This is a genomic window from Candidatus Laterigemmans baculatus (assembly GCF_010367455.1).
Lineage (GTDB): Bacteria > Planctomycetota > Planctomycetia > Pirellulales > Pirellulaceae > Laterigemmans > Laterigemmans baculatus.
This window is the reverse complement of record NZ_WRPR01000047.1, coordinates 1-55314: the sequence shown is the minus strand read 5'-3', so window position 1 is coordinate 55314 and position 55314 is coordinate 1. Positions and strand designations below refer to the sequence as shown.

Below are 55314 nucleotides of genomic sequence, written 5' to 3'. Positions count from 1 at the left end.
GTGAAGGGTGAAGGGTGAAGGGTGAAGGGTGAAGGGTGAAGGGTGAAGGGTGAAGGGTGAAGGGTGAAGGGTGAAGGGTGAAGGGTGAAGGGTGGAAGGCGTTTTGTTTCACACTTCACTCTTCAAACTTCACCCTTTTCTAGTGGGCTGGGAGGCGCTCGAATCCTCGTCTGCGGTGCTTCAAACCGCCGCTAGGCCGTCTCAGCTACCAGCCCAAGTTGTCGCTGTCAGGACACGAAAAAAGGCTCGGTGTCGCAGATGACACCGAGCCTCGTGGAAGAAGCACTTCGCTAGGAAGCGGGTGTCACATGCGCAATCGATACGATGCGGGCGTATTCACCGGTTGGCCGGCAAATCGACGATCGCGTATCGGTTCGAGGTCAAGGGGATGGATCATCGATAGCATCGGATCGCTCAAGTCTCGTTGCGAGGGTCGTGTGACGCGTTGGTAAGAGATAGACGCGGTCTGTGGCGTAGGGTTCGCAAGAAAATCACAAATTCCGCTCGTCCAAGAATCAACGCGTTTCCCGCAAGGTCGTACTCATCGAACTGAAAATCGCTTTCGCCTTATGCAGCCTCTTCGAGGCAGAAGCATTAACGGCTTCTGATCGGGATCGTAGAATGGCTCCGCCGCGATGCACTTGTGTCTGCTCGCATGTCGAACTTGTTCCACGCCGGCCGGGAGTGGTATACCGGACCGAAGAAGCCGGAACGGAACGAGATCAGTCAGTTCGTGAATTGCATGTCGGAGCCCCTCGAGCCGTGACCCGCGAATTACATGGGACGATTTGCAGTATCTTTTTCTCAAGCCGAAAGTGATTGTGCTCCCGCTATGAAGTCAGGGCCGAAGAAAAGCAGCACGCCGGAAATCAGGACCGTGGGCGATCACATTGCCTGGTCCTATGCCAATCTGGCACGGGCCCATGCTGCGCTTACCGAAGGGTGCGCCGCCTACCACCAAGGGCACCACATTATCCGTAGCCGGCTTTTCCGCGGCCTTCAGAGCGGAGCCATGGCAATGGGAGCGCTCTACGACGATGAGCGTCTGAAGTTAACTGTCCCGCAGGCATGCTGCTATTGCGGTTCAAGCGAACGAATCTCGCTGGACCACCTGATCCCGCGAATGCGCGGTGGCAGCGATGTTGCCGATAACCTCGTTTGGGCATGCCGCTCCTGTAATAGCTCCAAGGGTGGCCGTGATATGCTGGAATGGATGAGCAAAAAAGAGGTGTTTCCGCCGGTCCTGCTCTTGAGGCGTTACATAAAGCTCATCGCCCGACACTGCGATACCCAGGGCCTTTTGAGTCGGGAGCTGGCAGTCGCTATGCAGGAGGATCTCCCGTTCGATTTGTCGCTGCTCCCGTATAAGTTTCCCGCGCTCCCGACATTGAAGCTGTGGCAATACCCAGTTGAGTCCCAGTGCTGATGGTTGGCGTCCTGTGGGCACGGCAGGAAATGTGGTAGGAAATCACAAGGCTCTAAGCGATTCCGATAATGTGACGGCACTGGGGATAGTTGCTGCAAGCCCAGAAACGTTTGCCGGCGTGCTTGCCTTTCGAGGCTTTACGCTCGACCATGGCAGCTTGGCAAGTGGGACAGACGGGATCTGTCGGAGCGGGTGGTGGTTGCGTGGAAGCAGGTGCCGCGGGACTCGCGGGGGACAGTTGGAGTACCTGGGCCATGTTCGCTGACAGCTCTGCGACTGAGTACGTGCGTGCGGCTCTGACGTGGAGGATTGGCAGGCCGGCCGCTGCCAAAGCTCGGTCAACGAGCTCATCGCGGTCTTGCCGATCCTTGCGATTGTGGCTGGCATCGTCCAATTCAATCACCAGAGCCGGCCGCATCATGGATCGATCGCATAACACAAAGTCCACGTGTTTGCTGCTGATCTTGTTCTCGTAGTATCGGCTGCCTTCTTGGCGAGGCACGTAGAGCAGATCCCACAGTCGCACTTTTGCGGTGATGGCGTACCGGTCTGCGACCGCTTGCTCCAGAACTCGGTAGAACGACAACTCCGCGGCCGACAGGAAATCCTCGCGCAGGCGGTACGGTAGCTCCTCGCTTTCCGCGGCTGCCCCGGCACTTTCACTCGTGTTCGTGGCGGACGCACCGCCTCTGATGCCGAAAATGCGAAGGAAAGACCCCAGGCATCCCAAGGGTTCAGTTTTGTCGTTCATCGTTCTGGTCTATCGCAGATGAAGGTCTTGATGGAGGCAAGCTGGGAGCCCGCAACGGTGAAGCCAGCGAGCTTCTCCCGCAGGGAGCGTCGCGACCCCCATCAATTGGCTCAAGCGAAGCAGCGTCGGGGCCGCAGCTCTTGCCGATGACTGCGCTCCGGCTGGCCCGCCGCAGAGTGACCAGAAACTAGCGGGACCGGCCATGAATAGCCACCGGGGCAGGCGACTTCGCACTCCGACGGGAACACGCGTCCTGGCAGCAAGGCAGGAGGCGAACTCGCCCGGTTCCCGTTACAATCGCCGCTCTACATGGTGTATCGGCTTCGAGGTAGTGAATGACGGACGAGCTTTCGGACGAAACGTTAAGGGTTGGGACGGACTTTTGGGCGACGTGTCTTCGGCTGCTCACCGTCTACCCCCAGCGGCCCGCGAAGCTGAGCGGCGACGCGGAGGCGAAGCAGCTTGAGCGGCAGCTGCGGTCACTCGCGGAGACGATGTTGCCGCTTCTCTGCGATAACGACAATTGGCTGGCGGATGCATCAGTCGGCAAGGGAAACTGGGCGACCGTTCCGTGGGTCGCTTTCTTTGACTCTCGCGTTTCGGCAGGTGCCCAGCAGGGCGTGTACCCGGTCATCCACCTTTCTTCCGAAGAGCCGGTAGGGATTCGCATCGGTCTCGGTGTATCAGCGACTGAGTTCAAAGCTGCCGCCGACAGGAAGGCGGCGGAAGTGCGATCGCAGTTCTCCAACGGCGAACGAGAAGCACTGCGGGCTGTCGGCTTTGCCGATGTGGTTGACGGCAAAGCCGCTCGTGTCGACATCGGTGCGGGGAATCTGTCGCGAAAATACGCCGAAGGGATGATCTTTGAGCGATTCCTTCGGCCGGAGGAGCTCACGGCCACGACGGATGCGATGACCGAATCGCTCGCCACGCTCGTTCGCATCTACAAAGCCTGGGTTGATCGCAGCCGTCACTCACCTGTCGATGCTCGTACGCCTTTCCTAGAGGTGATGAGGCAGTACGCCGATGAGCGAGTCGTCTTTCTCAGTCCCTCGCGCGAGGTTCGGTACCTGATTGCTGATGTCGATCACGCTGGATGTACGGTGAATCGACTCGATTCAAATCAGCCGACGCGGGTGACCGAGGCGAGCTATCAGCGGAAGCGAGACTGGCTGCGCGAACACGGCGGATCGGCCAGGCGAGACGAACTCGACAACACTGTTGCAACCCATATCTGCTATCTGCAAGCCGCGGATATGGCTCTCGCGGCCGATCGCAAAACGGCGGTGTACCTGGACGATGATCAGGCAGCGACGGATCACTTCATCTCGCTGATTGCCGCCATCCAAACCGTCACCCTCTACAAGCCAGTGATTCTGGCTTTGGTCGTGGAGGCTATTCGCGACGGGGAGTTGACCGAAAATCGGATCGAATTCGACTGGCTGCTTCCGCGGTTTATCCGACGTTTACACGAACACGGCCATGACGTCGGCGAGCAACAACTGGCGGAAGGCTTCGGCCGAATGGCGGGCGACCTGTTCTGGCTGCATGCCTATCGCGATCCGGACGAAAGGCTCTCGCCGGACAAACCGACACCCTCCCAAATCCGCAATCGAATATCCCATGCTCGACTCCAAGAACCGTTCTGGCGAGCCATCCAGCAACCTCAGCATCAGCAACAGGTACTCGCGGCCCTTGCTGCAAAATGGTGGCCTGACATGACGACAACAGCTGCTCACGAGCCGAGCGACCTGTCAAAGGCATTAAAACAGGTAATCGACGCAATCGCCGCGTCAGGGTTCATCTACCAACCCTGGCAGATCGCGACCTATGTCACTGCGCTGCGCACCAAGCCTTTTGTAATCCTTGCAGGCGTTGCGGGTACGGGAAAATCGAAGCTTCCCGCACTGGTCTCGAAACTGACCGGCGGCAATATGACGCGAATCTCCGTGCGGCCCGATTGGACCGACAGTTCCGACGTGCTGGGGTATGTGGACCTGGCGGACAAATTTCGTCCCGGAGTGGTTCTGCAAGCAGCGAGCGAGGCTTCGGAAGATCGCGATCGTTACCACGTCTGTTTGATCGACGAGATGAATATTGCTCGCGTGGAGCACTATTTTGCTGAGGTTCTCAGCACGATCGAAGATCGCTCACCGGCAGAGGACGGCGGTTACAAGAGCAGCCCACTGATCTCGCAAAAGCTGCCGACAGGTTATGAAGCAGCGCAGCGACAGAACCTCCCGCCAAACCTTGGTATTGTCGGCACCGTCAATATGGACGAAAGCTCGCATGGCTTCAGCCGCAAAGTTCTCGACCGAGCATTCACGATAGAGCTGTCCGATGTCGATTTGAGCCTGGACACTGCTGTCGCTTCACAGGAGCAGGCTGCCCTTCCCCGCTGGCCCGTCGCGTATTGGCACTGTGTCGCGACTCGACTCTCGGAAATCGATCATTCCGTGCCGCACTTCAGCTCAGTAGCCGACAGGGCAACGGGATTACTGCAAGAAGTCAACCAGTGTCTCGTCCACAGCCAGCTGCAGGTTGGGTACCGAACGCGGGACGAGGTGATTCTGTTCTTGGTGAACGCGAGGGACGTCGAGCCGGCGTTCCGGACTCGGGACGGCCAGAGCGTCGACCCGCTCGACCTCGCCATCATGATGAAGGTACTGCCTCGATTGGTGGGCGGAAGTAACGCGATCCGTAAAACTCTGACGGGTCTGATGGGACTGGCCGTTCGCGGTAAACCTTTCAGCACCGAAGACGAGGCGATTGCCGAGATGGAGCGTTGGGAGGAGGCCGGTCGCCCCGATGCTAGCGAAGATGCGAAGCTGCCTCGCACGGCGTCGAGGCTGTGTCTGATGTGGTCCCGTTTGATCAACGAAGGCTACACATCATTCTGGTTGTAGCCATGAAGCGACTGTTCTGTATTTCCACGAATCACTTCACGCTCGACTGGCGGCGCGTGCGCGATCACGACGGCGCCGTGTTGACGCGGAATCAGGACGTCGTCGGTCGACTTTCCATTGCACCGCAGGCGCGTGACCTGGAGCTAACGGACCAGTGCAGAAGGTCCGGTGTGCCGGATTCGGTTGCGGCGGATGTTCAGGTCGATGCTGGTCCGCCACTCTTTGAGCAGTCGGATTACCAACTGTACCTCCACGGGGCTAATTCGGGAGATACCGTCGAGATCCGCCATCGCGATCCTGCGATCGTGCGAGCGCTCACCTCCCAGGAGGGCGGCCGGGTAGTTCACGGCACGGTCAATTTCCGCGGCCAGATTGGTCGTAGCCAATTCTCGATATATGTGAATGGCGAGCGGCAGCTAGATTTCGAGGTGGAAGTATTCCCGACCAAGATCGATTACGAGTCGGATTACCAGGAGATCCTCGCGGACGTTCAGTCGATTCTGACAGGGCTCGCATACGAGTACCTCCGGTCGACATTCCAGATGGGCAAGGTGGCTGCAAACGCCCGCCCCTCAAAGCTGGAGTGGCTCGTCTTGCTGGAGACGATCGTCGACGAGCTTGAGAAAGCGGTGAACTACATCGCTCAGCGCCCAACCCGAGGATTGGTTCGAAGCGACAGAACCGCGCGTATCGAAAGAATCCGCCGTCCCGACTCCCGCGTTCGCTCGCAAATCCGTCGCGGGCACGGTAAAGGTAGCCCCGTCCAGCTCGCCGGCGTAACGGCGCGCGAGAGACTGGTGGAACGTCCGGCCGAATTGACGCTGGATACGATGGAGCACCGCTGGCTTCGAAAGCAGCTAACGGACGTCCAGCGGAAGCTCAGTCAGGTGGCATCGCTCTATGTAAGCGATGGCAAGCTTTCCGCCCGAAGCAGGCGATCGCTCGAGGGCCTCACCAAGCTGGAGACGCGGGTCTCCCGTTTGCTGCGCGTTGAACCTATCGCCGCGGCGACAGGCAGCCCGCCGGCGGGCTTTGCATCTTTGCAGTTGGTCTCTGCGCCCGGATATCGCGAGGCTTACCGGCTTTTGATGCTTCTGAGAATGGGACTGCGGCTCGAGGGGGACTTTGCACGACTCTCAGTAAAAGACCTCAACGAATTGTATGAATACTGGACGTACCTGGCTGTCGTCCGGACCGTCCAACGCGAATTTGGGCCTCCGGAGAGGTTGGGGCAGCTGTTTCGGGTCGACGAACGTGGGCTGGCGGTGCGACTGCAGCGAGGGAACCAGCAGAGCATCACATTTAAGGAAACGTCAGGGCGTGGCGTCACTGTGGTCTACAACCCGCTGTTCCGCGGCACCGCACTGATACCGCAGAAGCCCGACATACTAATCCGCATTGAGGAGCCGGGCTGGCCGAAGATGCAGTTGGTGTGTGACGCAAAGTATCGCGTTGACGCCTCGCAGCAATATCGCGAGCAGTTCGGAGCGTACGGCCCACCACAGGATGCGATCAACGTGCTACATCGCTACCGGGACGCAATTCTTGAGAAAGATCGTACTGACGGCGGGGTCGCCCGGTCGACCGTTCAGGCTGCTGCATTATTTCCGCTGAATGAGGATCTAGCGGAGGACTATCGCCAGAGCCGGCTCTGGCAATCGATTGAGCGGTTGGGAATCGGAGCCGTACCGGCCCTTCCGAGTAATCTTGGCTGTCTTGAAGAGTGGCTGCTGACGGCTACCCGCCATGGTGGGTGGTCGATGGCTGACCGCGTTATCCCGCACGTGGCGACGGTTCACGCTCGAAAGTGGCAGATCGCCGCCAGCGAGCCGGTGCTTGTCGGCGTCCTGCGTGCGCCTGGAGGCTCAGAGCATCTCGATTGGATCATTGAGAAGCAAACGTATTACCAGCCGCTAGTTAGCTCGCATCGGCGCCAGTTTTTTGTGAAGCAGGTTGCGATCTATGTTCCGCAGGGTTTCGGTCAGCCCGCCGGAATCGCGTACGTCGCTGACGTCGAGCGAATCGACGTTATGGGCCGCTCTCAGGTCGGCACACCTTGGCGCTCTCGGCGCACCGGGCAGATGGTGGTTTATCGACTCGGTCCCATTCGTTCGCTTCCGAAACGGATACCGTTCTCTCGGGACGAAGCGACCAGTATCAGCAATTCAAGATGGACCACTCGCTTGGGACTTGAGAGAGCACGGAGGCTGAGCGAAATTGCGCTCGAAACGGAGCCTGAATGGAGGCTGCTGGAGTGGCTTGAAGCCCGCAACATCGTCTACACGCTGGGGGCGGACAGAGTCAAACTGCCAGACTCCGACAATCCGACAGGCCGTGCCTGGTTCCACATGAGTAACGGCGAGATGGTCCGATACGATGGCAGCAACGGCTTCCTCCTGCGTAAGGTCGGGACCGACGACCAGTACCTGACTCTTCGGGAGATTATGCAAAGGAGCGAATCCGATGGCAGCTCGCAGTTCTAGATCTCCAGGTGTGCTTGTCGTTGTTCCCTGCGGACGCAGCAAGGTGTGGGACAAAGAGCCAAGCGCTGGGGCGACCGCGGCTCGCGACGCCTACCGAGGTGCGCCATTTAAGGTGAACCGGGAATACGCCGAGAGTTTCGCGGATCCGGGCGACCAGTGGGTGATACTCAGCGCCAAGTACGGCTTCCTCCCGCCGGATTTTTTGATCCCGGGGCCCTACGAGGTGACATTCGCGCAAAGATCATCCGGGCCGGTTGGTATGGAGACATTGCGCCAACAGGTCCAGCAACAACACCTGGACCAGTTTAGAACGATCATCGGGCTGGGCGGTAAGGAATACCGAGCCGCGATCGAGGCCGCCTTCAGCGATACTGCCGCGGACCTGCAATTCCCCTTCGCCGGGCTCCCCATCGGAAAAGCGATGCAGGCTACGAAGAGCGGTACTCGGAATCGGCAGGGATAGCCATGACGAGATCAAGCTAATCTGCGCAAGCAGCCGTCGGCATAACCGGCCACTTCTCTTGCCGGTCCTGGGCCGAGTGCCGATCGTAGGCAATCGCCCGAACCATCGGCGGCCGCTCCAGATCGGGGCCACCAATTTCCCACCAGTTCTCCATGCCGGAGACTCCCGCGTAACAGACGTGTTCTTCGCCCGCCCCAGCGGCAGGCGCTTTCGAAGAACACGACAGTTACGATGAGCCCCCAGCAGGCCTCAAGCGGCTAAGTCACACATTTGGGCAGAAATTGTGGGACTTTGTCACAGATTAGATTCGAAAGTTAATCTTCCGATGGCTCGCTCGCGGGCAGTTGTGACTGATGCCAATCCTCATATGTCTGGCGAGAGCCCGCGATCTTCCATGCGACACGGCCATTGGTATTGCCCGCAGCGACGATGGCGGCGCCGGCGCTGGGGCTTGAAAATACGACGTCTTCAGCAAACAGGAGCAGCTGCTTGTCCGGTATCTCAACCAATCGCTGTTCTTCGACCAGCTGCTCACGAAGTTTTCGGTAGCTCGTCCAACTAGAACGAGGTTCCAGCGTCGCTGTAGAACCTTTCAATACTACGAATTCGCCATCGATCTCCTGCGCACGTGCAATCGCATCGCCGCTTGAAAACTCGAACACTGGCGATGCACTTTCTCCTTGCTCAGATACGGCTGACGGTGTTTTTGACACCGGCTTCGGCTTGAGAAAGGAGAAACCGAGCACCGGGAGCACTAGCTCCATGTGTTCGAGGAAACCTTCCATGTCGGCCACGTCGGATTCGGGCATCGGCGGAAGGGGCGGGGCGGTGCCGTTGTGAAGAGTTGCACGACCGGCTGCGTGCCCCATCGAGATCAATCGGCTTTCAAGATACCGGACATGGGCCTTGGTGAGGTTCAAGTCTTTGCTGATAATCCCGACGCACCGCGTCCAAAACTCCTTCGCAGGATCTTTATCGTGCGAAGCCAAGCGTTTGAATACGTTGTCTCCTTCGCCCACGTAAATGCTGTCGCGAGCCGGATTGTCTGGATCCGCACCGGCAAGAATGTAGATGCCGGTGCGACTAATTTCCTCACGTTTGGCCAGGTCAGCCAACCTCGTGCGGGGCGCAACGAGCAGTTTCCCGCTCCAGTTCATCACCTCAGCTGTCAACAACCCCGTCGCGTCTCCGTCGACGAGGTAGATTCGGATCGATCGTCCCAGCATTCGATTAACAAGAATTCGAGTCACGCGGTCATGCAGGCATACCGCGAGCGGCCTGCGAAAGGCGAATTCTATCGATTCCGACCCTTTGCCACATGACCCTCTGGCGAAGACGCGCCTCTGCCCGAGCCGCGAGCAGTTCGCCGGTTGCAGCTCCGCGTGGTCCGCTCTGCTCACCTCACACGAAACGATTTATCCGACGCTCACTTGGATGTTCAGGGAAGGCTCCACGGGCCTCCGGGCGATCGCCAGGTGATTTCGCCGGCTTCGGCGGCTGCGACTTTGCGTTGGAGGAGCTTTTTCATGCGGCGTTTTCCGCCGGGGATTCCGTAGATCCGCTTCGGCCGATTGTGGCACTGGTGGTAGCCGACGATGTTGCCGGGATAGCGGAACTGGATTCCGTTTTCCAGGAGGCAGCGGTAGAACCAGACGTCGTCGTAGCCGGCTTCGTGGAAGTCTTCGTCCATTCCGCCGATGGCGTAGACAGCTTGCCGATGGACTGAGCCCAGAAAGAAGAGGCCGCGGGGCCGTGCCTTGCCGGTGTAGAGGCTGAGTCGCTTGCCGGTGGCAGGGTCGTAGTCCCAGACGTCGGCAATTGTTGCGGTGCCCTGCTCCACCGCTGCGAGCCGCTCGATGGCGTCGGGGCTGGCGTGCAGGACGTCGGCCTGCTGGAGGATCAGGACGTCGCCTCTGGCTTGCTTGTAGGCGACGTTCGCGGCGACGCTCATTCCCCGCCACCTCGCGGATCTCAGGTAGGTGTACCGTTCCACGCCGAATTCGCGGCAGATGGGCAGTAGCGGCGGATCGCTGCCGTCGTCGGTCACGATGATCTCGTACGTGCAGCCCGGCGACTGGCTACGGATGCTCTCCAGCGTCCGCCGCAGGTGTTCTGGCCGGCCGTAGGCGAGGATGCAGATGGAGCACTTGGGGTCGGACATAAGAGCTCAGGTGAAGTTGGCGTGGCGTCCGCCGCTGCCGGTGGCGTACTGGATGGTCTCGTTGATCTTGTTGAACCGGCAGCGGGGGCAGTTCTGGCTGGGGTCGAAGTCGCGCCGCCGACCTGCGGCCGCGGCCCACAGGTCGCGGAAGCGGGTGCCGGCCAGGTCTCCGACGACGCCGCGCCCTGAGTAGCTCAGATTGCAGCACCGGTAGAGCTTCAGGTCGGCACCGATGTACGTGGTGAAGTACTGGTAGCCACAGTGCTGGTAGTCCGGGAATCCGACTCGCATGTCGTCGTAGCGATCGCCAAAGTTGTCGTAGATGCGAAAGCTCTCGCTCTCGTGCTGCCGCCTCGCATCGTCGATCGAAGATCTCAACTCGTCGAAGATGTCGCGGTAGTAATCAACTCCATGGTCTTGGAAAAAAGCGGACAGCCGCACATTGTCTGCGCCAGAGTCCGCCGCCCGGGCGAAAAACTCCCCGATCTCTCGCCAGTTCTCCCGCGTGACGACAAAGCCGACGCCCACCTCGGGCCCGTCCGAGAGAGCGGCCAAACGTGCGATATTACCCCACACCCGATCAAAAACTGCCGCCGAGACTTCCCGGACGCTGGCGTAGGTCTCGGCACGCCCGGCATCGACCGAGACTCGCACCCAGGTGGCCCGCTGCAAGTGTTCGACTGCCCGATCTTTGAGGATCTGGCCGTTGGTCACCAGCGCCAGGTCCAATCCGCGATCGAGCACCCGCTCGAAGATGTCCACATGGTGCGGGTGGACGGTGGGCTCGCCGCCGCCGCTGATCTGGAACGCTCGGACTCCCATTTCAGCCGCATCGTCGACGATCTCCTCACACTTTGGCAGCGGGATCATTCGGACCGGGTTGTTAGTCCCCTTGGCCGCCAAACGGACGCCCTTTGAGAACGTCTCATTGTTGATGTACCCGTCCATCCGATGCGCGCAGAAGCTGCAGTTGTGGTTGCAGAGGTCCGAGATGATCAGCTGGACGTGGACCGGGGGTGCCACCGCACCGCCGCCCGCCGATGCGAGCTGCGCGGGGTGATGGAGCACCTTCAGGGGACTGTAAGCCGTCTTGGCCGCTGTTACGGTCACTTGGCAATCGCTCGCGTGGGAGTATGGAATCAGGCAGTGACGAGAGGAGTCATGGATGCTGTGTTCTCGACGGCGGGCAGATGGTTGCCAGCCGTTTCAACCGGGCTGGGACTCGGGAACTTGGCGGCCAGAAACTCCTCCACGGCTCCCCGGAACTGCGAATGGATGTGATTGAGCAGCTTGTGCCTGGTCTCGATTTTTTCGCGGCGGTTGGTGACGCGGAGGAAACGGCGGCCATAGTCTTCCGCTTTGCTGGACCAGTGGAAATTGAAGTAGATGCACTCCCAGTTGCGGTAGCCCGTGAAGTCGTCCTCCCAAGCGGCGACCACGTAGAACAGCAGTTTCTGTTGCACGTCGATGAACGCGGTCAGGTGGTTGCCGGCAATCGGCACCTGGCGACGCGGCATCTGGTTGATCTTTCCGGCCACCTGCTCGGCGGTCATTGCCGTACGCCGCGAAGACGGGATGTACGCCGCGGTCTATCTGCACTTTGACGGTTACCCCGCACACACCGGAGAAGCCTTGATGCAGCACTACGCCAACCAGTCAGACGCCGAGGCACTGGTTGTCGGCGGTGAGCTACGCAGTATCGACAAGGCAACCGGTCATCCGGAGCACTACGCCGACGGCGCGGCTCCGACGGTCGTGTCGACGCAAGACGGGTTGCTCGAGTTTGCCAGAAAGTGCGGCGCCCGGTTCGTCTATGTCTCTGACGGCAGAACCTGGTCCTGCAGGGAACTCTAGTCACCGCATGTTCTCCTCACGCGGCTTCATCGGAATCGGTGATTCACCGGTCCGCTCCAGCACTGCGGGCTTGCCGGTGAGCAGCCGATCGAACTCTTCGTCCGACACGAAATCGTTCGCCAGCGGTCGGTTCTTGGCCCGCATTTTTCGGGGCCCTTCCTTCGTCTTTTCCTTGCCCGCCTCGAACGAGCTGTTGCCGGCCGCGATCGCGTTCTTGCTGCGGGGCTCGACCTTGACGTTGTACGGCGGGACAGTGTTGACGAGCTGAATCCGGGCGCCGCCAAGCAAACGGTTGACGTCCTCCGGTTTGGACGAGTCGCCACAGAGCAGCCGATGGTCGCCGAGGAGCCAGAGGTCTCCGGGCTGGGTGATTGCCTCATCGGGCGGCTCCGGGACCTCGTCCGGATCCGTCAGCCCCTCGGTCACTCCAGTATCGATCAGCTTGGCGAGCTCGTCAGTGTTGAACCCGAGCAGCCCGCAGTCGAAGCCGCTGTCCTGCAGTGCACCGATCTCGATCGGCAGTAGGTCGAAGTCCCACTGGGCGTTTTCGCCGGTTCGGTTGTCGGCGATGCGGTAGGCCCGGACCGCGTGGGGCTGCATGTCCTTGGCGACGTGCACCGGGACCTCGGCCAATGCGAGCTTCTTGGCCGCTTTCCAGCGGGTGTGCCCGACGATGATCACACCGTCGGTGTCGACCACGATCGGCTGGCGGAATCCGAATTCACGGATGCTCTGGACGACCGGATCCACCGCGTCGTCGTTGAGCCGGGGGTTGTTCTGGTAAGGCTTGATACAATCAAGCGACCACATTTCGACCTGCATTGAGAGCCCTTCCAAGGCGAGTGACGAATCAGGAAGGGTTCGGTCGGTGGTTGGCCAGATGGATGGGTGGGCGGTTGGGCTGGTTCGCTGGCGGGGTTAGGACGCGTCGTTCGTGCGGTCGCCGCCGGGCTTGGGCTGGTCGAATTCTTCGGAAAACGGGTCGAGCTCAACAACCTTGCCGTCTCTCCAGACGACGATCGGCGTGTTATGCCTCCGCGCCCGTTCGACAACATCTTTGGCGGCTTCCTCCATGGCTGCGTCAGCTTTCCTGACAAAGTCGCTGGTGTTGTCGCGAATCATGTGATTAGTCCCGGTGAGCGCTGCAGGAGTCGAGTGAAGCGGGCAGCGTCGAAAATAGTGCGATTTCCGTCCACTTCACCGACGATTTTTACTGCCGGTCGATCCGATCCATCGTAGACCACCCATTGGTCGAGGAGTGGAGCATAAAGTTTGCCGAAGTTGGTGATGCCTTGTCGATAGCGGCGACGAATCGTTGGTTCAGGGATGTCGTGCCCGCCTTCCCGAACGCGAGCGGCAACGCGGGCGATGGCCTGCTCCACCGATGGTAGCCAAATGAAGAACATGGCGAGCCGGTATCCGTAACGGCGCTTCATCACTTGCAGCCTGCGAGCGTGAGTGCGACCGGACAAGGTGGTTTCAAACCCGAAGGTTGTACGGGCGGAGCTTAGTTCATCGAGCCGCCTCAACATCAGTCGGCCAGCCATGGCAGCCTGAGACTCAGGATTGAATGGGGAGAGTCCGGACGCAATCAGATCAGCGTTTACAAACTCAGGGCAGTCAACAAATCGCGGCAGATACTTGAGCGCGAACGTCGTTTTGCCGGCGCCGTTCGGGCCGGCGATGACGTAGACGGTCGGTTCAGGGGGATGGTTCACGGTGCAGATCGATGTCGAAATCGCGGCGGAGTACTGTTCGGACAATCATAACAAACTGTGCCTAATATAGCGGCTGTTCCCGCGGCCCTGAGGAGGTCGACCTGGCCGGAAAGTATCTAATCGTCGGCGGCGAGGCGTCTGCCAGTGTGGCACTCCCGACAGAGTGGCACTCGGGGGGTGCCAGGCTGGCACTGAGGGAATCGCCACTCTGGCACTTGGGAGATCCGTCACCCGAGATCCGTCCCACTGCCCCCTTACGCGTGCGAATGCGCATCGCGGGGGTGTGGGCGTGACAGGGGGACACATACATAGAAAAGAGAGTTTTTCCTTTATATTTACGATCTTTTCTGCTCTGGAGATCCGTCACCGGACGTGGTGACACATTGGGACGGATTCGCCGGTTTCGAGGGCAAAACGGCCGGATTGGGTCCGAGAAACGTCCCCCGGCGGTGACACATGGTGACGGATTGGTGACGGATTAGGCGGGGCATGTTAGCTGGTATCCCTGGGCCGGACGGGTGGCGGTTTCGATCACGACGGGTTCCAGATCACCCTGCTGCACGAGCGTTCCGACGATCTGGTCGAAGTCGCCGGCTCTCAGCTTCATGGCCCGCATCAATTGCCGTCGCTGCATTCGCCGATCGGGATGTTCGGAAAGCCGCTTGACGAGCTTCAGACACTCGGCGTGGAACGGGTTCTCGGCGACGTGGATCGATGCGAGGTAGAGCTGCCGGCGGGTCTGGTGCATCGCGAATTCGTTCGCCCACTCGACTGCTGGCATGCCGATTTGCGGCTCGAGGTGGTTCTCGCTGCAGGCGTAGATCAGCGCAAGCTTGGTGGCGTGTTCGCAGGTTCGGCTCCAGGCGGTGCGAGCGACCTCGTCGCCGGCCGCTTCGGCTTTGTCGTATTCAACCTCGGTTTGTCGTCGGAGGTCTTCGATCTCCGCAGCGGCGTCCGGAGTGAATTCGACGACCAGCGGCTTGGGGTGGAAGTTGAGGAAATTGCCCGTTCCGGGCTCGAAATCGGCCCACCACTTCGCGGTCTCCAGGATCGCCTCCGGAAGGTTGCGAGCCGAGCCAGGTGACTGGCCAGAGCCGCGTTTGCCGACGTCGATGATGTTGAGCCGCGCGAAGAAGCCGTTGGTGAGCATCCGCTTCGAGAGCGCTTCATAGAAGTATTGTGGCGTTGCCGTGCCGAACAGCGTCAGGTGGGGCTGATCGACGTGGATCGCTTCCTTCTGGTTCGCCTTCACTCGCACTGGGTACACATCGCCGGCGGACGTGTAGAGGGTCAGGAGAATGTTTGGGATCGATTCGCGGCTGTTCTCGCGGTCCGGGTTGATCTGCCGGAGCACACCGTCCATTTCGTCGTTCTGAAAGAGCATCCGGCCGGTGCGGACCAGGGCGTCCTGGATGCCCTCGCCGGACGCGAATTTGTCGCCGAGCGATGCGGCCAAGCCGATCTGAAAGAGCACCTGCGAGTTGACTTTACGCGGAAACTCCTTGCCGGTACCGCTGCTCGCCAGCGCCAGCAGATACAGATTGGTTCGCAGGTCGCCGCGGGTGCAGACCTTGCGTCCGGCCAGGAACGATTGCAGCGCCATCGCGCCGCAGAACGCGAGTCCCACGTTGGGGTACGGAGCGTTGGCGAGCGTGAAGTCCATCACGCGGCGCACGAATCCGGGGACCTCAAATAGTCGCTCGGGAAGTTGTCCAGGATCGGGGACAACGTCGGGCGGTGTTTCCGGTTCAATGACCGTTGCGGTCGCGGCCGCTTTGGGAGCGAGCTGAAACCGACTGAGGTCGACAAGCTCCTCGGTGTGGGTGTGCCCTTCGTCGCGCAACCAACCGAATGGTCGGTCGTGGGGTTTGGTCGCCGCTTGGGTAATCTTGTGCTGCAGCTCTTTTTCGGACCACGGCGGGTCACAGCGAGGGTTGTAATACTGCGAGAGCAGTTCCATCGCCCGGGCCGGTTCGACGCCGAAGCCGTGGACCAGTGCCGTCGCGGCTGCGTAGGTTTGCGAGTGACCGCCACTGCCGGCGATTGCCGGGGGCATCGCGTTGAGGTAGGCGACCGCCCGGTTCTCGACGTCCGGGCCGCCACCGGCCGCGTGTGGCGGCGACGCGGGGGAATGCCCGGGGGTGGATTGGGCGGCGCGGCTGGGTTGGCGCTTTGCAACGACGGCCCAGGCCAGCGCCCGGACGCAGGCAGCGAGCATCGGGGCCGGAACGGTCGCCGGTTCCGCTTCGAGCACGTCGTACGGTTCGCCGTCGGGGTGCATACTTGGGCCAACGACGGTCTGGGCGCCGGTCGACCGCAATTCGACGATCATTGACCCATCGTATGGATCGGTATGTTTCTCGGTCGTCGCTCCCGCGGCGATGTTCCAGCGATGCGAGTCGCCAGCGGACGGCCGACCGGTGATGGCGGGTGTCGCCGGCAGGTACTGGTCCGCCAGCGCGACCGCTTCCTGGCAGTCGAGGTCGACATCGACGAGCCAGCCGGACGGTTCGCCGAGAATTAGCCCCACGTTGTCTTTGGGCGAGAACTCGGCATTGATCGCGTCCGCTTCGATCCGGAGGTTTGGCCAGTCGGCGCGGACGGGCATCTTGGACCGCGGGCGAAGCGGCACGCAGTACCATCCTTGCCGGCGATAGATCGCTACTTGCTCACGCACGCCGAGCGTCAAAACGGGCACTCCTCGCGTGCTGCATTTGGGATCTGTGCGAGTGCGTGGCTGATGATCCGGTCGTATTTCTGACCGCTGATGCTCCGCACCGTGATCCGCTCTGAGAGGGCCAGCAGTCCGGCTTCAGCCAGTTCGAGTGCCTCTTCGGCGTTGTCCGGACACGGATCGAGGCAGCGGTCCCGCCACTAGGCTTCAGCTTTGCGGCGTGCGTAGCCGGTGTGCTCGATGCAGATGAATTCGCTCTGCCAGTGATCCAGCCCGATCACATAATCCACCCGCAGGCACCGCGGCGCGTCTTCATCGGCGTCGCGTTTGCGATGAATGCGGTAGATCGTGTCGATCACCTCATACTCGGTGTCTGTGACTTCGCCAGATAGCACACCGGCCTCGCTGGCTCGGGCGTCATGGGACTCACGCTCCGGCGGCGGGAATGGATGGCCACACTCGGGACAATTGGCGTATCCGCAGGCGACAAGTGCATGGCATTTTTGGCACTCCTTTGCTGGCGGTTCACCGCTTTGGCGACGGCCGAGAGTGAGCTGAAGTGCTGGTTCTCGTAGAGAAAGCCATCCTGCAGGACCACCACGCGGATCACCCGCCCCTTGTACTCGCGTTCGAGGGGGCTTTTGGGGGGCGGCAGTTGGGGATCCCAGTCTTTGAACGGTCGCGGATTCGACTTCGGTGCGGGAGTGGCAGCTTCGGCCCGCGGTGCCGTGAGTCGCACATCGGCACCGGCGGCCAGCCGGGCGGCTCGTTCCAGCGCGGCCCGGGAGAGTCCGCCTTCATCGTTCGCTTGCAGTCGCCAAGCGATGCGGCGCAGGAGGTACTGTTTGTTGCGGCTGCGGCACGGTTCATTGAAGACGGCTTCATACCGGCCGGCGAGCTGGTTGACCGACATGTCTCGCAGTTCGGCGACCGCGGTGGCAACGTGCGGGCTCACTGGCTACCTCCTGTTGGCTTGGCGTGTGCCGGTTGCGGAGCCCGAGGTTCGGTGGCGCACTGGATTGGACCGCTGTGACTCGCCGGTTTCACAGCTTTGCCGCGGGGAGGCTGCAGTTGGGCTCGCGACAGGGAGCGGGCGAGCAGCGTAGCGATTGCGCGGCGGCGGGTTTCGTGGTGCATGGTGTGTCTCACGAAGTTGAGAGGGTGTGTCCGTTCCCGGTGCGAGCGGGAACGTCGTGAGACACAGAGAGCCGTGCCCGCCGCCCGAGCTCAGGCGGCTCGGGTAAAGAGTCGGCGAGATTTTCAGAAGTCGGTTCCGAGCAAGCCGGCACATCCGCCGACTCCCGCAACCGCAGCATCCCGCGGAGCAAAACGACAGCGATCGACTGCAAACGAGCCGCGGCAGGATTGGCCGGCCCCGAAGCGGGCAAGGAAGGACGAGAGCTGATCGGAACACCCCGCACAGAGAACCTCAGGAGTGGACGCGAACTCTCGCGTCTCCCCTTGGGTTATCTATGCAAAGTCGGGAAATGGCGCCCCACAAATTCCCCGCCTCATCCGAGAGGCGAAAAGTGTCGACGTCAGAGAGTGGGACGCATCAACCCGTCCGCGCTCCGCCCTGGCAAATGGTGCCACGGCCCTCGCAGTTGACCCCGGGTGTGTGATTCGGCGAAAATAGATACGGACGCGACATTGTCTACCGGCGAAAACAGCCCCCGCGGATACGGCGAGAATAGACGCCGGTACCCCATTCTTGCCGGTCGGACCGGTGATAAAGACGGTATCCGACTGAATTCAGTTTATGCACTTAGCTGGTGACGATGACGACCAAAACGAAACGCCTGCTGATCATCGCTTCCGCCGCGATGTGCTTGCTTCTCGGCATCAGCACCTGGGGTGTCGTCCGCATCGTTGCTTGGGCTTCGGACCTGCCCAACCGTGTCGACATTCAGGTCGACGGTGAAGCCGTGACTTGGTTCGTGACCGAAAGCGCTCGTGCGACTCTCCAGCAGCCTGATCCGGAGAAACAGCTCGAGGGCTTAAGGGCGTTGGCTGATGGCGTCAAGACAAACCCTGAAGTGGTTCCCTGGATTCAAAAAGAATTGAAATCAGAGATCGACATGCTGCGGGAGTCGCCTGATGCAATGGTCGCGGATGTGGCGGAAGAGGTCCATGCAAGCCTTTCCCCGCCGAAATAACCACAAACGGGCGGATAACGATCCGATGAACGCGAGCCGCCGATGACCGCGCGCTTGCACAACAACTATGGGCGGTGGCCGCGTTATCGGTGCCGTTCGTCGTCTAGAGAGCCTTGATAATGTACCACGTGCCCGCCGATGCGACGTGGGACCCGGTGGCAATAACGGAGTCTCTGCGGAGGCAAGAGGTCAATGCTGGAACCGTTGGAGATACTGTTCGCGTTATGCTCCCGGTTCCCAATCCGTGTTCGATGGTCGGCAAATTGTTCCGCCGGCTGTTCCCCCACCGGCCTCTCGAGATCACGATCTTTTATCGTCCGGACAAATTCATTCGCAATGTTGAGTTGACGTACGATCCCTTGAAGATGCCCTGGATTCTCCGTGCCTCGACGCGATCGCTGAGGCGATGGAAGAACGGGGGTATCTGATTGATGATGACCGAGCAATAATTGCTCGATACTGCCCAGGCTCGCCTGAACTCACGAAACTGCTTAGCGAGCTCGAGCGACTGCGAGATGAGAAGGAGAGCTTTTGCGCGAAGCGGGACTTCGAAGGTGCACTCGTTCCGCATAGGCAAGAAGTGATCGTCCGAAACAGGATCGATGAAGAACTCTTCGAGATCGTCGGTCGGAAACAAATCAACGACGAACGATGACATGCACCGAAGGACGCGAATTGCGCGGTCTGCCAACGCGTAGCCTTCTTCGCGTCCTCGGTGATGCCTGCCGTTCTGGCGCGGAGTAGTTGCCGCGAAAACACTGCATGCGAAATCCGTACGAAGCTAGCACCAAGATCAAATCCTCAGATCCCGACATCCCCGAGCGGTGGTGGTGGCCGGGCCTATTCGGAGTCCTCGCGACCCCGGTGGCGATGGTATTGGCGGTGATTTCGCACGCGTTTGGACATGGGGATGGTTTCGCCGACGATCTACTGTTTCCGCTTCATCGCCCGGTTCGCATTCTGCTTCGATCCGAGAATGTGGCCGCGTACATCATGTATTTCGGCCAGTTCGCCCTCTATGGTGTCGTGCTCGCGCTAGCCGCTCGTCGTCATCGATTGTTGGTCACTGTGTCCGTCCTTGTTTCCTTTCATATCGCCTCGTTCTTGCTTCGCGACCGGATTGCAGATTTGCTGATTTCTGTTCGCGGTTGAAACCTTCGTGCTAGGATGCTGAGTAGCTACGGATTCCACAACCCGCCAGGACAACGCGGTGAACCCGGGAGGCGGGGCGGAGTCTGGAAAGCACCGCTTCTTGGCCGCCGCCCGGTTACCGCTACCGTTACGCCTGAGAATCTGGCCACTCCACATGACGCCGAGCGATCTGCGTGTCCGGTTCCTCGATTTCTGCGGCCCAGTAAAGTTCCGCAAGTTCGCTCGTTCCCTCGTCAAGCTCTCCGATGAACCGGTGAGATTCGATCGACTGCGGTACTGGCAAGAAATGTTGTGGGCGCGGTTCATAGCGAGATACCCGGACGCTCCGAGCGATGTGAACGATATTGGTCCGTGCCTCCATTGGTGCGACGTGCACGATGCTCCGCTACTGGTTGGCTCGGGCCATCAACCTGTTGATTTACGACACTCCGAGTCATTCACCCGCGCTCGCGAGAGCGAATTCCCCCATGGATATGGGTGGCTAGGGTATCATTGCCCGGCCTGTCGAACTGCATGCATCCAATGGATCGACTCTCACCCGGCTGAATGTCGCATGCTTCAGTATCGCATCTATAACGCTGGCTGGGTTGTAGTGCACAGAGACGACCCTGACTTTCAGAAAACCTGTCGTGACGGATACATCCCTTGGGATGAGATTAGCCCAGGGGATGAAATATGGGCAATAGATACTGGGCGAGGCTTTTCAGGTATCGGTCCTGTTCGGAATGGCCGACTTGTGCCCATCATGGACTGAGTTCGATTAACGCGTTGGCGTAACTAATCGCGTGCACCGGAGTACGCGAATCAGGCGGAGAGCTGATCGGAACGCCCCGCACAGAGAACCTCGGAAGCGGACGCGAGATCTCGCGTCTCCCCTGGGTTATCTATGCGAAAACGAGAGACGGCGTCCCGGGTTTGTGTCGCCGAACTTTGAGCTGTGTCGTCATCACCGCTGGTTTGGGCGAAGGTGCGGCCGCTGAACTTGGCATCTATTTGATCGAGCGTCGTGAGTTCGCCACCGTTCGGTCCGCGGGTATATCAACTCTGGTTCGGAAGCGGACGACCCGACATCACAAGCGCCTCCTTAAGTACGGTATCGAAGTCACGCCCCGCGAAGGGGTACTGGAGGCAGATTCCTTGTCCGCCGTGCTCGTCGGCGTCCCCGGCAAGTCGAATCCAGAAGATCCGGCCAGGATTATCATCCTCGTCATCGTAGAACAGATCGCAACCACGAGTGATCAGCGTCCAGCCATCGATTGCTCCGCAAAAATACTCGGAAATGCTCTCTTTTTCGTAAGCGGAGCGTAGCCTACTTACCTCCAACAGGTCTTCCTTGCGGAGCTCTTGAAGAACCTTGCCGATCAGTCGGCGTTCGTCCTGCCAATGGAGGTTCCGATCCGTGAGTTGAAGTATGCTCTCAGATTCCACGCCGTCCTCTAGCAGGCGTATTGCCCAGTCCGCTGCCGGTATCGGCAGACCTCGAGCGTTATGTCGTGACCACAGAAATTCGAGAGTGGGATCCATAGTGATGTTCACAGCACAGCCCATCATGCGCCGGCGTCGGCCGCTATTTTTCGGATGGCTTCGAACAGGTGTGCATTCGTTGTCATGAGTGTCACTCGCTCCACGCCAGGGTAGGACCGCGTGAACAGTTCTTCTGCAACGACGGCGAAATCTGCATCGGACATGCGGCCGTACCCACATCCAAGGCACGCGGCTGCAATTGTGGAGCATCCACGATCGGCGAGCACCCGGATGGCACTGTCGTACGTGCGCAGAACCAGGTCGGTTGTGGTGTCATAGAACGCATCGATTGCTACTGCATGGGCGACGGCAGCGAACGGGGACCCGCACGACGGCGCTACGACTGCATTGCCAGGCTCAATATGCCGAAGCCCGTTGCTGCGTAGGTATTCGTGGAGAAACGACTGCATCGCCCCGCCAAATCGGAGCGAAAATGCACCGCCCACGCCACCGGAGAGATTCAGGTTCGGATTGGCGGAGCAGAGTAAACCGGCAGCGGAGGCATCGAGTAGGTCGGAGTGGGCGACTTCCCAGCGGAGCATGGCTTCAATCTCGCGAACCGGATTCTAATCTGGAGGAGCAGCGAAAGAGTGTAGTTCATCCCCCTCGTCCAGAGAGGCGAACAGGCGACTCGATAGCTTTCCTAGAAAGCCAGTCTCCATCACCCCGCCGGATCCCAGTTCCTGCAACACGTGATCTAGCCGCTGTAGGTCTTCCTGCCGGCATGCGAAGTAGGTCGTGTTCTCGATGGGACCGTTTGACCAGATAGCAACGTCGATTCCGTGATTTTGAAGCGTCGCAAGAAGCCGGCATGCGGCATCGTCTGGTGGTAGCCCAAGGTCGTCTGCGAGGCTGGTGGGGTACGCGAAAAAGGTCCAGGGGCATCGTCCGGAGCGCCAGTGCTCACTGGCGTCGAAGAGCAGATCGAATCGGATCGAGTGGCAACGCATGGCTCGTGCGTCCTATTTGCGGTACCGGACGATTCTGACCTCGCCGTCGAAATCACAGCGAGTCAGTTCGTCTTCGATGATTGAATGGATTCTTTCTGGTTTCCCGCCCCCTGAGCCCGCACCAATCAAAGGCATGGCGATCGAACGGTATCCACGGTCCTTAGCTAACGCGATCGCATTGCGAACGGAGTCGCGGACCGACCGCTCTGAGGATCGCCAGAGCAAGTTGATTCCGGCGACGTGGATGATCGCCTTGAACGGAAGTTTCCCGGCGGTCGTTTCGACGGCTTGGCCGAGGGGAAGCGCGCCGAGACGCCCGAGTTCGCGAAACGGCTGGAGAACGCCCCGCCTCTTGATCGCTCCCGAAACGCCCTGAGGAATCAGCAGCCACCATGGAATGACGTTCCGGTTCCAAGCGTTGACGATCACGTCAACATCCTGCTCGAGCAGATCCCCGTCGACGATAGTCACGTTCATCAATCATCTAACGTCAATTAGGAGCGAGCAGCCAGGAAGACGCTGGCGGGACGGATCGCCCGCGGTAGCTGAGTTAGTCACCTCCCCCAAGGGCTGCAGGCCGCCAGTCGGGAGCGCTATTCGTGATCCGGGTTTTCCCAAGTATAGTGCGAAACCGTGTTCGTGGGCAGCAGCGACTTGAGTTTGCCCACTCCTTCGGGAGTCATGCCAGACTTGTCCACAAATAGCGAATCCACACACGAAAGTTGTGCGAGTGTGTCAACAGACGCATCTGTAACCATTTCGGTCTCAATCAACACTGTGAGATCATATTTCCGTGGAAGGTCGTTTAGCAATAAAAGTTGGTCAACGTTGTCGTCGCTTAAGTCCGAATGCGGTCGAAATTCGAGGATGTAAACTCCGAATCCGTTGCTTAAGAAATCAGCGCGCAGCTCCGCGAAAGGCATGAAAACAGTGTCAACGTATCGGTCATGCTCTCGTGTCGCAACAAAGAACGGGATCGCCGTCATCAGCCAAGCGAGCGTTGCGAAACTGCAAATGGCGATAAGGCAGATTGCGAACCCGCGGAGGTCGGTCATTGATCGAGGTTCCTTCGACGCAGGCTCAGGCGAACTTGCAGATCTTGTCCCGATCATTTGCGTTGACGCCTTCGGCTCATCAGCCAGTCGGAAAGCGACGAGTCGCCGTAGGTTCTGGTGTACCAGAAAGCCCAGCCTTCGGGAGTTTTGGGCGGACGATCAAGGCGGCCGTTGTTGTTGTCGGTTTGCGGATATAGAAACTGGCCATTCACTTCACGCAGTCCACAACCAAACGAAGCGTTGTAGTCATCTCGGTTGCCGCTTGTTCTTGAGACGGTGAAACGCGAGGGTGATGCCGAATGGCTGTGTCGCCCAGCCTCGCCCGCGAGAAGCCAAAGCTGACAGTCGACCCAGATTGATTCCCCTAGTTTAATACCAACACCGAGGACTCCGACTCCGTCAGTGACCGGGGGGATGCGCGGAAAGCAGGTGCGGATTGCGACTTCGTGTATCTGCTCAGCAGCTCGGAGGAAGGTCGAGTCACGGACCAAGTCATCGACGACTGCAGAGTTCCAGCGTCCGCACTGGTCGCTGGACGTGAAGCGATGCAAACGTTCCGACAGCGCTCGGAATACGGTATCAAATTCCGGATTGAAGGTTTGAGCCTCACTCAATTCAGTTGGCTACGGTGCACACGCTGGAGGTATCGATTCCGTCTGCGACTGGCCACGATCAATGCGTGGTCGCTGTCTTTTCCGCTCAGATTGCACGCATCGCAGGTATTCTCCCCGGTTCGCTGTGCGGCGTCAAACCAAGTGGGGGGATCGCGCCGCGGAGCGGGTGCTGGCTCTCGGATCGGCGCCGTTTAAACCGGGTGCGGCCGGTGCCGGCACTCTGCGGCAGGTCATAACCCGTGCAGCCGAACTGCCCGATTTCCGGGCGTTTCGCGCTCGCGCGCGAGAGCGCGAAAATCCCATAACCTGTGAGAGAGGCGAGAGTTTTTTCGCCTGATCCCCCGTGGGAGGGGCGGATTTCGGGGGTTTGGCGCTGTGGGGCGCGAGGGCGGGGAGAGGTGGCTGGGGGGCTGAAAGTGCGGTTTTTGCACGAAAAAAGCCGATGTTTGGCTTGTGGCCACACATCGGCTAGTTCGGAACGCCGCTACTTTCGCGGAGCGAAAGGCGACTCTCAAGTTGCGGGGACAGGATTCGAACCTGCGACCTCGAGGTTATGAGCCTCGCGAGCTACCTGGCTGCTCCACCCCGCGGTGTTAGGGAGTAATATCGGCCGGAAGCCGCTGGGTGTCAACCCAATCTTGGCGAGTTCTCGCCTTTCTTTGAGAGCCTGGGGGCGAGAGGTACCACGAAGGGCACGAAGAGCACGAAGGGGGGGCGGGGAGAGATAGGAGGAGGGTCGGGCTGGAAAGCCTGACGGACGGGGGAGCGGATTGCCGAGAGAACATTGACAGTTTGCCGCTTGCGGGCCTCATAATGGAAAGGTCGGCTGAGTCTCGCGCCGGTTGCCCGCGGCGGGGCGGTCGGTGGTCCACTTCCTAAAGAGTTTCGCACTCGGGGGTTCCCTTCGTTGTCGCTTTCGCACTTCGACGCCGACGCGGGCGGATCGTCCGATCGGCCGCCGCTGCCGCAAGTGCCGAGCGGTTCGCCTGGACCTCCGCCTCCTCCACCTCCTCCGCGCTCCGGGGAGCCGCCCGGCTCGGGAGCGCTGCCGGGGGCGGAGGGAGTCCCAAAACCGCCCGCAGCGAAACCTCCAGCGAGCCCTTTGCCGCCTCCTCCTCCGCCCGGCTCGGAGACGGCGCAGCGGGCTCCCCAGGCGGCCGCGAGCCGTTCGGCTCGACGCGCCCCGAAGTCGATAGAACCAGGAAACGCCGCAGGGGCTGGAAGTGCCGCAGGCGTTGAGGGCGATTTCGGAGCAGGCGCTCCCCTGCCCCCACCCGCGGCTTCGGGGGTCGGCTCGGCACGCGGCTTTCTCTGGCGGGGGCAATTCCCCATTCCCGAGCGGGTGTCGGCTTGGCGTGCGCGAGCGGCCCAGGCGGAGGAGGATGACTCGCTTCAGGTCGAGCGGGAAGCGCCGGCGTGGTTGATCAGCCTCGTCCTGCACTTGGCCGCCCTGTTGCTGTTGGCCCTGCTGACTTCCCCGGTCGGCGAAAAGATGACGACGATTGTCTTGGAGGTGGGTCAGTCGGCGGATGAAGGCGAGGCGCTCGAGTCGTTCGAGCTGGCGATGGTCGAGCCGGAGATCGGCGAGGCCGCGCCGAGCGACGCTGCGGAAGTGACCGAAGAGCTGGTGGAAATTCCGCAGGAACAGATCGTGGCCGACGCGCTGATCGAGCAGATGGTGCCGGTGCAGGCGGAGGTGGCGGCGGTCAGCCTGCCAACCGAAGGGATGCTCAGTGGCCGCTCAGGCTCGACGAAACAGACCTTGCTCTCTGCTTACGGCGGAACGGCGGAAACCGAAGCGGCCGTGCAGCTCGGGCTCGAGTGGCTCAAGCGTCAACAGCTTTCCAGCGGCGCCTGGAGTCTGAGCGGACCGTACGAAGATGGGGCCTTTGCCGAGAACCGGATCGCAGCGACGGCGATGGCGCTGCTGGCCTTTCAAGGCAACGGCAACACGCACCAAACGGGTGAGTATCGCGAGACGGTCAAGGCGGCTGCCGAATGGCTGGTCGCTCAGCAAGGCCGCGACGGGGCGTTTGGGCACACCGGTGGAGGCGGCGCTGGAGGCATGGGAGGCATGGGAGGCATGGGAGGCGGAGGAGGCGGAGGAGGCATCGGGCGCGTGGGCGGCGGAGGCGGCGGGAGCCGCGGAAGTCGTCGTGGGCAAGGCTTTCCCCCTCATCAGCAACTCTATTCGCAAGCTCAGGCGACGATCGCGATCTGCGAGTTGTATGCGATGACCGGCGATTCGTGGTTGCACGGACCGGCGCAGCGGGCGATCGAGTATGCCGAGTGGAGCCAGAGTTCGCTCGGCGGCTGGCGTTACGAACCGCGGCGGGATGCCGACACGTCGGTCACCGGCTGGTTCATGATGGCCTTGCAAAGCGGCCGAGCCGGAGGGCTGGAGGTCAGCGACGAGGTGCTGCGGAAGGTCGGCTACTATCTCGACTCGGTGCAGCACTACGACGGGGCGGCCTACGCCTACCAGCCGGGCAACGGACCCTCGCAAGCGATGACGGCCGAGGGGATGCTCTGCCGCCAGTATTTGGGCTGGGAGCGCGAGCGGCCGGAGATGCAGTTGTGCGCCGAGTCGCTGGTCACCGACTACAACTTCGATATCTACGAGCCCGATTTTTACTACTGGTATTACGCGACGCAGATGCTGCATCACTACGGCGGCGAGCCGTGGCGGCTGTGGAACGAAGCGATGCGGAGCCAGTTGCCAACGGCTCAGGTGCGCAGCGGCCGCGAAGTGGGAAGTTGGGCGCCGCAGAAAGATCGCTGGGGAGGGACCGGCGGGCGGCTGTATACGACTTGTTTTGCGATCTACTGCTTGGAGGTTTATTACCGCCACATGCCGCTTTATCAGCATTAGCCGGTAGCCGGTAGCCGGTAGCCGGTAGCCGGTAGCCGGTAGCCGGTAGCCGGTAGCTGGTAGCAGATAGCAGGTGGCAGGTGGCAGGGGGCAGGGGGCCACGGAAGGACACGGAAAAGCACGGAAGGGAGTGGTGGGGGAGCGTTGAGAATCGTGCTCGTACTCGTACTCAGCCGCTTGCGGCGGTACTCGTACTCGTACTCGAACACCAGCGGCTGCGTTGGGGGCCTAACCACGGTTTTCTCGAGTACCGCTTCGCTGAGTACGAGTACTGCTGTGCTGAGTACGAGTACCGCTGCGCTGAGTACGAGTACCGCTTCGCTGAGTACGAGTACCGCTGCGCTGAAGTCAGGGAGGGGGGAGAAGCGCTGTCGCCTTTGGCTTGCCGTTGAACGATGGTGACGCACGGGTCGGGCTGGAAAGCCTGACGTGCGGCAGCCTGATGTATGGGGCGCGGTGGCTTAGCGTTTGGTGAGGGGGAGGTAGGGGCTGATCTCTCGGATGAAGTCTTGGGCGTTGCCGAAGGCTCGGTAGACGCTGGCGAAGCGGATGTAGGCGACTTCGTCGATTTCCGAGAGGTGCTGCATGACGATTTCGCCGATCTGCTCGCTGGGGACTTCGACTTCAAATTTCTCGTAGATCGTGCTTTCGATTCGCTGGGTCAGTTCCTGGATCCGTTCGGTCGAGACGGGTCGTTTCCAGCAGGCCCGCTCGATTCCGCTGCGGAGTTTCTCGGGGTTGAAGGGCTCGCGATTGTGGTCGCGTTTGACGACTCGGATCGCGATCCGCTCCATCCGCTCGAAGGTGGAAAAGCGGCGATGGCACGAATTGCAGTGACGGCGGCGGCGGATGACGTAGCCGTCTTCCATCGCACGGGTATCCATCACGCGATCATTGTCGACGTGGCAGAACGGACATCGCATCCTGGTGGTCCGGTTTCGGGGAAAACGCCGGGTGGAAATGACGCTTCGGCGGTAGACCGATATAGTAGTGCGCTCGGCGTTTGACGAACACATCCCGCGGTCGGCGTCCGGCTAAAATGCCGCTCGCGGCGACTCCCGCATTCCTGCTCCAGATCCGGAACGTTTTGATGATCGACGACCAAGATGACCGCCGCGGTGCCGAGGCCTTCGCCGGAACCGAACCTGAAGGGCCGATGGCACCGCGGAAAAACGAACCTGCCCCACGAGCGGCTGGGCCGGACGGCGTCGACGAGTCGGCTCGGGAGCGTTTCGATCAGCGGGTCAAGTCGAGCCGTGAGGGGGGCTTGGAGGAGGAGTCCGAGGAGACGCTGTGGCAGGGGGGCTACAGTCCCAAGGCGATGGTGGGAACCTGGATTCTGTGCCTGCTGCTGACCGTGGCCGCGATCGTCGCCACGGTGATGGTTCCCGAACTGCCTTGGCTGGTCACGTTGATCGCGGTCGTGGTGCTGTGGGCGATCGTCGCTTCGGTGTACGCCGCCCGCCGGTTGGGAGTCCACTATCAGCTGACGACGCAGCGGTTCATCCATCAGACCGGGATTCTCAGCCGCCGCACCGACCGAATCGAAGTGATCGACATCAACGACGTCAGCTACGAGCAAGGGCCGGTGCAGCGGATGTTTGGGATCGGATCGATCCGGATTGATAGCAGCGATCGCAGCCACCCGGTGCTGACGATGCGGGGGATCAGCGACGTGCACCGCGTGGCCGGGCTGGTCGACGACATCCGCCGCAAGGAACGCCGCCGCCGGAGTCTGCACATCGAATCGATCTGAAACTGTCTCCCCTCTGGGGTGTGCTAGTGTTAAAAAAAAAGAGGGGGGGTGCGTTCTGCTGGCCCTCCCCGGGCCTGAGAGCCCGATCCTCCCGGGGGGAGGGTGATGATCCGAAGGTTTTTTCCTCAGCACTTTCGACATGCCGCAGTGGTTCTATCGAGACGGTGAAGAGACCGTCGGTCCGTTTAAAGCCTCGGATCTGTTGGGGCTGGTCCGCGACCACGTGGTGACCCCGGCGACGCTGGTCCGCAAGGACGAAAGCGCTTGGTTTCCCGCTGCGGAAGTGGGCGGATTGTTCGCCGCCGCGGCGCGTTCGAGCGTCGAATACAGTTGTCCGGAATGCGGCAGCAAGGTCAGCAAGCCGCCGTGCTACTGCCGCGCGTGTCGTCGGCCGCTGAGCTACGCCCGCCCCCGAGTGACGGAGAATCGCATCGAGGGCTACGAAAAACCGGAATCCAGCAATGGGCCGGATCCCGGTTCGTGGAAACAGTGGGTGCTGCGATTGCAGAAACAGCGGCGGGACCGGGGGCCGGGGCCGGGGCCGGGGAGCTGATTCGCTGTTAGCTGTTAGCTGTTAGCTGGTTAGCTGGTTAGCTGGTTAGCTGGTTAGCTGGTTAGCTGGTTAGCTGTTAGCTGTTAGCTGTTAGCTGTTAGCTGTTAGCTGTTAGCTGTTAGCTGTTAGCTGTTAGCTGGTTCGCTGTTAGCTGTTAGCTGTTAGCTGTTTGGGTAGTGGCTGATGAGCGGGGATTTCGTCGCCAGGAGTTGGCCCTCCCCGGGCCTGAGAGCCCGACCCTCCCGGGGGGAGGGTGATGTCTTTGACGGAACAGCTTCAACTCACTCACGAGAAAGTTTTCACCATCCCAGCCCGGCCCTCCTGGGAGGAGGGTGAAGGAGGTGTGCCGTTGGCTGCCGAGCCTAGTACTGGACTTGCGAGCCTAGTACTGGACTTGAATGCCGGCGGTGGCGCCGTGCATGAAGACTTCGTCGTTGGCCCGGACGTCGCGGAAGGTCAGCGTGTCGGGGATCCGGTGATGCGAGGTGCCGACTCCGATGAGGTACCACATGTCGTAGCCGATTGTGGCGGAGACGGACTCGGTGATGTGGACACCAAGATTCGTGCCGAGCTCGAACATCCCAGAGATATCGACGTCGTCGCGTGAGTCGCGGACATTGTCGAACGCGTTGCTGTCGACAAACGTGTCGGACTCGACAAAGTTGGCGAAGACGGCACCCTGGAGTTTGCCGCCGACGAAGAAGCGGTTGCTCAGCGGGTAGTACAGTTCCAGGCCGGCTTGGGGACCGATCAAGAAGTTGTCGACCGACTCGGCGGCTTGGTAATCATTAATTGCATCCGCAGGATTGGTGACCCGGTTGAGGGCCGCGTTCTCTTCATAGAAGACTGCGCGGATCCCGTGCGTCGCTTTGACGACGTCCCAGCCGAAGTAGGTGCGGTTGAATTCGAGGCTGTTCATGCGGGCTTCGAATCGCTGGGCAAGTGCTACGTCGCCGTCGACGGTGGTGAAATTGGCCGTCCCGTCCATTTCCCATTCGAGTGGCCCGGTGTAGACGAACTCGTAGCCGTTGACGCAGTCGAAGCGGCGACCGAGGGTCAGCCGCCCGGCCCACTCGTAATCGAAGTCGTTGCTTCGCAGGAAGAGGTCGTCTCCGAGTAAGCCCCGCGACTCGTCGTGCTTGACGTAGATCGCTTCGACCGTGGCGTAGTGGCCGGGTTCGCAGGTGGGACAGGGCATGCCCATCGCCATTTCGGATCCTGGCGGGAACAGCGGAGCGTGTCCGTGCGGATGTCCGTGACCGGCGTGGGCAGGACCGGCGTGGGCTTCGGGGGCGAGCGTCACGCCGGGGCCACCATCGACGAGCGTCTCGCCGGGGGCCAGCGCGAAGTCGTCGGCCGAGAGGATCAGTCCGTCGGTGACTTCATGGGGTGTCGCGGTCGGCCCCTGTTGAGCCACGGCAGACGAGGCTCCGCCCCCGACCGTTATCGCGGCGGCTGCAAGAGACAAAAATAAGGATCGACGTATCGCCATCGCTCAACCTCGGTTGGACGCGGCCGCGTGCAGGAGCTGCCGCAGCGAACGGGGTTCTAGATCAATAATCGCGCAGGTCGCATTTGCCGGTCGACACAGCATCGACCGGACCCTGTGATCAACGGATCTCCAAGTTGTCATCGACGGAAGTCAGGCAGGCGCGACGGACGAGCCGCATGATGGCGCGGGCCGCATCCTGGCTGTTGGCTCGACCATGGACGGCCAACCCGTCCCCTTCGGTGACCACGCGAACGTGGCATTGCGGGTACGTTGCCGCGATCGTCTCGGTCAGTCGCTGAGCGATCGCCGCCAGCGACCCGCCGGTCGGCATGGGGTGATCGCTGCCGACACGAACTTCGTACAGCGTCGGTGTGGCGGTGTCGCCGGACCACAGGGCCAGCCGCGTTGCACCATCTTGGCGGCCGATCAGCAGCAGTTTGTGAGGACCGACCAGCACCGCTTCACAGATCTCTCGGTTTTCCAGCTCGACTCGCCGGATCGGGGTCCGCGGCGTCAGCGGTTGCGTCTCGGCAGTGCGGAGCTGAATCGTCTCGTAGTCGCCAGCCGGGGTTTCCGAGAATGTCGAAGACGCAGCGGCGGGTTTGGCAGCCGTCGCTGCGGAGGGCGCGGGCGTTGGGACGGCGGTCGGCGCATCGATCAGCGCGGTCGCCGGGAGTGCGAAGTCGCTCGTCGGTTCGGGCCGGTCGGCGGGCGCCGGTGGCGCGGCCTGGCTGCGTGCCGAGGACACGTTCGAAATCGTGGTGTCGTTTGAAATCGTGGTCTTGGTGGAGGTCTTGGTCTTGGCTGGGACTTCGATCACGAGTGCCCGATTCGCCGTCAGCAACTGCGGGGCGGGCTGGGCAGGCTGCGAGTCGCTTGGCGGGGCTGCCGATGCGATCACCACGGGGCGACGGTCGCTGGCAGCCGAGGTCGCTAGCTTTGATCCGCCTCGCTCGATCCGATCGGGGGACCGCTTCGAGGTTGGTGGAGAGGCCGGCCGGGAGGCGACTGCGGGAACATCCGCTGCCGACTTCGGGGCTGGCTTCGGGACCGGCTTCGCTGCCGGCTGGGGCTCGACTGGTCGGGGAACTTCGGCCCTTGGGACCGGGATCACCGCCGCGGACGGGCGGCGGACGATCGCCGCCGGTGCCTCTTCCGCGCCTCGAGTCGTCGGGGTTGTCGCTCGCGAAGTCACGTCGGATTTGGCTGCGGCAGTAGCTTTTGCAGTGGATGGGGTGGCAGTCATCGGTTTGAGCCGCGGCGCGAGGCTTTCGGGAGCCGGGGCGAGCGTGACGGGGTCGAGTGGTGCTGCCACGATCCGCGGACGCGGTGACGTGGGAGGTGGCGCTAGTCGAGCGACTCCACTGCCGGAGTCGAGAGCGGGTAGCGCGGGTTCGCTTTGCAGCGTCGCTTTGGCGCTAACGCCGTCGTCGGAGATCGAGAAGCGGATTGCGTCGGCCGGTGGTGCGGCATGCACGACCGACGAGCCTCCTTCCCCGGGGATCGTCGGCGGGACGGCTGGGGTGACGAAGGTGGCTTCGGTGGCCTCGCCCGACAAGCCGGCGAGTTGGCTGGCGGGTTCGTCGTGCGAGTCGGTTTCGGGCGTGGAGATGGGGCGGAGCGTCAGCACTGTCGCCGCGGGGCGAAGCAGTTCGGCCGGCCGCAATGATTCTGTCTCTGCTACTTGGGTCACCATCGCCGCTGGAGATTCGTTCTCGGCTGGCGAGCCTGGTGCGGCCACGAGTCGATTGGTGCGGAGGACTGGCGTCGCGGGAGTCGGCCTGCGGCTCAGGTGCGGATTGGTTCGCGGCTCTGAGGCAGCGGTCGGAGCCGGGGCGAGCCGGCCGATTTGGAGCGGCAGTGGGGGCAGGAGTTCGAGCTGCAGTTCCGTTGGTTCCAGCGACGTTTTTCGCGGCGGATCGGCAGCGCGGGAGCTGGTCGCCGTGGCGGTGATCGTGGACAGGGCCACGGCGGCAGCTAACGAGGCGCGGCGCAGGCCGCGGGAGGTTCGGCTTCTCCGGACGGTCGCTGGACGCGAAGTCTGCTGCTTGTACATGCGCGATACCCTGACACTGCTGAAGACCCCGCCCTTCCCCGAGAAACACGGTCGCTGCGGGGGTTCGGAGGCGGCTCGCGAGGAGCCCGTGCAATGGCCACCAGCATCAAGCTGGACTTTGGCCCTTTTGGGTATCGGTGGAGCGGACGGATCGGATTGAACAAATATGCCGGCTTTGACCGTCGCAAGGCGGGAGGCGGGAGGCAGGAGGCAGGAGGCGGGAGGCAGGAGGCGGGAGGCAGGAGTACTGAGTACTCAGTTGCGTTGGCGGGTGGCTTCGAACAGGCAGAGGGCGGCGGTGACCGAGGCGTTCAGGCTGTCCGCGACTCCGGCCATGGGAATTCGCACTCCGCTGATTCCTTCGCCCGCCCACTCGGGGCCAAGTCCTTCCGCTTCGCTGCCGATCACGATTGCCGCCGGAGCTCGCCAGTCGGTTTCCCAGAGCGTGGCGGGTGCGTCGACGCGGGTGGCGAGCATCCGCACGCCGCGGGCGTGCAGCCAGTGGCGGACTTCCGCCGCCGTGGCTTGGGCCGCGGGGGTGGTGAAGGCGGTTCCCAGGCTGGCGCGGATCAAGTTGGGATTGAAGAGATCGCCGGCGCAGTCGGAGAGGAGCACGGCGCTCGCTCCCGCAGCGTCGGCGGAGCGGAAAACGGCCCCGATGTTGCCTGGCTTCTCCACGCGATCGAGCACCACCAGCAGCGGGTTTTCGGGAAGTCGCAGCTGGTCGAGCGTCCGGTGGCGGGCGGCGAACACGGCGACGGCTCCCTCATTGCGGTCTCCGTAGGCGAGCTGGTCGAGCATGGATGGCGGAAGCTCGATCCATAATTGCGGGATCGCACCGAGCGATTCTGCCGATGGGGAATCGGTGGTGACGTACAACTCCAGAAGTTCGTATCCAGCCGCGATCGCGCGGCTGATCTCCCGTCGCCCGTCGACCAGAAACCGCCCTTCGCGGCGGCGGACCCGCCCCTGCCGGAGGCGGACTGCCGCCCGAAAGCGAGGGTTGGCGGCACTGGTGATCGACAGCGACTGCATGAATGATGGCTCGGGGGATGGGGATTGGAGACCTGAGATCTGAGATTTCAGATTGTCGGAAGGCGGTCAGGCTGGAAAGCCTGACGTACGGGGACGAACCGCTGACGTGAAAGATACGATGGCCGATGCACTGAGAGTTTGGGAAGTCCACACGCGGGCCGACCAGAAGGCTTTTAATCAGATTCAAAAGGATATCTACGTCGACGACCCGAACTGGATACCGCCGCTGTGGCGGAACCAGGAGGAGTTGGTGGGCTTTCGTCGCCATCCGTTTTACGACGACGCCGAGTCGGCGGCTTTTTTGGTGGCTCGCGAGGGGGAGGTGGTCGGCCGCGTGGTGGCGATCGTCAACCATGCGCACAACCGACGCTACAACGAGAAGCGGGGATTTTTTGGCTTCTTCGAGTGCCGCGACGATCCCGAAGCGGCGGCGGCGCTAATGGGCGAAGCGGCTCGCTGGTTGGTCTCCCGGGGGATGACCGCGCTGCGGGGGCCGACTAACCCGAGCATGAATTACGAGTGCGGATTGCTGGTCGACGGTTTCGATTCCCCGCCGGCGTTCATGATTACCCATAACCGACCGTACTACGAGAAACTGCTGACCGGTTTTGGGCTGGAGAAAACCCAAGACCTGTTCTGCTACCACTGCGACGTCTCCTATCTCGAGACGATGGACCCCAAGGTCCAGCGGATCATGCAGCAGGCGAAGGAGCGGTTTCGGGTCGACACGCGGCCGCTGAACAAGAAGCGGTTCCGCGAGGACGTGAAGCTGTTTCTGGACATCTACAACCGCTCGCTCGAGGGGACGTGGGGCTGCGTGCCGCTGTCGCCGCGAGAGATCGACCACCAGAGTCTGGCTTTGCGGTTTCTGCTGGTTCCGGCGCTGACGAGCATCGCCTCGATCGACGGCAAACCCATTGGTGCTGGTTTCGGGCTGCTCGACTACAACCCGCTGATTCGCAAAATCAACGGCAAGCTGTTTCCCTTTGGATGGTTGACGCTGCTGCGCGGACGCCGGCATTTAAAGCGGCTGCGGTTGATCAGCGCGAATGTCCTGCCGGAGTACCAAAAGTGGGGTCTGGGGCTCGTCACGCTCGAGCGGATTATGAATGAAGCTTTAGCTTTCGGAATCACCCAAGGCGAACTATCGTGGGTTCTGGAGAGCAACTTGCTGTCGCGCGGGACAATCGAACGTGGCGGAGCGACGCGGAGCAAGACCCATCGGATCTACGACCGGAGTCTTGCCGACATTCGCTAGGCCGGATCCCTCACTCGGGTGCGTCTTCGGCTTCCTGCGGTTTTTTCCCGTCGTCGGCGGGTTGTTTTTCCGATCCTAGGGACTAGGAAGCCAGAATCGGGGGCGGTTGGTTCGATCGATCGATGCCGCCTCGGGTTTCTCCCCCGTTGATCTTTCAAAGCACTATTGGCTCACTGATGTCCGCATCCGCACCTGTCGCCAAACGTTTTTCGTTCGTCGAAGCACGTAAGCTGGTCAGCGACCTGACGCGGCCAAACCCCAAGATTTACTGGGTGGATTTTCTCGCCACGATTCTGACCGGGCACGTCTGCTTTCACCTGGTCTATCTGGCCCACAAGATCTTCCCGGAGAATTTCACCGCGGCGATTGCGCTGCAGGCGGTGGCTTTTCCGCTGACCGTCGTGTTGTACATGCGGGCGGTGATGTTCACGCACGAGCTAGTGCATCTCCCGAAAGAGGGATTCACCGGTTTCCGGATCGCCTGGAATGCCCTCTGTGGGATCTTCTTTCTGCTCCCTTCGTTCATGTACTACACCCACGTCGATCATCACCGCCGCAAGCATTACGGCACCGAGCATGACGGGGAGTACTTGGCGCTCAGTCATTCCTCGCCGTGGTGGATCGTCGGCTTCATTGCTCAGAATTTGATCATCCCCATCCTGGGATTCTTGCGGTTTGCGGTGATCAGCCCGATTTGCTGGATCGTTCCCGGAGCCCGCACCTGGGTCCACCGGCACGCCTCGTCGATGGTGGTCGATCCTTTCTACCAGCGGCCGCCGGCGACCCCGCGGGTGCGGCGGACAATCATCTTCCAAGAAGTGCTGTGCTTCCTGTGGTGCGTGTGGTTTATTGCTCGCGCTCAGGTACTCCACGATGCCTGGTTCGATTGGTTTTGGGTGCTGGCCTACGTGACTTCGGTGACCATCGCGACGATCAACGCGCTTCGGACGCTCGGGGCCCATCGCTGGACCGGGGACGGTGCGGAAATGGGTTTTGAGGAGCAGTTGCTCGACTCGGTCAACTACCCCAACCACGCTTGGATTTCCGAGTTGTGGGGGCCGGTGGGAACTCGCTATCACGCGCTGCACCACCTCTTCCCGAGCATTCCCTATCACAACCTGGGTCGAGCGCACCGGCGGTTGATGGAAGGGCTGCCGGCCGATTCGCCCTACCGGGAGACGAACCGTGACAGCTTGCTCGGGGCGATCGGCGAGCTGTTGCAGCGATCGCGCGAGTCGCAGGCCCGGGCCGCGCGCGAGGGAGCGAATCCGGCGCCCCCGTTCCGGCGGCCGATGAGCGGAGAGCCGGCGGCGGGTTGAGCTGAGAATCAGCCGCCGGGCGCTAGCCCCCGGTTCCCGAAAACACAGTAAGAACCGGACGCTAGCGCGTGGCGGCTGATTTAAGCATCGAACCGAGAAACCTGCTGCTGGCTGCCCTGGTTGCCTTCTTCCAAACGTCCGCGACATACTGATCGCCCCCCTCGATCGTACGATTTGACCCGCTCCTGACTCCTTCTGCCGCTTTGTCCATGACAGCTTCACGCGACGTCGTCATCACCGGTGTCGGCGTCGTTAGCCCTCTCGGAATCGGGCACGAGCCGTTTTGGCAGGCCATGTCCAGCGGACAGAGTGGTATCCGCTGGCTCGATGGCGGTACGGGTGAGGTGGCCCGCGTAGGATTTGGCGGCCAGCTAATCGATTACGATCCCCGCGCTTACGTCCGGCCGCGGAAAGCGCTGAAGGTGATGTCGCGGGAGATCCAAACCGCTTTCTCCGCCGCTGTATTGGCGATGGAGCATGCCGCGCTGGATCCATCGGAAATGCCGGCGGATCGCGTGGCGACGATCTTTGGCTCGGAGATGATGTCGGGGGAGCCGGAGGAGCTGGCCGAAGCGCTGCAGCAGTGCGGAGTGACGAGCGGCGACATTCGGGCGGGAGAATTCGGTGAGGCGGCGATGCGGAACATGTTTCCGCTGTGGATGCTGAAGTATTTGCCGAACATGGCCGCGTGCCACGTGGGAATCGCTGTCGGGGCGCTGGGGCCGAACAACACGCTCGTCGTCGGTGATACGTCGGCGCTGGCCGCGGCGATCGAAAGCGCTTCGGTGTTGCGGCGAGGGATTGCCGACTGCGTCATCACGGGTGCTGCCGGGACCCGCATCAGCCCGACCCGCTTGATCTACCGCAGCGGTCTCGGCATCCCCACGCTCCGCGACCCCGTGGCCGCGTCGAGTCGGCCTCTGGCGAGCGATCGCGACGGAGTGGTCGCCGGCGAAGGAGCGGGCTGTTTGATTCTGGAGAGCGACGCGGCGGCGAGTCGTCGCGGCGTGCGGCCGCTGGCGGTGATGCTCGGCAGCGCCGTGCGATTCATTCCTTCATGCGATGGAAGCTCCGCGTCCTCCGCGGCGATTGGCAAAGCGATCGCTGGGGCGTTGGCGGATGCCGGGGTGGCCGCGTCGGATCTCGGGATGGTCGTCTCGCACGCGATGGGGGACCGGAGAATCGATGCCGCCGAGGCTGCGGCGGTGGAAAAGCTCGGTGAGGATTTGCCGGTGGTGGCGCCGATCGCAGCCCTGGGGCATACCGGAGCAGCGAGCGGCTCGCTCGATCTGGTGACGGCGGTGCTGGCCCTCGTGCACCGCGTCGTGCCGCCGACGGTCAACGCTGCTGAGCGCGATCCGGAGTGTCGCGTCCGTTTGCTGAGCGAAGCCCAGCCGCTCGACCGGCCGCTGGTGTTGGTCATCAGCCACACGCCGCAGGGGCACGCCGCGGCGGTCGTGCTGGGGGCCGCGTCGGGCTGCGAATGATTGAGCCGACGGCGCTAGCCGCGGGTTCCGTCAGGCGGGCGAACGGATTGGGTCGGGGATTGGCCGCCGCTGCAGCGCAACGTTATTCCGCGGCACGGACCGGAAGAGGCCCGAGGCTAGCGCCTACGGCTCATACGGATTCTCGGAAACCGGACGCTAGCGCGTTGCGGCTGATGGGGCCGCGGAAACCGGACGCTAGCGCGTTGCGGCTGATGGGGCCATGGAAACCGGTTGCTAGCTGCCGATCAGCCCTCCCCGGGCCTGAGAGCCCGACCCTCCCGCAAGCGGGAGGGTGGCGTGGACGCGCCAATCTGCGGGAACCGGGGGCTAGCGCCCGGCGGCTGATATGCCCCCAGTCCTACTGCTGGAGGGCTTCGTCGTTCCACTCGAGGTTGATGCTTTCCTCGAACTGCTCGGCCCAACTGCTGTAGATTGCCGAGAGGTCTTGGAAGGCGAGTCCGGAAGTGGCTTGACGCTGGTTGGCCTGCATGAACCGCGTCCGGAGCTCTTCGGTCGGCGGTTGCAGGTCGGTCGTCTTGACGACGTAGTACACGGTCCGCGCATTGTTCGGCCCGACGTCGAACTGGTTGAGCTCGCCGCGGAAGACCGTTTCCATGAACTCCTCGCCGACGTTGTCCAGTTCCGGAACGCCCGCGATGAACGGCTGGGTGCCGGGACCGAAGTAGCGATACCAGGGGAACGGGCCGAGATCCTTGAAGACTAGGTTCTTGCGGTTCTCCGGCACGACCGCCTCGATCGATTGATCCGAGGTAGCGTTGGCCTGCTCAGCGAGCTGCTTGGCGTGAGCCTGAGCCAGTTCGCGGGCGGCGATTTGCCGAGCCGCCGCGACGACTTCTTCGCGGACGTCCGACAACTCGGGAATGTAAGCTTCGCGGTCTTCGGTCTTCCACGACACGAACGCCATCTGCTGGGCGTCGTTGATCGTTTGCAGCGGTGTGAAGAGCGGCTTTTCGTTAGTGAACATCTGGACGGCGAACGGGTCGCCTCGGCGGAACATCATTTCGCCGAGTCCGCTCGACTGGCCGATTGGCAAGTCGCGAATCGTCAGCGCGGTCTGCATTCCCGTTTCGCCGTACTGGAGCCCCAACCGCTCGGCCAATTGTTTCAGGTTCGGCCGCTCCGGCTTCGGCGCATCGGGGTCGGCTTTCACCAAGTCGTCGTAGACCGCCGTCTGCGTGAAGTAGCTCCGCATCGCCGATTGAGCTTCGCTGAGGGCCCGGTCGCGAGCCCGCGTGGCGTCGCCGATGACCAGCGATCGTGCGATCTCGTCGCGCACCTCTTCGAACGGCCGCGTCGCCGGAGCCGGCTGGTCGGCGGGCTCGTCACTCGGAGCCGGTTCGTCACTCGGAGCGGGCTCGTCACTCGGAGCGGGCTCGTCACTCGGAGCGGGCTCGTCACTCGGAGCCGGTTCGTCACTCGGAGCCGGTTCGTCACTCGGAGCCGGTTCGTCAGTGGGTTCGTCCGCTGGAGCGGGTTCATCGCTTGGAGCGGGGGCATTGCTCGGAGCCGGTTCGTCGGCTGGCTCATTTGCCGGAGCTGGCTCATCGCTCGGAGCGGGCTCTTCGGCTGGTGCCGGTTGGTCGGCAGGAGTGTCGGGCTGGGGCTCCGTGGCCTCTTCGGCCTCTTCATCCTGGAGCCGCATCGAGACGAACTGCAGCTCGTTGGCGGCGGAGCGTTGCGACTGCGCGTCGTCAGCTGGGGCTTCTTCTTCGGCTGGGGCTTCTTCGTCGGCCGGAGCGTCCTCGTCGCTGGCCGGCGCGTCCTCCTCGGCGGGGACTTCTTCGACATCCGGGTTGTCTTCAGCGGGCGGCTCGTTGGCGGGCTGCTCGTTGGCGGGCGGCTCGTTGGCGGGAGTTTCCGGAGCCGGATTCTCGGCCGGTTGGGCTTCCATCGCTGGCTCTTCGCTAGCCGGAGTCTCGGCAGCCGGTTCTTCGCTGGTGGATTCTTCGCTAGCGGGCTCGTCGGTGGGTTCTTCGGTGGTGGGTTCTTCGCTAGCCGGGGCGTCGCTCGGGGGAGCTGGTTGAGCGGGCGGGGCGGGGCTCGAAGGAGTTTGAGTCGGGGGGAGTCGGAAGTCGCCGCCGGCGATTCGCCGCTCGTATTCGGCTCGCAGTTGTTCTTCGCTCAGCTTGGCCGCTTCCCGCTGGACGAAATCGTCGATCGTAGCCGAGACGTATTCGATGTTGGCGGCGTAACGGCGGCGGAAGCCGGGATCGGGCGAGTCGGGGTTGGGGAAGCGATCTTTGCCTTCGGCGTAGAGGGCATCGATTTCGGCTTGGGTCGGCTCGCTGGTCTGGTCGAGGAAATCTTCGACCTGCACCGGGTAGGCGGTGACGATCGCTTCTTGGTTGAGTTTGAGAAATTGTGACCAGGCTTCGGCCGGGGGGACGATTAAAGCGGGGCCGACCGAGAGTCCGGTGGTGGCGACTCGTTGGTAGAGGTTCGCCAGCAGTTCGGTCCGCAGGTGGTCGTAGAGTTGGGATTGGCCGAGGAAGTTCTGGGAGACTTGGGCGCGGATTCCGGCCAGTTCGTTTTGGGAGAGTTTGCCGTCGGTGAACAGTGCCATCCACTGGTCGATGGCCGCATCGTCGAGGTTCAGACCGAGTTCGGCGGCCCGTTCGGCGTGCAGCTCGGTCAGCACGGCCGAGCGGGGCGTATTCATCGGCGAGACGCCGACGCTGAGGATTTGGCCGGTCCGCGGATCGACTTGGAAGCCGGGGACGCGGGGAGTTCCGCCGCGGCTGATGACTTCTTCGGCGACCGTGGTCAGGAAGCGAACGGTTTGAGCGTGGGTGCGATTGAGGTACGCGACTTCCGCTTCACTGAAAGATCCGCCGTCGTAGGTGGCGATATCGGGGTTGGCGGCACCACCGACGTTGTACTGTTGATACATTTGCAGCGCCGGGAGCGCCACGAATGCGAACAGCGATAGTAGCGTGAGGGCTACCATCAGGGGCTTGAGATTGCTTCGGAAAACGCTGAAGGGACTGGCCATGACGATAAAAACTTTCTACGACGACGGAGGGCCCGAAAACGGACCGGCCGGTCGGCGGAGGCGGGCGGAATTCGCGAGTCGCTCGGACGAGCCACCCTTCGCCCTATCCGCAAAGCCCGTCAAGCCCTCGCCTTGACAAGCCCCGGTACGGTTCCATCCTTTGGATACGCTGCCGGCCAAAGTACACCCGCACAATTCCAAGGGTCAACCCGACCTCCACTCCCTGACTCCAACCCGCACCGTCCGAAACCTGATGGCAAAGTCGACCGAGAAGTCGTTGGTGATCGTCGAATCCCCGGCCAAAGCCCGCACGATCGCAAAATTCTTGGGGGACGGGTTCCAGGTCGAGGCCTCGATCGGCCACGTCCGCGATCTGCCCTCGGGGGCCAAGGAGGTTCCCGAGAAATTCAAATCCGAGCCCTGGGCCTATCTGGGGGTCAACGTCGACGAGCGGTTTGAACCGGTTTACATCGTACCACCGGAGAAGAAGAAGCAGGTCACGAAACTTAAAGAGGCGCTCAAGGGGGCCAAAGACCTCTACCTGGCGACGGACGAAGACCGCGAAGGAGAGGCGATCAGCTGGCACTTGCAGCAGATCCTCAAGCCGAAGGTTCCGGTCCGCCGGTTGGTGTTCCACGAGATCACCAAGGACGCCATTCAGCACGCGCTGGCCACGCCGCGGCAGATCGACGACGGACTGGTGCGGGCCCAAGAGACGCGGCGAATCCTCGACCGCTTGTATGGCTACGACGTGTCGCAGTTGCTGTGGAAGAAAGTCGGCCGCGGCTTGAGTGCCGGGCGGGTCCAGAGTGTGGCGGTGCGGCTGATCGTCCAGCGTGAGCGAGAGCGGATCGCCTTCCATGCGGCCACCTACTGGGATTTGCAGGCGCTGTTCGAAACTGGAGCCAAGGAACCGCTCCCGGCGACGCTCGTGTCGGTCGGCGATGCGCGGATCCCGAGCGGCAAGGATTTCGACAGCGCCACCGGCAAACTCAAAGATCCGTCGCTGCTGCAGATGGACGAGTTGGCTGCGGCGTCGCTCGCCGAGCGGCTGCGGACGGCCGACTTCCAGGTCGCCAGCGTCGAAGTCAAACCGTTCACCGAACGGCCCAAACCGCCCTTCACGACCAGCACGCTGCAGCAGGAAGCCAACCGCAAACTCGGCTTCACCGCGCGGCGGACGATGCAGGCCGCACAGAAGCTGTACGAGAACGGTTACATCACTTACATGCGTACCGACTCGACGACCCTGGCTCAGGTCGCGGTCGATGCGGCCCGCGATTTGGTTCGCAGCGAGTACGGCGAGCAGTTCCTGCACGACAAACCTCGGGTCTACGCCAGCAAGGTCAAGAACGCCCAGGAAGCTCACGAAGCGATCCGCCCGGCCGGTCACCCTTTCAAGAAACCCGAAGCGATCCGCGGCGAGCTCGATCGGGATCAGTTCCGCCTGTTCGAGCTGATCTGGAAGCGGACGATCGCCAGCCAGATGGCCGACGCTCGTAAAAAGCGGATGACGATCACGATCGAAGGTGGCGGCGCGACCTTCCAGGCTTCGGGAACGTCGATCGAGTTCGAGGGCTTCTTGCGAGCCTACGTCGAAGGCTCCGACGATCCGGAAGCCGAACTGGCGGACAAGGAGACGCTGCTACCGGCGGTGGCCGAGAACGATCCGCTGGCGGTCCGCCACCTGGATACGAAGAGCCACACGACGCAGCCGCCCGCCCGCTACAGCGAAGCTTCGCTGACCCGCACCTTGGAGGAAAAAGGGATTGGGCGGCCGAGTACTTACGCGTCGATCATCGACACGATCCAGAACCGCGACTACGTCTTCAAGAAAGGCAATGCGCTGGTCCCGAGCTGGACGGCCTTCAGCGTCGTGCGGTTGCTCGAAGAGCATTTGACGTCGCTGGTCGACTACGAGTTCACGGCTCAGATGGAGGACTTTCTCGATTCGATCAGCCGCCAGGAAGCCGAAGCCGCAAAATACCTGCAGGACTTCTACTTCGGCGATGAGGAGTCGAGCGGCAAGGCGCTCGGGCTGCGGCCCAAGCTGCTCGCCAAAGCGGCGGAGATCGACGCCCGCACGAGCGCCCAGTTCCCGATCGGCACGCCGACCGAAGGAGAGCATCGCGAGGAGATCATCGTCCGGGTCGGCAAGTACGGACCGTTTTTGGAACAGGGCGAGCGGCGAGCGAGTTTGCCCGAGGGGATGTGCCCCGACGAAGTCACCGTGGAGACGGCGCTCGAGCTGCTGAACAACTCGTCGCGCGACGGAGAACCGCTCGGCACGCACCCCGAGACCGGACAGCCGATCTACGTCAAGGCGGGCCGCTTCGGGCCCTACGTCCAGCTGGGCGAGAACGACGACCCGGAAAAGAAAAACCAGTCGTTGCTCAAGGGAATGAACGTCAACGAGCTGACGCTCGAACAAGCGGTTGAACTGCTGCGGTTGCCTCGCGAGCTGGGGGTGCATCCGGAGATGCAGGAACCGGTCGTCGCCAAGGATGGTCGCTACGGGCCCTACATCACGTGCGGCAAGGAGACGCGGTCGCTGCCGGCCGACCTTTCGCCGCTCGACGTGACGCTCGAACAAGCGATCGAGCTGCTCAAGCAGCCGAAAACGCGCGGCCGCGCCGCCGCGGCTCCCAAAGAGCCACTGAAGAAGTTCGAAAAACCATCGCCGGTGACCGAGAAGGAAGTCAAAATTCTCGATGGCCGCTACGGACCTTACGTCACCGACGGCGAGACCAACGCCTCGCTCCCCAAGGGAACCGAGCCAAGCGGACTGACGTTCGAAGCGGCGCTCGACCTGCTCGCCGAACGGGCCGCCCGAGCGCCGAAGAAGAAGACGAAAAAGAAAGCGGCGAAAAAGGCTGCCCCGAAGAAAACGGCTACGAAAAAAGCCACGGCGAAAAAGGCGACGAAAACGGCCAAGAAAAAGGGCGTGCCGAAGAAACGCGGGTAGGACGGAGCGTTTCACAAACGATCGGCGGGATGGCGCGTCAACCGGTTGTATCAGCCGCCACACGCTAGCGTCCGGTTCCCCAAAACGCAGTGGGAACCGGACGCTAGCGCGTGGCGGCTGACACCCTTCCCTACGGGTCGACGTGGTAGCGGTGGCACTGGGTGCAGTTGTCACCGGCGGCCTGCGGCGTGTGACAAGCCGCGCAGGTCGCTCGTTCGAGCGGTTCAAACCCGTGCGACCAGTTCGCTGCGGAGTGCGGATCCGACGGGAACGAGGCGGTGGTCAGTGCGGCCTCGAGCGACATTTTTCCTTCCCGGGGATCGCCGACCGTGTGACAGTGGGTGCAGTCGGCTAGCACCGGCAAGTGCAGGTGCGGCGCGTGCGAGAATCGTGTGAAGGTGCGGCGGTTGGGATCGTTCCGGCCGACCCGCCAGCTCGTCGCGACTCCCCGGCGGACCCCCGGATGGCACTCGACGCACGCTGCGACGGCCGGCAGCCCCGCGAGCGCCTCGCGATCGGAGGCGGCAAGCGCCGGATCGGAAGCGAGTTCGGCGACCGCGCGGAGCACCGGATCGGCGTGCCCGGCGGCTCGGTAGCGGATCGCCATCCGCACGTCGTCGCGGTACCAGCCCCCGTCTGGCAGCAATCGGGCTGCGTCAAACCGCTCGCCCGCCGTGGTCGGTGACTCGCCTACGCCCTCCCCTGCCCCGGCTCCAACATCGCCAGACAGCGGATCGCCAGCAAGAAGCGGATCGCCAGCAAGAAGCGGATCCGAGGCGAGCGGATCTCCCAGCAGCGAGTCACCCAGCAGCGAGTCAGTCGGTTGCGTGGCGGCTGGTTTCTCGTCTGTGGGGGCCGACAGCACGTCGTCGGGGCGAGCTGTTTGGTCCGCTTCCGCTGCCGAGGCGGCGAACCAGCGATCGCGGGCCGTGGCGACCAATTGCGGCGAAAGCTGAGTGGGGATTCCCAGCTTTTCGAGGCCGCCCGGAGCATCGTCTTCCGCCTCGCCGGCTAGCGACGCGACCAGCCTGTGGAGAGCTTGGGCGACGGTCGCCGTGGCTCGCAGCCGCGAGGGGCTCGGGGGGCCCTGCCAGAGGTTGGCAGTGGAGTCGGTGAGGGTTTCGATCGCGGCGACCGCGGCGGGATCGTCGGCCAGCAGCATGCGGGTGAGCGGGGCCAGAGCGACTGCGTCAACACCGTTGGCTTCTTCGGGCCAAGGAGGCGCCGCGATCCCCGCTTGCTGGACCGCATCGATTTCCAGCATGGGCAGAGCGACGAGATCGATTCCCTCGGCGGTTCTCAGCCGCAGCGAGGAATTGTGGCACTGGGCGCAGGTGGCTTCGAAGGTTCCGCTGCGAGCGATCTCGCCGGCGGTGGTCACTGAGTGGCAGGCGCGGCAATCAAACGGTGTCCCCTTCTGGGCGAAGTGCTCGTGCTGGTGCGTGGCGTGATTGAATGCGATTTGGCCACCGAGATTGTGGGGCCCGCGATCATAGGGCCCGAGATGGTGGGTCTCGCGATTGTAGGGCCAGTCGTGCCAATCGGGGTGCCCGTCGGCGAAGCTCGCAAACCGATCTTGGTGGCACGTCTGACACTGGGCCGAGGTCATCGCGGTCAGGTCCGCATCCTTGCCGCCGTGTTCGCGATGACACGCGGCGCACTCGACTTGGTCGGTGCGGAACGCCGGGCGCGGCATCGAGTCGTGCCAGGTGCTTTCCCGCAGCGCGACTTGGCTGAGGCCCGCTGAGAATTGGCCCGCTGAGAATTGGCCTGCTGAGAATTGGCGTGCTGAGAATTGGGCCGCGTCGCGTATCTGCTGAAGCTCCGCACTGGTCAGGTTGTGAGCCCCTCGTGCCCGCTCCGGAGAGATCGTGGCATGGTGGCATTCGACGCACAGCTGGGTTTGCGAAACACCCTCGTGCGCGGTGCCGCCGGTGCTGAACCAGTCAGCCAGACCGCTGCGGGCGACGCTGTGGCAAGCGGCGCAGCGGTCGTTCGCTGTCGAGCTGCCGCTGGCGGCGAATTGGCTCGTGGCGAGGATTTGGGCGTGCGGATTCGCCAACGGTCCGGGCGCGAAGACTTCTCGCCGCCACGGTCCCATGACTGCCAGCACCAGAATCACGCAGGAGCTCACGGCGGCGAACCGCACCGCCAGTCGGCGGCGCGCGTACCACGAGCGGCGCGGTCGGCAAGGCGTTGGCGTCATGCCACAGCTGCCATCTGGCTCTGGACCCATTGGACAGGGACCGCCACTGCAGGGAGGTCGCGTGCAGCGCAGTGGCTCGCCGGCGGCAGTTCCCCCACGAGCCGCCGGCTGGCAGGGACCGCGGACGGGACAGCGACCGTCGGCTGAAGGCCCATGGGTGCAGGGAAAGCCCGCATCGAAATGGCCGCAGATCCAGGAATCGCCCGGACGTTCCCGAGGGCCCGAGCTGTCTGCGGAGGAGCCATCGGGGAATGGGTCGGAGTGGCGCACGGCGGCGGAATCCTCAGATGAAGTTCAGCACCAACAGAACGTGCGCGCACGACCAGACGAGCAACGCGACCGAGAGCATCGAATGGACGACGACCCACAACCGCAGCCGCAGTTGCAGCGCGAAGTGAAAGTCGAGTTCATCGCGCGTCCGCACCAACGCGGCGAGTTGCCCCGCCAAACCGCGAGTCTCGTCCGAGAGGTAGCGATCGAGATTGTTCAAATTGCTGAGCAGCCGTCGCCGGCGGATGCCGTTGGGGACCGCCAGGTAGGCGAGCGGTGGGCGGGTGGCGAAATAGGGTTGCAAGGCGTTGCTGTAGTAGTCGGCCAGCACGTTCGACGCGAGCGACGCGTCGAGCCGTTTGCAGAGCTTGGCCGCGGCGTCCGCGATCCGCTGGCGATCCCAACCGACCCGCTCCAGGCGGTAATCGCCCGCCACGGCGGTCAGCTTCCGCGGCGCCGAACGGCTGACGAACCAGCCATACAGGCCGCTGAGCGAAACGCCCAGAAACAGCAGCGACAGCCCGCCTTCGAAGATGCCGTTAGCCAATATCCGTGGAACGTGCAGCGCGTAGGCGGCCAGCGCAAAGAGCCCGGTGTAGAGGTGGATTTGAACCCACGTCGAGACGCTGCCGAGCGGGAGCATCACGAGTCGCTTGCGGAGCCCCAGCAGGATCAGCAACACCAGGCAGCCGAGCAAGGTGCCGCCGGAGTAGTACGAAGCGTGTCCGAGCCGCTCGCGGATCCAGCCGTTGCCGAGCACCAGCAGAACAACGGCTACCGCAGTGATGGCCAAAGCCAAGCGGCGCCGCGTGCGGAAAGGAATCATCCGGCTCGTCTCCCCAGCCACGCGTCGAGCGGTCCCGGTTCGCTCAGGTCGATCCGCACCAGGGCGTCATGCGGACAGGCCGCTTGGCAGGCTGGCCCCGACGGCTGCGATTGGCAGAGATCGCACTTGGTCGCTTTGAGGATCGGCAGCCCCGTCGCTTCGTCGCGGTAGCCCCGGCCGCGGAGGTCGCGAATCTCAACCATCTGGATGTGGTCGTAGGGACAAGCCGCTGCGCACCCGCCACAGCCAATGCAGATCGGCTCGGAGATGTAGACCGTGCCGCTCGCCTCATCCCGGACGATTGCTCCGGTGGGACAGCCGATCATGCAGACCGGATCGACGCAGTGCATGCAGGCCTCGGCAAACTGCAACCGGTCGTGTCGCGGGCCGCTGCGAGCCATCCTCGGGTTGCCGCCATGCGTCGTAGCGCAAGCGCGGACGCAATCGTCACAGCGAGTACACCGATGCAGATCGATGACGAGCGCCTGCCGGCCGTTGGTCAGCCGCTCTTGGACGAGAAACTCCAGCATCCCGGTGGAGAGCTCGCCCGATTTGGACGCGGGTCGCTTGGAATCGGGTCGCTTGGAATTGGGCAGCTGGTGTTTGGGGAGCTGGTGTTTGGGGAGCTGGTGTTTGGGGAGCGGGCCGCTCGCCTCGCCCGGCTTGTCTCGCGGCACGGCGCGGCGGTCGGAGGAAGGGACCGAGGCCGAAGGCTGGACGGTCGCTGCCGAATGCGCTGGAAGTGAAAGCGGCGGCAGTTCGCTCTGACGGACGTAGGGCAGCAAGTGCTCGGCGACGACTTCGACCGGGAGGTGCAGCGTGTCGACGAACCCGATCGCGCGGAGCGAGTGTTGCAGCGGGATCGGGGCCGCTTCCGGCGAGCGGCGGGCATTGGCGGCAATTTCCGCCAAACCGAACAGGTGCCCTTTGCCGAGGTAGGCGGTCGTGCGATCGCCCGCTCCGTGATGATGGCTGACGCGGGCAAAGCCGGCGCGGACCAGCACCAAGTCGGTCGGGGGAGTCCCTTCGGCGGCGATCAGCGGTTCTTGGCGGATCTGCTCGGCGGCCGGCAGTTTGCGGTTCCGCTGAAACTCGGCATTCCACTCCATGCGACCAAACGACCTCAGCTCGGTCGCTTCGGCCAGTCGCGCGACGGCATCCTCCGGGAGGAACCGGAGCAGCGGCGTTTCGCGAAGGTGGGCGACGAGCCAGTGGGCGCGGTAGTGCCGCTCGAGTTGGTCCGCGAAATTTTTGTCGCGTCGGAGCAACCGCAGACCCTGCCAGCGGATTTCGACGAGCGTGGCTTCCCCTTCCGCGATGACCGTGGCCGTCTGGGGGCTGCGGTACATCGCAGCGACTTCGCCGAACAGCTCGCCTGGACCCATCGCCAGCGTCCGGCGGTGGGCGAGCGCCGCGGGGAAGTCTTGCAGGAAGATCGCTTGCCGATCGTCCACCGTCTCGATCCGCGTGGTCGCGTCGGGAGTGACCGCCTCGGGCCCGCGAGCTTCGGCGACCCGCGGCCGATTCCACAACTGGGCCACGGCATCTCGCCACCGCATCCGCGGCGGCGGTTTGCGGCCGAGGTGTTCGGGCGGAAGATGATCGAGCGAGACGCGGACGCTTCCCGAGAGGACGAGGAACGCGCTGTTGCCGTAGTCCCCTTCGCGGACCACGATTTCACCACTTTGGCAACGTCGGATGCGGCAGTCGTTGCGGAGGATTCCCTGCAGCGGCATCGCGGAGGTGAACGTCGCCTCGCGCATCGCGGCAAACGGCGAGCGGGTCCGCAGCCAATTCACATCGGCGTCGGTCATCGAAGGATCGAGCGGCGCATCCCAGCGTCGCGGCCGTCGCACCAGAACAGCTTGTGAGTCGCTCATCCTTGAACCGGTCGAGAATTCGTCCAATCGTCCGATTGGAGCTGTACCGAGGATGGCCGAGAGGCGTCAAGAGCGCCCCGGGGCTAGAGTCGCCTTTCGCTCCGCGAAAGTTGTGTTGCTGCGCAACTTTCGCTCCGCGACTCACGAGGGCGGCTCGATCGCCTGGGGTGCTGTATTCCGCACTCCCAAGCCCCCTCACCCTGGCCCTCTCCCCCACGGCTTGGCTGCGGAACTTTCGTTCGCAGCCAAGCCGTGGGGGAGAGGGGACTGGCAAAGACTAGTTTTCCGAGGTGGTGGCTGGGGGTTCGTAGTTGAACTCCTGCCATTTGACGGCCTTGTCCATCGGCTCGATCCGCATCACCAGGTGGCCGTTTTGGTACAGCCGCACCGTGCCGGTCGACTGGCTGACGACGACGCCGACCGCTTTGGTTTTGCGGGTGATCGCGGCGCAGGCCCAGTGCCTCGCCCCGAGCCCTTTGGACATCGTCAGGTCTTCGTGCGAGACCTCCAGCATCTGGCGGCTCTTTTCGATCATCCCATCGGGGCTGATCACGAAAGCGCCGTCGAGTTGGGCGATCTCCTTGGCATCTTCCTGGACGCGGGGATCGGACAGATCGCGGTGTTTGCGGTTGTAGCCGCGGAACGGATCGACGCCGCTGTCTTTGCAGTGCTCAAGCACGGTCCGCGAGTCACCGACGACGAACAGCGTGCCGACCGGTTTTCCTTCGCGGCCTTCGCGACCGATCTGCACGGCCAGGTCGACGACCGTTTTGATCGTCTTGAGCGGAACGCTGCTGCCGAGTCGCTGCAGGTCGCGGACATTCAGCCGCCGCATCCGTTCGTCGAGCTGCAGGTGGCTGAGCGAATCGAGCCGTCCCTGCTGGAAACCGCTGTAGACGGCGATCACGTCGCCGTTGGTGCGGATCAATTCGTCCGAAGCCGCTTCGAGCAACGCGTGTTGCAGGCGTTCGAGCAGCGGCGCTTTTTCCTTGTTCAGCGCCAGCGGATGCAGCCCCGCTTCGGTCGCTCCCTTGAGATCATCCACCGAGTCGGTCGCGACGATCACCGTCTTCTCAAACTCCGTGGTCGACTCTTTGAGCTTCTTCCAGTCGACCGCTCCATCGAGCAAAAACAGCAACGCGTCGGCGCTCATCTCCATCGCCATACTCACCGCCAGCGAGACGATCGAAGCGGTGTGTTTGGTGAACCGTTGCGTGGCCATGCGGGACTGTGGAAGAGTCGGTCGTGGAAGAGACGGAGAAGGAAAGCCTAATCGCCGCTCGCTTTTCCGACAATTACCGGCGATGGTTTGACGCACCCGCCGCGGTCTGACTCGCTCGCCACGGCCGCTCGCTTTCGAACACGCGGCGGTGGTACAGCGAGAGGGCGCGGAGGGCATGCCCCTTGGGACCCACCTGCCACTCGTGACCTCGGCTGGAGAGCATCGAACGGGTCAGGAAGGTGATTGCCTGAATCATCCGATCGTCCTGCAATTGCTCGTCGCTGGCAGTGAAGATCAACCACTCGAGGATGTGTCCGCTGGTCTGCACCTTGCGGTCGAGCTGCCCGTTGTCCTCACGCCCTTCGAACCAACTGGTGCTGAACGAGCCATCGCGGTTCTGCAACTGCCAAGTGTAGGCGACGAAATCATCGACGAAGATCGACGCCCGCTCCCACTGGCCAGTGATCGGAGCCCCCTCGCGGCGGCGTTGGGCGAGCGCGTAGCTGAGACCCATCAGGCGATGCGTGCCACCGCAAGCCGCCCCCACAACCGGTTGCTGCAGCTCCTCGCGAATCAGCCGCTCGAAGTCCCAACGCTCGCCGTCCGAAGCGGTCCAGGTGGCGTCGGTCGGCAGGTAGTGGGAGAGACCGATCAGCGTAAACGTCAGCTCTTCACCGGCGCGGCAGGCGGCCATCTCCGACTGCACCAGGTCCGCGACCGTGAACCGCTGGGGACCCACGTACAGCGGGTAATCCTTGGGCACGCCGACTTGGGCGAAGATCGCCAGCAGTTGCGCCTGGTGCCCCTGCAGGCCGATCCCCGTGTGCGCCTCAATCCGCCCGCTTTGGGTCAGCCCCAACAGCTTCAAATTTCGGCACGGATTGTTGCCCGCCAACCAGGCGATTGCGTTGTAGCGGCGACGTCCGGCGTCGATGTTCGCATCCAAACCATACGGGAGGATCGCGTGCAACATGCCCCACGGAGTTCGCTCGAGCGAATTCTCGGGCCGCTGGTGGTAGTACTGCAGCGTCTGCTCGATCGGCCGCTTGAGCCGCAGCGCGGCAGCGGAGATGACCGCAGCCGGAGAGGCCTGCCGACGCGGTTCCACTTCGGCGATCTCCGGGCCAGCCCCCGCAGTTTCCGCGGCGGAATCGGAGGACGCTTCGGCATCGGCATCGGTCGAAGCGTACTCGAGCTCCGCGGCCTCGTCGGCCTCTTCCGCGGGGCGGGCTGCCAAGCCTGGGATCACCGGATCGCGAAGCGGCATCCGCTCACCCGTCTCCGCTGGGCGAGCGGTCGACGCTTGAGGCGCCTCGCGACGGGGCTGGACCGCAACCGGCTCGGGCTCGAGCGGCTCGGTCAGAACCGGTTCGGGCTCGAGCGGCTCGGGCTCGAGCGGCTCGGGCTCGATCGATTCGGGAATGATCTCGACGAACCGCGGCTGGCTCTCCCGTGCCGGCGGTTCGGACGATTCTTCCGGCTCCATCGCTTCGAACCGCTCGATCTGGTCCTGCAGGGCCAGGGCGCGGGCGTTGCTCGAGTCGGCGTCCTCGGCCTCATCCGCTGCGTCGGCCGCGCCGTCGCGCGCCGGCGCCTGCGAGTCGGCAGCCGGATTGAGGCGGATCGAATTCAGGCGAGACGCTTCGGCGGGCGATGCATTCCGCGACTCCATCGGGCGCGTCGCTACCGATGCGGCAGGCTCCTCGGCCGCCGCGACCGGTAGCCGCTGGCGGCTCATTCCGCGGCTGACCCACCCGTCGGCCTTCACCGCGGTGGGCTCGGCCGAAGACGGCTCGGAGGCCGTTGGGGGGGACGCTTTGAGGGCCGAGCCGACGACGGAGATCTCGTCCAGGTCGCTGGTGTCTGCCGTGTTCGCCGGTGGCGACAGACTGAGGCCCGGGGAGTTGAGCGTCGGTGCGGGCGTCGTCCGTCGGCTGCTCGTGCTCCGTCGCTCTCGGAGCTTGCCTCCCGGTTCTCCGAGCTCGCTTTGCGGAGCGTCGAGCCGAGGTTGGTCGCGGGCGACGCGGAGCACGGCTGCGGGAGGCTCCTGGACCGCGTCTTGGGCGGCGGCAGGCGGCAGCGTCAGTCCTTGTGCCGCCAGCAGGAGCGTTGGCAGGGGACGGCCGGCGAGGCGAAACCACAGGGCGAACCGTGTCGCATTAGGCATGAACTGATAACGGGCTGAAGAGCAAAAATTCCACCGATCGGTCGCGGGAGCACCGCAGGTGATCTCCACCGGAGCATCTATCGGACGCCGGAGGGCCCGTCTCCACCGATCACGCAAAATCGTTTCAACCGGTTGATCTTGGGGAGATTGCGAGTTTTGGGCGACGCCCAGCGGTGCCCCTTTTGGGCCATTCATCAGCCGCCAGACGCTAGCCGCGGGTGAGCCGACGGCGCTAGCCGCGGGTGAGCCGACGGCGCTAGCCGCGGGTTCCGTTGCGCTGCCGAACGTATCGAATTTGAAAGTGGACGCCGCTGTCACCTAACGCTGCTCCCTGGCGCGGAGCGGATTGGGCCCGAGGCTAGCGCCTACGGCTCAACGGCCTAGCGAAAGCAGCATAATCTCAGAAAAAGCTGCCCAAGCGTTCGCTCCACGAGGGGCTGCGGTTGGCGTCCCCGCTGTTCCCTTCGGGCGACTCGAGCATCGCGACCCAGGCCTCGGGCTCGTTACCCACGTCGCGTCCGGTGATTTGACGCAGCGAGGCGATCGAGGCGTGTTGGTAGGCCAGCTCGGGCTCCTGCAGCGCGAGCTTCAGGGCGTCGGTCGCCTGGGAGCCCTGGTGCGATCCGAGGCTCTTGATCGCCGCCAGCCGCACATCCTTGTTGGTTTCGCTGTTGACGCTCTCGGCCAACAGCCGCGTCGCTTCGGTTTCGGTCCGCAGAGCCAAAGCATCGCAGCTGGCGATCCGGACTTTCGCGTGATCGTCCTGAGTCCCCGTCTCGAGCACCGAGATTGCTTCGGGGACCGTCGCCAGAGCCGCGGCATGCACCGCTTGGCAGCGCATGTGCGGACTCGGGTCGTACTGCAGGATATTGGCGAGATGCTCCAGCCACCGCCGCTGCTCGGCGGGACTCATGTCGTCGATCGCGCCGGCCAGCTCGCGGAGTTCAGCTTCCCGCGTTGCGTCGGTCGGACCGATCGCCTCGTCGGCTGCCCATTCGTAGGAGCTGTAGTACGGATTGGCTTTCTTGATCGCGAACATCGGGCCATCTTGGCAACCCGAAGCGGCGGCGACGATCAACATCAGGACCCAGGAGGGGCCGATCGTTTCTCGGAGTTCGGCAGCGTCGAATTTGCGCATCGCGGCAGGACCATCAAGTGCATGGATTCTTTCCGGGCGATGTAACAAACCCGAAGAAGCCGCAACAAGTCCGAAAAGGATGCACCGCCGGATAGTCGCCTTTCGCGGAGCGAAAGTAGCGGTTCTTCACAACCTTCGCGGAGCGAGGGGGGACGATGCAGGCGCTACTTTCGCGGAGCGAAAGGCGACTATGATGCGCAGCTTTCGCGGAGCGAAAGGCGACTATGGGGGACTATGGGTGACGCTCAGGGCAGCGGGATGTCCTTGAGCTCGAACTCGGCTTCGCGGGCGACGACCGAGATGGGCGTGTGGTAGTGGAAGGTTTTGCCCTCGAGTTCGCCGCCGAGGTCGAACAGGTAGCCGATTCCCACGCGGTTCGACGTTTGGCGGTAGACCTGATAGCCGAGGTGCTCGAGCCGGTTTCCCTCGGCATCGGTGACGTAGGCGGGGTTTTCAAATATCCACTGGCGATGCGATTCGAACGCGTTGCCCGCTTCCTCGAAGGCCACTTCCATGCGGACTTCGTGAATCTCCCCATTGGGCCGCACCTCCTCCACCGCAAAGGTCAAGTTGCCCACTTTCGCTGGAGCGGGCGGGTTGGCCAGCGGGACTTCGAAATGCTCGGCCGCTCCCGGCAGCATCGCCCGGAGCGTCCCGCGGAGGGTGGCGATCCGCTGGGGGCTGCCGGCCGGAAGTGGCAGCGGCAAGTTGAGCTGCGAGAACGGCAGCTGGCTGCTCGCAGCAATGTCGAACTGCCCCTCGTCGGGCTTCAGCTCGGTTCCGTCGCCGAGGACCGCGGTCACTCGGTCGAGCGGGAGGTTCAGACCGATCGGCGTCAGCCGCGGCTCCCACGCGACCTCGAGCCCCACGGTCAAGCGATTGAGCTGGGGCTGGTGAAAGTCGCGGCGGGCGGTCGTGGCGGTCGCCTCCAAGCGATAGACGCCAGCGTAGGCGGCCGAGTCGGTCCGCGAGGGACGCGACTCGCCACGCGGCACCAACACCATCCGGCCGGGACCGCCGGCATAGAAGTTGACGTCCAGTTCGGCGGCATCGAGAACTACGTCGAGCGTCTCCCAGAAAGAGAGCGGGCCGAGGGTGAGCTGCAGCGGCGCGGCCGCCTCGCCTTGGACTTCAAACTCAATCCCCGACTCGGCAGTGATCTTCGCCAGCGCTTCTTGCAGCGTCGTCACCGAGCCGAGTCGCACGGTCCGGGCCCCGGCGTCGGCCTCGGCTCGCTGCTGCTGCAGCGCGAGGCGAACCCGCCGCAAACGCTGCTGGGCTTCGGCCGAAAAGCGATCGTCGGGTTCGGGCAACAGCCGCAGCGCCTCGGGCCCCAGAGCCAGCAAGTCGCGCTCAGCTTGCTGGCGCTGGGCCAACTGATCGGCGTCGAGGGTGTCGACCAGTTCGGAAACGCGCGAGCGAAGCTGGTCGTCCGTCAACGGAGGATCCGCCTCCAACGGTTGCCCAATCGCCGCGAGCTGACCGAACGCCAGCAGCAGTCCTGCGAGCGTCCATTGCAACATTGGGCGGGCCAGCCGCAGGCTCGCAGCAGAAGCACCGTCGCCGACTTCCGCAGGAATCTTCCCTCGCTCGATCGTTATCACCGTGCTCACCCACCTGCTCGACAGACCGTGTTGTACGAATCGCCCACCGCCCATGCCGTGGAATGGAGCGATTTTAACGTAGGGTTTTCTACCGTGCGCCGCTCGGGCGTGAGGGGAGTCGTCGCCGGTCGTTCATCAGCCGTTGGGGCCAGGTAGGGATTGCTCTCACCCTCCCCCCGAGAGGGTGTTGGGGAAAAGGGGTTTTCTGACAGATGCTAGCTGGACAGCGCCACTTTGGATTGGTTCGGAGCAGGACGGCTCGCGGAAAAATCGTTTAACGGCAAGCCGAAGGCGACTGCTTTTTAAAA

43 protein-coding genes and 2 tRNA genes are annotated in these 55314 nt (G+C 62.8%); 14 read left to right on the top strand and 31 right to left on the bottom strand.

The features are described from left to right. Window positions 1-143: 143 nt before the first annotated feature. A tRNA-Phe gene (locus GNK13_RS10850) sits at window positions 144-215 on the bottom strand. Between the two features lie 662 nt (window positions 216-877). Between GNK13_RS10850 and GNK13_RS10845 the strand changes: the two genes are divergently transcribed. Beyond that, window positions 878-1426, top strand: a complete 549-nt coding sequence (locus GNK13_RS10845; RefSeq protein WP_164102542.1) for an HNH endonuclease — start codon at window positions 878-880, stop codon at window positions 1424-1426. A gap of 52 nt (window positions 1427-1478) precedes the next feature. Here the strand turns inward: GNK13_RS10845 and GNK13_RS10840 are convergent, their stop codons facing one another. Further along, window positions 1479-2177 carry a DUF2726 domain-containing protein gene (locus GNK13_RS10840; RefSeq protein ID WP_164102541.1) on the bottom strand — a complete coding sequence of 233 codons (699 nt, stop codon included), beginning with the start codon at window positions 2175-2177 and terminating at the stop codon, window positions 1479-1481. Window positions 2178-2512: 335 nt separating this feature from the next. Between GNK13_RS10840 and GNK13_RS10835 the strand changes: the two genes are divergently transcribed. From GNK13_RS10835 to GNK13_RS10825, 3 genes are read left to right on the top strand one after another with little or no spacing between them, the layout of a single operon-like run. Continuing rightward, window positions 2513-5083, top strand: coding sequence for an MrcB family domain-containing protein (locus GNK13_RS10835; protein WP_164102540.1), 2571 nt, complete (start codon window positions 2513-2515; stop codon window positions 5081-5083). Beyond that, a complete protein-coding gene (locus GNK13_RS10830) occupies window positions 5029-7566 on the top strand; it encodes a DUF2357 domain-containing protein (protein ID WP_235935042.1) in 2538 nt (845 codons plus the stop codon). The genes GNK13_RS10835 and GNK13_RS10830 overlap by 55 nt, the downstream gene beginning before the upstream one ends. Beyond that, window positions 7547-8029 carry a DUF6884 domain-containing protein gene (locus GNK13_RS10825; RefSeq protein ID WP_164102538.1) on the top strand — a complete coding sequence of 161 codons (483 nt, stop codon included), beginning with the start codon at window positions 7547-7549 and terminating at the stop codon, window positions 8027-8029. Before GNK13_RS10830 ends, GNK13_RS10825 begins: the two co-directional genes overlap by 20 nt. A gap of 314 nt (window positions 8030-8343) precedes the next feature. Here GNK13_RS10825 and GNK13_RS10820 read toward each other — a convergent pair whose 3' ends face one another. The 4 genes from GNK13_RS10820 to GNK13_RS10805 form a co-directional block, all read right to left on the bottom strand. Further along, complete coding sequence (locus tag GNK13_RS10820; RefSeq protein WP_235935039.1) at window positions 8344-9279, bottom strand: GIY-YIG nuclease family protein; 936 nt, start codon at window positions 9277-9279, stop codon at window positions 8344-8346. A 188-nt stretch (window positions 9280-9467) separates the two neighbouring features. Further along, window positions 9468-10190: a glycosyltransferase family 2 protein gene (locus GNK13_RS10815; protein WP_164102537.1), complete on the bottom strand. Its 723-nt coding sequence runs from the start codon at window positions 10188-10190 to the stop codon at window positions 9468-9470. Between the two features lie 6 nt (window positions 10191-10196). Then, complete coding sequence (locus tag GNK13_RS10810) at window positions 10197-11300, bottom strand: radical SAM protein (RefSeq protein ID WP_164102536.1); 1104 nt, start codon at window positions 11298-11300, stop codon at window positions 10197-10199. Window positions 11301-11329: 29 nt separating this feature from the next. Then, the gene (locus tag GNK13_RS10805; RefSeq protein ID WP_164102535.1) at window positions 11330-11743 is read right to left on the bottom strand and encodes a hypothetical protein; all 414 of its coding nucleotides are present in this window, start codon (window positions 11741-11743) and stop codon (window positions 11330-11332) included. A gap of 22 nt (window positions 11744-11765) precedes the next feature. Between GNK13_RS10805 and GNK13_RS10800 the strand changes: the two genes are divergently transcribed. Beyond that, window positions 11766-12044, top strand: a complete 279-nt coding sequence (locus GNK13_RS10800; RefSeq protein ID WP_164102534.1) for a hypothetical protein — start codon at window positions 11766-11768, stop codon at window positions 12042-12044. Here the strand turns inward: GNK13_RS10800 and GNK13_RS10795 are convergent, their stop codons facing one another. From GNK13_RS10795 to GNK13_RS10770, 6 genes are all read right to left on the bottom strand, one after another. Beyond that, a complete protein-coding gene (locus tag GNK13_RS10795) occupies window positions 12045-12866 on the bottom strand; it encodes a ParB N-terminal domain-containing protein (protein WP_164102533.1) in 822 nt (273 codons plus the stop codon). A gap of 96 nt (window positions 12867-12962) precedes the next feature. Beyond that, window positions 12963-13166 (bottom strand): hypothetical protein, encoded by a 204-nt coding sequence (locus tag GNK13_RS10790; RefSeq protein WP_164102532.1) that lies wholly within the window; start codon window positions 13164-13166, stop codon window positions 12963-12965. Next, window positions 13163-13762, bottom strand: coding sequence for an AAA family ATPase (locus tag GNK13_RS10785; RefSeq protein WP_164102531.1), 600 nt, complete (start codon window positions 13760-13762; stop codon window positions 13163-13165). The genes GNK13_RS10790 and GNK13_RS10785 overlap by 4 nt, the downstream gene beginning before the upstream one ends. A 478-nt stretch (window positions 13763-14240) precedes the next feature. After that, entirely contained in the window at window positions 14241-16460 is a 2220-nt protein-coding gene (locus GNK13_RS10780; protein WP_164102530.1) for a bifunctional DNA primase/polymerase, read from the bottom strand. Between the two features lie 176 nt (window positions 16461-16636). Then, window positions 16637-16795, bottom strand: a complete 159-nt coding sequence (locus tag GNK13_RS10775; RefSeq protein WP_164102529.1) for a hypothetical protein — start codon at window positions 16793-16795, stop codon at window positions 16637-16639. Then, on the bottom strand, window positions 16792-17391 hold the full coding sequence (locus tag GNK13_RS10770; RefSeq protein WP_164102528.1) for a DUF2924 domain-containing protein: 600 nt from the start codon (window positions 17389-17391) through the stop codon (window positions 16792-16794). Before GNK13_RS10770 ends, GNK13_RS10775 begins: the two co-directional genes overlap by 4 nt. Before the next feature lie 823 nt (window positions 17392-18214). Here GNK13_RS10770 and GNK13_RS10765 point away from each other — a divergent pair. After that, window positions 18215-18592: a hypothetical protein gene (locus GNK13_RS10765; protein ID WP_203329022.1), complete on the top strand. Its 378-nt coding sequence runs from the start codon at window positions 18215-18217 to the stop codon at window positions 18590-18592. Between the two features lie 310 nt (window positions 18593-18902). Here the strand turns inward: GNK13_RS10765 and GNK13_RS10760 are convergent, their stop codons facing one another. Beyond that, complete coding sequence (locus GNK13_RS10760; RefSeq protein WP_164102526.1) at window positions 18903-19250, bottom strand: hypothetical protein; 348 nt, start codon at window positions 19248-19250, stop codon at window positions 18903-18905. 104 nt (window positions 19251-19354) lie between these two features. Here GNK13_RS10760 and GNK13_RS10755 point away from each other — a divergent pair, with 104 nt between their 5' ends. Next, window positions 19355-19744, top strand: coding sequence for a hypothetical protein (locus tag GNK13_RS10755; RefSeq protein WP_164102525.1), 390 nt, complete (start codon window positions 19355-19357; stop codon window positions 19742-19744). A 1038-nt stretch (window positions 19745-20782) separates the two neighbouring features. Here GNK13_RS10755 and GNK13_RS10750 read toward each other — a convergent pair. The 6 genes from GNK13_RS10750 to GNK13_RS10725 form a co-directional block, all read right to left on the bottom strand. Beyond that, a complete protein-coding gene (locus GNK13_RS10750) occupies window positions 20783-21280 on the bottom strand; it encodes a hypothetical protein (RefSeq protein WP_203545354.1) in 498 nt (165 codons plus the stop codon). A gap of 11 nt (window positions 21281-21291) precedes the next feature. After that, the gene (locus GNK13_RS10745; RefSeq protein ID WP_164102523.1) at window positions 21292-21810 is read right to left on the bottom strand and encodes a macro domain-containing protein; all 519 of its coding nucleotides are present in this window, start codon (window positions 21808-21810) and stop codon (window positions 21292-21294) included. 420 nt (window positions 21811-22230) lie between these two features. Then, window positions 22231-22695: a macro domain-containing protein gene (locus GNK13_RS10740; RefSeq protein WP_164102522.1), complete on the bottom strand. Its 465-nt coding sequence runs from the start codon at window positions 22693-22695 to the stop codon at window positions 22231-22233. A gap of 116 nt (window positions 22696-22811) precedes the next feature. Beyond that, a complete protein-coding gene (locus GNK13_RS10735; RefSeq protein ID WP_164102521.1) occupies window positions 22812-23273 on the bottom strand; it encodes a hypothetical protein in 462 nt (153 codons plus the stop codon). Window positions 23274-23326: 53 nt separating this feature from the next. Continuing rightward, window positions 23327-23887, bottom strand: a complete 561-nt coding sequence (locus tag GNK13_RS10730; RefSeq protein ID WP_164102520.1) for a hypothetical protein — start codon at window positions 23885-23887, stop codon at window positions 23327-23329. Window positions 23888-24403: 516 nt separating this feature from the next. Further along, window positions 24404-24477 (bottom strand) — tRNA-Met (locus GNK13_RS10725). Between the two features lie 752 nt (window positions 24478-25229). On the opposite strand from GNK13_RS10725, the gene GNK13_RS10720 reads away from it, so the two are divergent. After that, the gene (locus GNK13_RS10720; RefSeq protein ID WP_164102519.1) at window positions 25230-26759 is read left to right on the top strand and encodes a prenyltransferase/squalene oxidase repeat-containing protein; all 1530 of its coding nucleotides are present in this window, start codon (window positions 25230-25232) and stop codon (window positions 26757-26759) included. Between the two features lie 461 nt (window positions 26760-27220). Here GNK13_RS10720 and nrdR read toward each other — a convergent pair whose 3' ends face one another. Then, window positions 27221-27682, bottom strand: a complete 462-nt coding sequence (gene nrdR / locus GNK13_RS10715) for a transcriptional regulator NrdR (protein WP_164102518.1) — start codon at window positions 27680-27682, stop codon at window positions 27221-27223. A 167-nt stretch (window positions 27683-27849) separates the two neighbouring features. Between nrdR and GNK13_RS10710 the strand changes: the two genes are divergently transcribed. Further along, a complete protein-coding gene (locus tag GNK13_RS10710; RefSeq protein ID WP_164102517.1) occupies window positions 27850-28515 on the top strand; it encodes a PH domain-containing protein in 666 nt (221 codons plus the stop codon). A gap of 139 nt (window positions 28516-28654) precedes the next feature. After that, window positions 28655-29068, top strand: a complete 414-nt coding sequence (locus GNK13_RS10705) for a DUF4339 domain-containing protein (protein WP_164102516.1) — start codon at window positions 28655-28657, stop codon at window positions 29066-29068. Window positions 29069-29450: 382 nt separating this feature from the next. Here GNK13_RS10705 and GNK13_RS10700 read toward each other — a convergent pair whose 3' ends face one another. From GNK13_RS10700 to GNK13_RS10690, 3 genes are all read right to left on the bottom strand, one after another. Then, window positions 29451-30560 carry a hypothetical protein gene (locus GNK13_RS10700; RefSeq protein WP_164102515.1) on the bottom strand — a complete coding sequence of 370 codons (1110 nt, stop codon included), beginning with the start codon at window positions 30558-30560 and terminating at the stop codon, window positions 29451-29453. A gap of 118 nt (window positions 30561-30678) precedes the next feature. After that, window positions 30679-32529 (bottom strand): pilus assembly protein N-terminal domain-containing protein, encoded by a 1851-nt coding sequence (locus GNK13_RS10695; RefSeq protein ID WP_164102514.1) that lies wholly within the window; start codon window positions 32527-32529, stop codon window positions 30679-30681. Between the two features lie 342 nt (window positions 32530-32871). Continuing rightward, window positions 32872-33651 (bottom strand): TrmH family RNA methyltransferase, encoded by a 780-nt coding sequence (locus GNK13_RS10690; protein WP_164102513.1) that lies wholly within the window; start codon window positions 33649-33651, stop codon window positions 32872-32874. A gap of 118 nt (window positions 33652-33769) precedes the next feature. On the opposite strand from GNK13_RS10690, the gene GNK13_RS10685 reads away from it, so the two are divergent. The 3 genes from GNK13_RS10685 to GNK13_RS10675 all read left to right on the top strand — a co-directional run bounded on the left by GNK13_RS10685 (window position 33770) and on the right by GNK13_RS10675 (window position 37715). Continuing rightward, a complete protein-coding gene (locus tag GNK13_RS10685) occupies window positions 33770-34909 on the top strand; it encodes an N-acetyltransferase (RefSeq protein ID WP_164102543.1) in 1140 nt (379 codons plus the stop codon). A gap of 176 nt (window positions 34910-35085) precedes the next feature. Continuing rightward, window positions 35086-36228 (top strand): fatty acid desaturase family protein, encoded by a 1143-nt coding sequence (locus GNK13_RS10680; protein WP_164102512.1) that lies wholly within the window; start codon window positions 35086-35088, stop codon window positions 36226-36228. Window positions 36229-36437: 209 nt separating this feature from the next. Then, complete coding sequence (locus tag GNK13_RS10675) at window positions 36438-37715, top strand: beta-ketoacyl-[acyl-carrier-protein] synthase family protein (protein WP_164102511.1); 1278 nt, start codon at window positions 36438-36440, stop codon at window positions 37713-37715. Between the two features lie 358 nt (window positions 37716-38073). Here the strand turns inward: GNK13_RS10675 and GNK13_RS10670 are convergent, their stop codons facing one another. Then, a complete protein-coding gene (locus GNK13_RS10670; RefSeq protein ID WP_164102510.1) occupies window positions 38074-40728 on the bottom strand; it encodes a hypothetical protein in 2655 nt (884 codons plus the stop codon). Window positions 40729-40981: 253 nt separating this feature from the next. Here GNK13_RS10670 and topA point away from each other — a divergent pair, with 253 nt between their 5' ends. Continuing rightward, the gene (topA, locus tag GNK13_RS10665) at window positions 40982-43693 is read left to right on the top strand and encodes a type I DNA topoisomerase (RefSeq protein WP_164102509.1); all 2712 of its coding nucleotides are present in this window, start codon (window positions 40982-40984) and stop codon (window positions 43691-43693) included. A gap of 130 nt (window positions 43694-43823) precedes the next feature. On the opposite strand, the gene GNK13_RS10660 is transcribed toward topA, so the two are convergent. From GNK13_RS10660 to GNK13_RS10630, 7 genes are all read right to left on the bottom strand, one after another. Then, complete coding sequence (locus tag GNK13_RS10660; protein ID WP_164102508.1) at window positions 43824-45899, bottom strand: cytochrome c3 family protein; 2076 nt, start codon at window positions 45897-45899, stop codon at window positions 43824-43826. A gap of 283 nt (window positions 45900-46182) precedes the next feature. After that, window positions 46183-46995 carry a hypothetical protein gene (locus GNK13_RS10655; RefSeq protein ID WP_164102507.1) on the bottom strand — a complete coding sequence of 271 codons (813 nt, stop codon included), beginning with the start codon at window positions 46993-46995 and terminating at the stop codon, window positions 46183-46185. After that, window positions 46992-48875, bottom strand: a complete 1884-nt coding sequence (locus tag GNK13_RS10650; protein ID WP_164102506.1) for a 4Fe-4S dicluster domain-containing protein — start codon at window positions 48873-48875, stop codon at window positions 46992-46994. The genes GNK13_RS10655 and GNK13_RS10650 overlap by 4 nt, the downstream gene beginning before the upstream one ends. Window positions 48876-49152: 277 nt before the next feature. Next, window positions 49153-50097: a DNA integrity scanning protein DisA nucleotide-binding domain protein gene (locus GNK13_RS10645; protein WP_164102505.1), complete on the bottom strand. Its 945-nt coding sequence runs from the start codon at window positions 50095-50097 to the stop codon at window positions 49153-49155. A 73-nt stretch (window positions 50098-50170) separates the two neighbouring features. After that, entirely contained in the window at window positions 50171-52264 is a 2094-nt protein-coding gene (locus tag GNK13_RS10640) for a hypothetical protein (protein WP_164102504.1), read from the bottom strand. Between the two features lie 400 nt (window positions 52265-52664). Beyond that, window positions 52665-53402, bottom strand: coding sequence for a HEAT repeat domain-containing protein (locus tag GNK13_RS10635; RefSeq protein ID WP_164102503.1), 738 nt, complete (start codon window positions 53400-53402; stop codon window positions 52665-52667). A 245-nt stretch (window positions 53403-53647) separates the two neighbouring features. Further along, the gene (locus tag GNK13_RS10630; RefSeq protein ID WP_164102502.1) at window positions 53648-55015 is read right to left on the bottom strand and encodes a hypothetical protein; all 1368 of its coding nucleotides are present in this window, start codon (window positions 55013-55015) and stop codon (window positions 53648-53650) included. Between the last annotated feature and the right edge of the window lie 299 nt (window positions 55016-55314).

Coding starts and splice junctions, on each gene's coding strand:
- GNK13_RS10840 (WP_164102541.1), bottom strand. CDS start 2,177: ATGAACGACAAAACTGAACCCTTGGGATGCCTGGGGTCTTTCCTTCGC.
- GNK13_RS10835 (WP_164102540.1), top strand. CDS start 2,513: ATGACGGACGAGCTTTCGGACGAAACGTTAAGGGTTGGGACGGACTTT.
- GNK13_RS10825 (WP_164102538.1), top strand. CDS start 7,547: ATGGCAGCTCGCAGTTCTAGATCTCCAGGTGTGCTTGTCGTTGTTCCC.
- GNK13_RS10815 (WP_164102537.1), bottom strand. CDS start 10,190: ATGTCCGACCCCAAGTGCTCCATCTGCATCCTCGCCTACGGCCGGCCA.
- GNK13_RS10805 (WP_164102535.1), bottom strand. CDS start 11,743: ATGACCGCCGAGCAGGTGGCCGGAAAGATCAACCAGATGCCGCGTCGC.
- GNK13_RS10800 (WP_164102534.1), top strand. CDS start 11,766: ATGTACGCCGCGGTCTATCTGCACTTTGACGGTTACCCCGCACACACC.
- GNK13_RS10795 (WP_164102533.1), bottom strand. CDS start 12,866: ATGCAGGTCGAAATGTGGTCGCTTGATTGTATCAAGCCTTACCAGAAC.
- GNK13_RS10790 (WP_164102532.1), bottom strand. CDS start 13,166: ATGATTCGCGACAACACCAGCGACTTTGTCAGGAAAGCTGACGCAGCC.
- GNK13_RS10765 (WP_203329022.1), top strand. CDS start 18,215: ATGACGACCAAAACGAAACGCCTGCTGATCATCGCTTCCGCCGCGATG.
- GNK13_RS10760 (WP_164102526.1), bottom strand. CDS start 19,250: ATGTCATCGTTCGTCGTTGATTTGTTTCCGACCGACGATCTCGAAGAG.
- GNK13_RS10755 (WP_164102525.1), top strand. CDS start 19,355: ATGCGAAATCCGTACGAAGCTAGCACCAAGATCAAATCCTCAGATCCC.
- GNK13_RS10745 (WP_164102523.1), bottom strand. CDS start 21,810: ATGCTCCGCTGGGAAGTCGCCCACTCCGACCTACTCGATGCCTCCGCT.
- GNK13_RS10740 (WP_164102522.1), bottom strand. CDS start 22,695: ATGAACGTGACTATCGTCGACGGGGATCTGCTCGAGCAGGATGTTGAC.
- GNK13_RS10735 (WP_164102521.1), bottom strand. CDS start 23,273: ATGACCGACCTCCGCGGGTTCGCAATCTGCCTTATCGCCATTTGCAGT.
- nrdR (WP_164102518.1), bottom strand. CDS start 27,682: ATGCGATGTCCGTTCTGCCACGTCGACAATGATCGCGTGATGGATACC.
- GNK13_RS10710 (WP_164102517.1), top strand. CDS start 27,850: ATGATCGACGACCAAGATGACCGCCGCGGTGCCGAGGCCTTCGCCGGA.
- GNK13_RS10705 (WP_164102516.1), top strand. CDS start 28,655: ATGCCGCAGTGGTTCTATCGAGACGGTGAAGAGACCGTCGGTCCGTTT.
- GNK13_RS10700 (WP_164102515.1), bottom strand. CDS start 30,560: ATGGCGATACGTCGATCCTTATTTTTGTCTCTTGCAGCCGCCGCGATA.
- GNK13_RS10690 (WP_164102513.1), bottom strand. CDS start 33,651: ATGCAGTCGCTGTCGATCACCAGTGCCGCCAACCCTCGCTTTCGGGCG.
- GNK13_RS10685 (WP_164102543.1), top strand. CDS start 33,770: ATGGCCGATGCACTGAGAGTTTGGGAAGTCCACACGCGGGCCGACCAG.
- GNK13_RS10680 (WP_164102512.1), top strand. CDS start 35,086: ATGTCCGCATCCGCACCTGTCGCCAAACGTTTTTCGTTCGTCGAAGCA.
- GNK13_RS10675 (WP_164102511.1), top strand. CDS start 36,438: ATGACAGCTTCACGCGACGTCGTCATCACCGGTGTCGGCGTCGTTAGC.
- GNK13_RS10670 (WP_164102510.1), bottom strand. CDS start 40,728: ATGGCCAGTCCCTTCAGCGTTTTCCGAAGCAATCTCAAGCCCCTGATG.
- topA (WP_164102509.1), top strand. CDS start 40,982: ATGGCAAAGTCGACCGAGAAGTCGTTGGTGATCGTCGAATCCCCGGCC.
- GNK13_RS10660 (WP_164102508.1), bottom strand. CDS start 45,899: ATGACGCCAACGCCTTGCCGACCGCGCCGCTCGTGGTACGCGCGCCGC.
- GNK13_RS10655 (WP_164102507.1), bottom strand. CDS start 46,995: ATGATTCCTTTCCGCACGCGGCGCCGCTTGGCTTTGGCCATCACTGCG.
- GNK13_RS10650 (WP_164102506.1), bottom strand. CDS start 48,875: ATGAGCGACTCACAAGCTGTTCTGGTGCGACGGCCGCGACGCTGGGAT.
- GNK13_RS10645 (WP_164102505.1), bottom strand. CDS start 50,097: ATGGCCACGCAACGGTTCACCAAACACACCGCTTCGATCGTCTCGCTG.
- GNK13_RS10640 (WP_164102504.1), bottom strand. CDS start 52,264: ATGCCTAATGCGACACGGTTCGCCCTGTGGTTTCGCCTCGCCGGCCGT.
- GNK13_RS10635 (WP_164102503.1), bottom strand. CDS start 53,402: ATGCGCAAATTCGACGCTGCCGAACTCCGAGAAACGATCGGCCCCTCC.